This is a genomic window from Oribacterium sp. P9, from assembly GCF_046365365.1.
Taxonomy (GTDB): Bacteria; Bacillota; Clostridia; order Lachnospirales; family Lachnospiraceae; genus Oribacterium.
Genome location: NZ_JBKEIS010000001.1, coordinates 1 through 57,671, shown reverse-complemented (window position 1 = coordinate 57,671; position 57,671 = coordinate 1). Strand labels below are relative to the sequence as shown.

The following is a 57,671-nucleotide window of genomic DNA, read 5'->3' as shown; positions in this document are numbered from 1 at the left end:
ATCACGTCCGTGAAAAGCTTAAACTGATGCTCGGTGTACGCCCGGCAGTCCTCGCCCGGCTCGTCGGCCACTGCGAAATGCGTGAAGATCCCCTCCGCCTCGAGGCCCGGCAGCCGGCACGCCTCCACGATCCCGTCGACGCCATGCTGGAAATAATCGCCGTCACAGATGTAGCCGAGTCGTGACATGCCGGTATCCACCTTGATATGGATCTTCAGCGTGCCGCCGTACTTCACCGCCTCCGCACTGTATTCATGCGCCTTCGCCTCACAGGTCACGGCCTGCGTGATGTTGAAACAGATCAGCCGGTCGACCTGCTCCTTCGGCGTGTGCCCGAGAATCAGAATCGGCATCGTGATGCCGTGAAACCGGAGCTCCATCGCTTCGTCAATGCTGGAGACCGCGAGGTAATCCGCGCCGAGCTCCTGCAGTTTCTTCGCGATATGTACCGAGCCATGCCCGTAGGCGTCGGCCTTCACCACACCGAGAAATTTCCGATCACGCCCGATATAGTCCCGGATCGTATGATAGTTGTAGCTCAGGGCATCGAGATCGATCTCCGCCCAGGTCCTCCGAAGTGTTGACGTCATATCTGTAGATTTCATCGCATGCAGCCTCCTTTGATACTCTAGTTATACCATGCTTTCAGCACACGAAACATTGAAATACTGCATGTTAAAATTCCATTGGAAGGTTTGCATAATCAATCGAATAAAAAAACTCGGCCGAAACCGAGTTTTTCTTTGGCATTTTTTATCCGATGCTGATCGACCAGCTGTTCGTATAGGTCTTCTCCGGCTCCACGGTGATGAAGTCCGGCTTCGTTTCGAATTCGTCGATGACGCCGTCCGTCGATGGGAGGGACGACCATGGTTCGATGCAGACGAACGGAGCGTCGGTCTCCGGGGCGTGCCAGATGCCGAGATACGGCATGTCCGGGAAGGTCACAGTGACCTTCTTCTCGTCCTTCTGCGAGCCCAGGGTGACGGTATGCGGCATATCCTTCAGGATGATCGCATCGTGGTCAAACAGGCGGTGTTGCAGCGGCAGATAGCGCCCTTCTTCCAGTGCGTAGTCATGCATGCCGCCGCTGATCGTATAGCGTTCAGTGAGCTCCATCTGCTTCGGGGTCGATACCTCATGGAAGTCGAGCCGGTAGTCCTCAAAACGGAGCGCCGGGTTCAGCGGCACATTGAAGCCCGGGTGAATGCCGTAGCCGAAACGCATGGTGCGCGCATCGCGGTTCCTCAGCTGAAACTTCACGTTCAGCATTTTTCCACATAAGCGATAGAAGATATCCACGGTCCAGTCGCGATCATAGAGCTGGCGAGTCGACGCATCCGACATAAGCTGTAGATGCAGGGAAGTCACCGTCTCTGCCTCAGCGCCAGCCTGACCTGCTACGTCTCCTGCCTGGTGGCCAGCTGCGCTCCACTGATCTGCGGCATCTCCTGCCGTCTCGGCTCCTGCCTGCACTTCTGTCCCCTGCTCCTCGCGCTCCACCTTCGTGAGCTCGTAATCCCTGAGGAATCCGTGCTGTCCCATCTCGTGCAGTGCGCCATCCATCCGGTACTGATTATTCGTGAGCCGCCCGATGCACGGGAACAGCTGCGGCGCGTGGCGCTTCCAGTACGTCGCATCTCCGCTCCAGATATACTCCGTCTGATCCGCATCCCGCAGGGACACGAGCTCTCCACCCTTACTCGACACCTGCACTTCCATCTCACTGTTCTTCAGTGTATAAATCATCGCTACCTCCTCAGGTCGTCATTTCTATAACGATATAACTATATCCTACTTTCAGATAGATGGAAAGCCCGGAAAACCTCCGTCGATGGCGGTTCTCCGGGCTCTTAGCGGGCTCTTAGCGGACTGTAGCTTACAACCCCATATCTTTATACTGATAAAAGCTATCCATCAGGCGCGGCGCTGTAAGGACTACGTCTTACAGTCCCATATCTTCGCGGTAGGAATTAATCATCGAGCCGGCAAGAAGGATCTTCTTCTCGGATTCGGTGACATCCTTCAGTTCGAGCTTCATCTCGCGGGCTTTCGTTCCGTCGGCGCTGATCACGCTTGCCGTGACCTCCGTGGCGCCGTCTGCGACGGCCTGACGGATACCCGGAAGCCATACATACTCGCCGACCGCGAGGTCAATGTTCTCGTCCGGATACGTAAATGGCAGCATGCCCCAGTTTACGCAGTTGCTGCGGTAACGCTTCGTCGCGTAGTCGATGCAGATGTTCGCGAGGCCGCCGAGCACCTTCTGGCAGGAAGCCGCATACTCACGTGCGGAGCCATCGCCCGGGTGCTTCGCATACAGTACCGAACCGATGCCGGTAGACTTCATGAGCTGTGACAGCACTTCCGGAGCATCCGCATTGATGCCGACAGCATGAAGAACGGAGTAGAACTTCTGCGCGGTCGCTGCATCGCCGGCGAGTCTTGCCTTCTCGAAGGCCTGTGCAGCCTTCGCGTTCGGCACGTACTGCGGATCCTTACGCTGCAGGGTGAACTCGGATATCTTGTACGGATTCGAGCGGTAGGATGCGGTCTCACCGGACGGGATCAGCTCATCGGTCGTGGTGACATCATCGCGGATGACGGAGGCTACCTGAAGGAGGAGATTGTCGGTCAGGGCGACCATCTCCGGCCAGTCCTTGATCGCCGGTCCGTACTGAATCTCGGTCTCCGGCTCCGCCTTGCCATATCCGTTGTAGACGATGTTCTCGTAGATGCGCTCATCGAATTCATACTTCGGATACTGAATGTGCTCGAAGATGTCCTTCATCTCCTCTGCGGAGGTCAGAAGACCGCCATTGAACGCGGTTGCGGCGATGGAGCGCGAATCCATCAGGGCTGCACTCGCGACCTGACCCTGACCTGGCTTACTGCCCTCACGGTTCGGGAAGTTACGGGTGGAATGACGGATCGAGAACGCGTTGTTCTCAGGGCAGTCGGATGCGCCGAAGCATGGGCCGCAGAATGCTGTCTTCACACGTACACCGTGGATCATGAGCTCGTTCATCGCACCGATCCGGTTCAGCTCGACCATGATCGGCTGGGATGCCGGATATACGTTAAATGCGAACTGACCGAGCGGCTGCTTACTTTCGTGCGCTACCTGCTCCACCGCGTAGATGTTCTCGAAGGAACCTGCCGCACAGCCGGCGATGGCTGCCTGATCCACGCGGATACGACGATCGACCGGGAAGGCATCCGAGAGCGTATCTCCAGCATTGGCCCACGGAACGATCTTCTCCTCGAGGTTCGGATGGATGTCCGGGGTGTTCTCAAAGGTCTTCACCGCCTGTTCCTCGACCCACTTCGCATACTTCTCCGGCTCCGCGATGACCTCACGAAGCGGGAAGGCGTTGCTCGGGTGATACGGGAGGGCGATCATCGGCTCGACAGTATCGAGGTCGATCTCAACGACCGCATCATAGAGAGCGGCATCGCCCGGCTGCATCTTCTTGTAGTCCTGCGGACGCTTGTGGATCTCGAAGTACTCCTTTACGACGTCGTCGGTCTCCCAGATGGAGGAGAGACATGCAGACTCGGTGGTCATGGTGTCGATGCCGTTACGGAAATCCATGGACATGGAGTGGACGCCCAGTCCGATGAACTCGAGGACCGCGTTCTTCACGAACTTGTTCTTGAAGGTCGCACCGATCAGGGTGAGGGCCACATCCATCGGGCCGACCCATGGCTTCGGGCTGCCGTGCAGAAGCACTGCGATCACCTTCGGGTACTTGATCTCATAGAGCTTGCCGATCATGGCCTTCGCGAGCTCCGGACCACCCTCGCCGATGGAAACCGAACCCTGGGTGCCGTAACGGGTGTGGGAATCGGATACGATCGCCATGTCGCCGGACTTGATCAGCATCTCACGCATATACTGGTGGATGACGGCCTCGTGTGGCGGAACGAAGATACCGCCGAACTTATGGCAGGCGGTCTCTGCGTACTTATGTACATCGGTATTGATGGTACCGCCGACGGCTGCGAGGCAGTTATGGCAGTTCGTGAAAACGGTCGGCATCGGAAACTTCTGAAGTCCGGATGCGACGGCTGTCTGCAGGATGCCGACGTAGGTGTTGTCATAGACACCCATCTCATCAAAGCGGATCTGGAGATTCTCCATATCGCCGCTGTGGTTGTGTGCCTTCAGCACCTGATAGCTCAGCGTCTGCTGCTTCGCTGCCGCGAGGTCGATCTCCGGATGCTCCGAAACCGACGCCAGCACATCATCATTTAAAACAAGCTGTGGACCCTCATGTAACTTGATCATTTTTTCTCTCTCCTATATCTCGTCATCTACGCCTCAGCGGGACATACTGTCATCACAGAAGCTGTTCGCGGGCAGCTGCCCGCCTCTTCACGTATCTGCCAAATCTGCTTTCTTTCAGCGAATGTAGACGTATCCGTCCATGATGCGACGGGCCGTTCTCGTTACGCCGCCCTTCAGTACGGTCTCACCATCCATCTTCATATCGACTTCGGTGACACCGGAGGAGTGGCCGAGGCGAATGATGTCGCCCTCTACCGGACGCACGAGCTCGGACACGATGGTTCCCGGAATCTTCGCTGCCGCACCGCTTGCGACGGCGACGGTCATCGGATAGGCCTTATGCAGCATGCCGACGGAAATCGCACGTACGCAGAGATCCATCGCATCCGCGGAAACGGTCTTGCCATCCATGTTCACATAATCCTGCGCTGCGCTTACGATCGATACCTTCGGTGCGGAGGTTGCCTTCGTGCGGGCCTCCATATAATCCTCGACGAAGCCGATCTTCTGTGCGGCCATACCACGGATGCGTTCGATGTGTTCCATGACCTCCTGGTTGTTATTGAGCTCGGTCAGCTCGGTACCCTGGATGCCGAGATCTGAAGCCTTGATGAAGACAACCGGGTTTGAGCAGTCCATGACGGTGACGGTCGCCGGACCATAACCAGGAACGTCGAATACCTCCTGCTTCTGGCCAGTCGGGAAGAGCTTACCGGTACGGGAACCGGACGGATCCTCGAAATACATATCGATACGGGAGCCGCTGCCCGGCACACCCTGGATCACCTCGTCGCCATACATGCAGGCATGGCCGTCCTTTACGCGCACATGCTCCTCGATGACCTTATCGGTGTTGGTGTTGTACACACGCACCACGGTGATCGGCTCGACCGCCTCGACGAGTCCCTCATCGATGGCATATGGTCCGACCGCAGAGGAGATGTTTCCGCAGTTTGCGGAACCATCGACTCTCGGGATCTTGATATCCACCTGACGGAAGGTATAATCCACATCCACACCCGGACGATCGGACTTCCTGATCACGGCGATCTTCGAGGTCGAGGAAACAGTACCGCCCATACCGTCGATCTGCTTTACGTCCGGTGTACCCATGACCTTCATGAAGATCTCCGGCCACTCGTTCTCATCCTTCGGGAGATCCTCCGCATGAAAAAAGACTGCCTTTGAGGTACCACCTCTCATGTACACACATGGGAACTTCCGCTGCTTCTGATCAAATTCTGACATTGTTTCATCCTCCATTTTCACGATAGCGATTTTCTCTGACGGCGGGTTTTCGAGCTGCGTGCTCCTCAGCTCTGACGTATACCAGTCCCTATGATCCCGGGCCGGTTTTCGAGTTATGCACCGCTCTCTGCTCCGCTTTTCTAAGGCTAGATTACAATTTGATAAACATTCTGTATAATTGTATAATTTCATCAAACTTGATTCACATTTGGAATGTTGAAAGGCACATCATGGACGAAAAAGACATCGAAATCTTCCGTTCTCTCATCAAAACCGGCAACGTAACGAAATCCTCCGAGAAGCTCTATACGACACAGTCCTCGCTGACGAAGCGCATCCAGAAAATGGAGGAGGAACTCGGCTGCCAGCTGTTTATCCGTACAAAAAAAGGCGTCCTTCCGACGCCTGCGGCAGAGAAGATCCTGCCCGATTTCAATCATATCCAGGAAACCTTGGACCGTATCCGGAACTTCACCCAGTCCGCAGAAGGTACCATCGCCGGTTCTCTCCACCTCGGTGTGTCGGTGAACTATGCCCGCTACCGTCTCCCTTTCGTCTTAAAGCACTACATGGAGAAGTACCCGGCGGTGGATGTCGATGTCCGCACCGACCAGTCGACGAATCTCTACCGAAAGCTATCGAACAACGAGCTGAACATCGCCATCGTCCGCGGTGAGTTCCGCTGGGATGAAGGCGCATATCTCCTTTCTGAAGAACCGGTCTGCCTCGTGGTGTCCCGTGAAAACGCGCACACACCGCTCAACGAGCTGCCGAGCATCCAGCGCCACTCCGACCCCGCTTTTGAAGAGAGTGCCCGCCTCTGGCGCGTCGAACAGCACATCGAGAAGTCCCACTCGAGTCTCCACATCAACGACATCTCCACCTGCCTCGCGATGGTGAAAAGCGGCATCGGCTGGGCCATCCTCCCGGAGATCTGCCTCGACGGCTTCGACGGCGTCCGCACACCCCTCGTCCTGCAGGACGGCACCCGCATCACCCGAAAAACATACGTTCTCTATAAGCACGACTACTACGAGCTCCCCCAGGTGAAGCTCTTCATCGATGAAATACGGAAGGACGCCGAGCAGCATTTCTCTCCTATGCCATAACAGTTTTTTTATATTACGAAACCACCGGAATCGCTTCTGCGTTGTTCTCTACGTAGAACGGTGCCTTCTTCACCGTGATGTGAATGCGGAAACCATTGATCTCGTCCTGAAGGAAGATGAGCTTGATGGTCTTTCCATCCTCGTCATAACGCGCGTGCTCATAATCCATCGCATAACCGAGCCCCTCGAGATAACGGATCGCCTCCGGCATATCGTCGACGAAGAAGCCGAGGTGGCCCATCGAGCCCTTGCCCATCTTCTTCATAAGCTCCATCTTATTATCCTCGGTGAAATAGGACGCCGGAATCTCACGATAATTCTGGTAGCCCATCACCTCAGTGAAAAAGCGCTTCATCTTCTCGCCCTCCTCAGGGCTCTGCGCGTTGATACCAACATGTCCAAACTCAAATTTAACCGCCATGATTCATCCTCCTGTATGCAGTCTGTTCACGCGCCCCGCTCTCGTCACGCGCCTCACTTTCCCTCCGGCAATGTCTACGCCCTTTTCTGATATCTCCATCCTATCACCCTGCGCATCCGAAAGGAAATGACCTTTTCTCCGCATGCTTCATTCCGAAATGGAATCATATTGGTACGTCTCTTTTTGCTTCCTCGAAAAAGGAAACAGCCGAGGCAGATGCCTCGGCTGACTTCAAATTCATTTCTTTTTCGTCTGTTCGTTACGCTTCGTGTATGCCATTCTGTTTCCTCCGCATATCACGCTTCGTTCGTGTGTCTCTTTTTCTTCTTATAGGTTACGCCCCATGCGGCGAGGAGTACGACCGCTCCGCCGAATACAGCGCCATAGGTGCGCATGCTGCTCTCATCACCGGTCTTCGCTCTGCGCGATGCGCCGAGAACTCTGCCGACCGGGGTATCTGCGAGCTTATCTCGTACCGCACCGAGAACTCGTCCTACTTCGCCTTCCGGCTCTACGGTCGGCTTTCCGGTCGGGCCGTTCGGATCCGTACTCGGATCACCCTTTGGACCACCACCGCCGGAAGATCCGCCACCGCCGCTACTCTTCCGGTAGCTGTTCTTAAACTCTACGATGCTCACTTCCGCACCGTTCTTCGTGATGGTCTTCTGAGCCTCGAGCTTGTCCTCTGCGTTCCGGATGACATTTACGGTCATCGTGTAGACGGAATCATCATAGGTCCAGCGGGCGTTACTGCCTGCCTTCTCGGTAAAAGTATAAACATACGGACCGCCCACGGTCGTGTAGCTGATCTCGCCGAACTCGATCCCACCTGCGCCCGCCGTTACGGTCTTCGGCGTGCCTGCTGCAGTGCCCTCCGGCATCGGCGCATCGGCACTCGGCGTCATCACGAACTCGAACTTCTCGTCACTCGTGATGCTGTTGCCGTACTGGTCGGTGATGACCTTGCGTACCGGTGGATCCAGCTTCGCGGTTGACAGCTTCCAGGTCTTCGGCATCGCCTTCACTTCATACTCATAACCACCCTCGACGGCCTCTGGCATAATCACCAGGAACGGGCTGAAGCTGTGCCATGCGACGTGCACGGTCTTCTGCTTCACGAGGTACAGTCCGATCTCAAGATCGCCGACCTTCTCGCCCGATGTGATGTCATCCTTCAGCGCGGCGATGCTGTGATCCTCCGCGTATTTCGCGAGCGTCTTCGGCAGCTCCGCCGAGTTCAGGCTCTCGCGATTGATCGTCACGCCACTGCCTGCGAAGTCCGTCGCCAGGGTGAACTCTGTAACGGAGCTTCCATCGACCACATCACCGACACGGTACAGCGTATAGGTTCCGGCCTCGTCAGCATCGACCGCTGCGCCCTTATGATCCTGGTCACCCGGCGTAATCGTGATGCTTCCGAGCTTCGTCTGGCTATAGCTCTCGACAGACGCAAAGGCTGTAACTGTCTGCATCGCGAGAAGTGCCACTGTCGTGATTCCCATCAGCCATTTTTTAATTCGTCTTGTTTTCATCATCTGCTTCACCCGATTCCTTACTCCTGTGCTCATCCTTCTTCTTCGACGGTATCAGCAACGCGATCAAGAACAGCACCGCGACGCCCATCACCGCAAACGGGATGTACTTCTGAATCTTCTCCTGTGTCGTGAGCTCTCGCTCGACGTGAACGACCGGAATGCTCTTTACTTCTTCCTCCGGCAGGTTCTCGATCCGATGGCCCCTCACCAGAAGCCGGTGAGTATTGATGCCATACGGCGTACACGTCATCAATGTAACATAATCCTGTCCATCTTCTACCTCCAGCGCATCCAGCTCTGTCGGCAGCACCGTCAGAATCTGGTCCACCTGATACGTCATCTTCCGGTCCAGCACGGTGAGGATGAAAATGTCTCCCTCGCCGAGCTCCGGCAGATCCGTAAACAGCTTCGCACTCGGCAGTCCCCGATGTGCGCTCAGCACCACATGTGTGCCCTCGCCGCCGACCGGAAGACTGGATCCCTCCAGATGTCCCACCGCCTCGTTCAGCACCGCGCCGGATGTGCCATGATAGAACGGCAGCTTCACGCTGATTTTCGGGATCTCCAGGTAACCCATCATCCCCGATCCATCCACGTTCAATGCTGTCTCATAGCCTTCCGTCCGGCAGTCTTCCGAAAACGGGTTAGGATTCTGCCTTAGTCTTTCGTTATACTCCTCTGCGACCTCGAAATACTGACTGAAGTCCTCAGGGGTGATCTCCTTCACCGCATCATCATAGTTTACGACCACGCGCGATGCATGCTTCGCGTTCACGTACTCACTGACGTACGGATAAAGAACGATACCTAATCCAGCCAGGAACAGCAGAATGATCAGTATAGTCGCGATAATTCGTTTTTTCATTCCAACCTCCGGCTTTCAGTTTCGGGAAATGTTTCACGTCCCGGAGAGTCCCAGGAACCGGGACATGGTTCCTGAGCTACTCCCGGATGTCAAGCACCCGGTATCATACATTTGAGAGATATGATCGTCGTTCGAAAGATTACTTACACTTCTTATGCTCTCTTCTTGATGATGAGTGTAACCGCTGCACCAGCCATCACGATCAGGCCAACCACTGCGAATGCTACCGTACCCATACCACCGGTGGAAGGAAGAAGAAGACCCTTCACGTTCTCTACAGAAACCTTATCGTTCGACTCAGCTTTTCCATTTTTAATGCTTACTCTACCGCCATTAACATGACCAGTCGTCTCATCATAGGTTGCTGTTACAGTAATGCTAATTGCATGATCAAGTACGTTATAACCGTTTGCGGTAGCTGTCTCTACAAGATAGTAGGTTCCCGCTCCGAGGCCACGAACGTTCAGTTCCGTATCATCTACTGCAGTGATATCCGATGTTGCGTCTGTTTCGGTAGAAACATAGTAACCTGTTCCATCCGTCTTAAACTTCATTGCATTTGCACCACCGGTCTTCAGCTTATCATAGTTTTTTGCGTCATAAAGCTTAAAGGTAGCTGTTAAATTACTATCCTTCTCACCACTTCCCTCGAAGGTCTTTGTCAGGCCAAAATCATACGTCATGACCGGAACATCTTTTTCAGTTGTCTTATACTCAGAATAAGTCAAAAATTCTTTGTTTACAAATTCACGATCAGCAGCTGCACTTTCCAGAAGCTTTGCGGAGTACTTAAAAACGATGGTCTTTCCAGCATAATTTGTTGGATCAATGGTAATATGGAAATCACAGCCCTCATTGCACTCATCATGATCAATATCCTCAGCCTCAATAACTGCAGTACCAGCTACGTTCCCATAAGGCTTTTTAAGATTATTTAATTCCTCAACACTTGTATTGGCATTAATACCATCCTCTTGTGTATCCGCTACAAATCCCTTTACATCATGATTGAATTCAAGTTCATCCGGAAGAATATCATGAACTGTAATGGTCTTGCTGGTATCGATGGTCTTTGGAACGACTACTGTAATATAATACGTAGCATTCTGACCTGCTGTAATTGATGCGGTCTCAACCTTCTTATCATCCTTCGGGTAATCATTCTTTTCTGTAATCTCGATGTCGGAGGTTGCAAGAATCAGATTCGTACCAAGTGTAGATGTGATCAGATAGTATCCATCACCTACAACTGTTTTAGGCGTATCTGCAGTAAGTTCAATCACTTCTGCATTATTTGGAATCTTTCCGTTAAAATATGCCGCCATGTCCTTGGCTGTGGCTTCGTTACTCTCAACCCCATTCTTTAAAGTCACAACATATTTCATGCCATCTGCAGATGGCTTGCAATCGAGCCAAAGCTGCTTTTCATCCTGAAGCACAGATAACCACTTGCTATCTTTGTCAATTGAATATGCAATACCAGATGCAGATGAAGGTTTTCCTACTGTATCATCCGTAGTATTCCCCTTAGTAGCATCATCCTTGATTACATCCAGAATCTTGTACGCCTTATATTTCTGTTTTGCCTGTCCATCATAAGTATTATCATGCTTAATTGTAATACTTGCTGCCATCGTTGTGAACGACATCGCGCCAACCAGTGCACTGGCTGTTAAAACTGCAAATAATTTTCTGAACTTTTTCATTATCTCTCCCTTTCTGTCCTCTTCAGACATGGTGTGGTGTTCGTCCTTCTGTTTAAACCACAGATGGTTTTCTTTTGATTCTCTCCTCCGGTCTCTGCCAGAGGAGAGATAAATTCATGTTCCTTCACGTTCTTTCTGGCGCTTCAGTTCTCCAGTGTAGAGGTTTCAATGTTAATTCAAACCGCCTTTCTCCCTGCGTTTCACGAGGATGAGATATCCTAAAGCGATCAGCATGAGTGCCATACCGCTCATCGTCGTCATCAGTGTGCCCATGCCGCCGGTCTCCGGAAGCTGGATGCCAGCCGTGTTGTAGATGTAGACCTCCTTGGCAGTCGAATCAAATGTAACCACACCTGGTACATTCTCTGGATTCTTCAGCTGTCCATTTTCAATGACGAAAGTAATCGGATCTGTCAGAAGATTGTATCCCGCCGGAGCTGTGATCTCTGTGAGCTGGTATGTACCATCCAGGAGGTGGGTCAGCTTAATGCCGTCTGTCGGAATCGTAAACCGGCCATCACTGTCAACGTCTTCAATGCCGGTTACCGGCTTATACTCACTTCCTTCCAGTCTCTTGATTTCAAATACTGCGCCGTCCAGAGAAATCTCTGTTCCATTTTTCGTCTTCGACTTCTTGTAGAACGTGAGCTCTGTCTCTATCGCTTTGTTCGTGATGATGGTCATTGTACCAACCTGTCCATCACCAGCCATACTTACCGCACCATCTCCTGCGATCGTCACCTTATAAATCTTTCCGTTTGTAACGTAACCAGCTGGTGCCTTTGTCTCCTTGATGTAGTAGGTGGTCACAGTTGTAATATTGTACGGAAGGTTCGTAAACTCTACTAAGCCAGCGTCATTCGATGTTGCGGTAACAGCGTCTGTACTACCCTCACGGTGGAATGGAGTTGCCGCTACACTATCTTCGTACAATGTAAACTCCGCACCTGTAAGTTTCTTCGTCGTATCATCGGCATCCACTTTCGTAAACTGGATATCCGCTTTACGAGAATGGTATTCATTTGTAAAAGTCACTGTGTTACTGAAGAATTCAGCAAATGTCCTTCCATCTGTTCCCATGGTTCCCAATGCGATATCACCTGAGGTTGTTCCATCTACTGCTGTCGTTCCACTTCCAACCATGTATGTGGTCTTCACATATGGAATTTCTCCTGTTCCACCATTCGTATCCGGTGTCTCTGTCGAAATATTCTCCACTACACGGTAGGTTTTTCTAGGATCCAGCTTGTAGAATGTATAACTGCCATTCGTAAACGCAGAATACTTAACGGTATGCAGATCCTGATAGCTTGTATCTGGCGCACCATAGTTCTTTTCCTGAAGCGTGAATGTTGCTTCTTTAAATTTCTCCCCATTTGGTGCTGCCGTTGAAGTCTCGCCATTAATCTTAAACGTCTTAAACTTCTTATAAATCGTCAGTTCTCTGGTATTTACCGTTGCGTTATTCTTAACCTCAACCTTTACATATCCAGCAGATGGAACAGTGGCATTGTTTTCATCTAATTTTTGATTATTTGAATTATATGCCTCATAGGTCACTTCATAAATCTGTCCCTTATCCACTTCCAGAACCTGGATTTTGGTTCCCTTAGGAATATCATCAAAGTTTACTGTCTCATCTGCCTTAATCTTAAAGGTGCCGTCATCTTTATTCGTCCAATACGTTGTGCCAGTTTTACCCGAACGTGTAAACGCCTGATGTTTAGCAACCTCTCCGTTCTTAAGAAGCGTTAAAGTATACTCTTCTTCCGCTGCCTGTGTAGTATCCAGTCCATCAACCGTTTTTGTAATGTTTACACTGCCATCCGGAATCGGAGGGATATTGACCTTGATCTTCAGGTTCGATGCACCTGCACCTCGTTCCATGTAGAAAATCTGGATCTTATGCTGGGTGCCGTCTGCAAATGTCTTCTCGTCTTTCCATCTTGTCGTATCAAGTTTGTTTGCAGCAGCGAACTTGTCGTGGATTGTGTGCCTGTTCCATGTCAAACTTTCGCCCTGCTTACGATTTGTATACTTCACTTCTCCTGTTGCGAAATTGATACTTCCGCTCTGAGCATCGTGGACGCCACCGAGGTCAAGAACGAGGACACCGTCGATGTATACAACCATGTCATCATCACCGGTGAATTCAAAAATCATGTCATCACCGTTTACCTGGCCACCTACCGGCTGGTAGAAATCTGCCACTCCGTACAGGCCGAAGTAAAAATTAACAGTCTCATTCAGCCCGTATAATGCCTCATTGTATCTCGGATCGGTTACCTTGAGCTCAGCACCTGTATCATCAAATAAATTTCGATTCGTTAATATATTGCTGGTATTCAGCGTATTGAATGGAAGGAAATTACCTCGCTTGTAGTAAAACCGATTCTCATCACTCGGTGAACCCAACTGATTGTAAACCGTAAAATTAGTGCCAATCGTAGTCTTATTATCATTTCGAGATGCTCGTGTCGCGAAATACTCCGCACTGTTATAGTAGAAGTAACCGGTTTCATCATATACAGACTTTATAAACAGCTTATTTACTTCCGTACTTGTTCCGCACCAAGTGCTGAGCGATCTACCATTATACGAATCTCTTGTGATCAAAGTAGGGAAACTACCCGGTTCGATCGGCGAAGAATACAGTCCTTGTGTAAGCGAACCATCGTTCGGCTTATATCCGCCGCTCGTGAATCTGGTCTTATCCTTAAAGTCTGTCATATACAGTTTGAAGCCCTTCTTTGCACTATCTACGGTTTCAACTGTCGTAAGTTTTATTCCCTGAGTATAGACTACATAAATCGTATCGTTATCTTCGAGATCCTTTGTTTCTCCTTTTTCCAGCTTGCCTCCTTCAGTCTTTGTTATAGTCGTATACTGCCACTTGGTTTCTTCTCCATTCTGCTCAACCTTCTTCAGCTTATTGTCAATCAGAGTGCTCTTCTTAAACTCCACACCCTTCTTTGCCAGTCTTACTTCTTTGAAGGTGTATTTCTTGTCGTTATCCTTATCTGCAGCATACTTACTGAAGTCAAATTCTTTAAGATCTTTGTACTCTTCTTCCTCCGTTATGTCCTTAAGTTCTGCATTAGGTTTAACATTTCCTTCGTTCTTGGTTCCTGTGCTATCAGTATAGATAAATTCAACCGTCGCTTCCTTCTTCTGCGTTTGCGTTCCAAATGTAATAGTGAAGCCTGAGAAGCTGTTTACGGTAAAGGTACTTTCCACTGCAACTGCTTCTTCCGGGAGAACCTTCTTCGATTCTGTCGCGGTTTCTGCGATGGCTGCGGTTTTTTCGTCCGCGTTTTCACTATCTACGGTCTGGAGCTCGGTGACCTTGCCATCTACGTCGACCGGCTTGATCGTTCCGTGGTCGGATGTAGCGTCTTCGCGATATTCTGCGACGGTGTCGACATTGACCGCGTCCGCGCTCTTCTCGTCGAGGTGGCGGATCGCCATGGTGCTGATGTCCGCATCCTCTGGGAGGGCTTCCTTATAAACCTTGATTCTTACCTTAACCGCACTGGAAGGTTCAACTTCCTCGCCGGCTGCGTTTACGAAACGGATGTCCAGGGACTGGGAGTTCTCATAGACGCCGTCGGCCTTGAGGGCTTCAACCTGCTTCTCGTTGAGGGTATCTTCGCCAACTGCCAGTGTGCCATCCTCGGCTTCTTCCGGCTTCGCGAGTTCCTTCAGTTCGAGCTCGACGGCCTCGGTAAATGCGTTATCCTCTGCAAATACATTGACTTCGTAACGATCGGTGATCTCTGCGGACCAGAAGGACTTCGAGAGATCATCGAGGGTGTACTGGAGGACACGTGCGCTGGCTACGGAGGCATCTACGAGGTCGGCGGCTCTGGTCTCTCTCAGGAGGGCCTTCCGATCGTTCTCGAGCGCGATGTCCATGTCGGTCTTCACCGCTGCGGTGGTTTCGATTTCCGCCGCTGCCGTGGTTTCCTCGGTCTTCGGAGCTTCGATTCCGCTATCTGCTGCCGGGGTCTCTTCCGGCTTCGGCGCTTCGTTCTCGGTGCCTGTTGCCGGAGTCTCTTCCGGCTTCGGGGCTTCGATTCCGGTACCCGCTGCAGGAGTTTCTTCCGGCTTCGGGGCTTCGTTCTCGGTACCTGCTGCCGGGGTTTCTGCCGGCTTCGGGGCTTCGTTCTCGGTGCCTGCTGCTGGGGTCTCTGCCGGCTTCGGCGCTTCGTTCTCGGTACCTGCTGCTGGGGTCTCTGCCGGCTTCGGCGCTTCGTTCTCGGTACCTGCTGCTGGAGCTTCCTCGGACTTCGGGGCGTCTGCGACGGTTTCGTCGTTCTCTGCCGCTTCTGCGCGGATGACGCCGAGTCTGCGCTCGATCTTCATCATCGTCGCATTTGCGTTCTCTGCGATGGTCTCGATGACTTCCTTGATGGTGTCAACGATGCCTGTATTTTCTGCTGGCGCTGTGGTCTTCTCTGCCGCCGGCTGCTCGGTGTTTTCTGTGGATGTCTGTCCTTCCGTCGGGAGCCCGGTCTCAGCATTGGCCTCGTCCTGGGACGGCTGCGCTGCGCTGGGCTCCACTGCTGCGGATGTCTCGGTCTCGCCACTCTCGACTGTCGCACCGGTCTCCGGAAGGATCACGATGGACTCGCCTGCAGTCCCGCTTGCCTCTGTGCTCGGCTCAATCGCGGTCTCAGTGGACGGCTGCGTTGCGGCTTCTTCAGACGGCTGCGCTGTGGCTTCACTGGACGGCTCGGTCGCGGCTGCGCCGGTCTCCGTCGCTGCGGATGTCTCCGGTGCCGGGGTCTCGAGGGTCTCGTCGATACCGCTCACATCGAGGGTGCTCATCACGCCCTTGATGACGCTCTCCGCCTTCGCGACCTTGATGCCCTTTTCGAGCGACTCGCCGTTCAGCTCGAGGTTGAAGGTGCGTCCGGCATCTGCGTGATTTATAAATAAGAAGGTAACCTTCTCGTCACCGCTCAGCTCGTAGGTACTCGGATCCGCGGATGCGATCTCCTTCTCGCTTGCGTTCATCAGCTGATTCGAGAACTGATCGTAGAAGCCCGCGAAGAGAGAATCCGGCTGATAGAGCAGGATTTCCTTTCCTTCGTCCTTCGACGGATCGAAGAACTCGACCTTCGTGCTGGAGCGCTCGATCTCACTCGCGGTCGCCGGCATGAGATTGCCCGCAGCCTCGGCCTGCTTCTGATCCATCTGGATCAGGGCGACGATCTCAACCCCTGCATCCTCGAGCGCCTGCAGCTCTCCATCTGAGAAAAGCGCCAGCTCGTAGAGCGGATTCGAACCATCGGTCAGGGCGCGGTACGCCGCCTGGGTCTTCGCATCCTTGCTGATCGCGATATACGTGTCGTCATAAACATTGGCCTCTGCAAGCGCAGCGCGTGCAGCTTCCATCAGGCTGCCGCCGTTCAGGTTGAGGGTGACCTTCTTTCCGTCAACCTTCACCCCGCCGACCTCGACGCGGTTATCTGCAAAAGCGATTCCCTGTACGTTTGACAGGCACATGCTGACTGTAAGTAAGCCAACAAGACCTCTCTTGGCTAAGTCTTTCATTCTTCTTGTCTGTCTTTTCATTGCTTCCTCCGAACCACGCGCGTTGCGTTATGCTTCTAAACTGTATCCAGCAACATTTATCTGAACTACCAACGTTCTGGCGACGTCCTCATGCTGATATTCAGGAGTCGTCGTTTCAGTCTCGATGTAAGTATCTCGTTGGCGATGATTATATTTTATAACAAAAGACAGGCCTTCGTGGGATTCTCGACACAAGATGTAGAAATCACGACACAAGATGCAAAAAATCGACATTTGGTTATGGCTGGCATGTTCAGTCATAAAAAATACCAGCACGGCGTTTAACCATGCTGGGATTTTAATGATATGTGGGGCGGAGGTCAGGCCACATGCTCCAGATCACGCACGAGGAAGCGTCCGGTCTTCTGATCCATGAACGGTACGTTCTTCATGATTAAATCCTTTAAAATAGCTTCCTTCAATAAACAAAAACCACCACGGTGCTAACGACGATGGTAAACCGGTTAATATGGTCTGCTTGTGGACTCTACTAAAAATAATAAGCTCATGGTAAGATTTAGTTATCACAATCATCGTAACTATTAATCTTGTTGACACCTGTAACGTTACAGCATACAATTATTATGATTAAATCGTTTGCACATAAGGGATTAAAGGATTTTTTTGAATCAGGTTCGAAGAAGGGTATTCAGCCTGAGCATGCCCCAAAACTAGGAAGAATGCTTGATCGTCTCGATGCAAGTACAAACCCACAGGATATGAATTTACCTGGATATAGATTACATCCATTAAAGGGAGATAAGCAAGATATATGGTCCGTTACAGTGAATGGGAACTGGCGGATGACATTTACGTTTGAAGGGCAGGATGCATATCTGGTAGATTATCAGGACTATCACTGAAGAAGGAGGCGCAGTATGACTAGAAAACCGACCCATCCGGGAAATGTTTTTCTGGAAGATGTTCTTAAGCCACTACATATAACCATTACGGATGCGGCACATATGCTTGGCGTGAGTCGAAAGGCTCTGTCGGAGTTTGTGAATGAAAAGGCTGCATTAAGCCCGGAAATGGCGATTCGGATTGCAAAGGCTACCAATACGTCGGTGGAAAGCTGGATGAATATGCAGCAGAAGCTGACGCTTTGGGAGGCAGAACAGCATACACCTACCAATGTCATTCCATTTCCTATAAAAAAAGAAGCGGACTCGCTGGCGCTGCAGCTGTAAGATAAAAGTTGACCCAGACTCCACATTTTGACTGCTTTTCAGAGACGCCTTTACCAGGTGTCTCTTTTTTATAGTCATCGCTATACCCTAAAGGGTATAAACTACATCCGAATTTCATGTTTTATACCCCATAAGGTATAAAAGCACTGCCGGCTATCGACATTATACCCTTAAAGGTATAAAATGATTTTAACACGGCGTGCAGAATGCGGACTATCACGTGTCTGCATAACTTCATCAGGGAGAGCATAGGTAAACACACATGAATAAAATAGCAGAATTTGTGAAGAAGAGTCGGCGTGCGGCAGGGCTTACGCAGGAGGAGTTCGCGATTCGCTCCGGGCTGGGCTTACGCTTCGTGCGTGATCTGGAGCAGGGGAAGGAAACGGTTCGCATGGATAAGGTGAACGTTGCCCTCGCGATGTTTGACATGGAAGCCGTACCTGGAAGAAAGGACGAAGCCTGATGGAGGAGACATTCAGAAAAGCATATGTATACGTGCGGGATACCTATGCCGGCGTTTTAAGCGAGACAGACAGCGGATATACCTTTTCGTATGACCGCGCGTATATGCTGCGCGCTGACGCCACGGCGGTTTCTCTGACCCTTCCGATGCGCGAGGAGGCCTACAGATCCAGCACGTTGTTCTCATTTTTTGACGGCCTGATACCGGAAGGATGGCTGCTCAATGTCATCAGCCGGAACTGGAAGCTCCTCCCGACGGATCGTTTCGGCCTGCTGCTGAAAGCGTGCAAGGACCCGATCGGAAATGTATCGATCATGGAGGCCAGAGTATGAACTGTTTATGCTGCGGGAAACCGCTTCGTGAAAAAGATCAGAATGGATGGCATACGGCCTGTATCAGACGTTTTTTCGGCACGCGTACACTCCCGGAAATCCGGCTCGACGAAGAAACACTCCGGCAGATCACAAAGGAAAATACCGAAAACGGATACACGGTCACCGGCGTGCAGAAGAAGCTGTCCCTGCATCTCTTTTCAGATGAAAAGCAGCCGAGGCTGACACTGGTCAACTATCCGAATGGGTACATTCTGAAGCCACAGGTTCAGGAGTTTGAAGCATTGCCCGAAGCAGAGCAGCTCGTCATGTCCATGGCAGATGCAGCCCGCATCGCGACGGTGCCACATGCCCTGATCAGAGCAAACGGGCAGTTTGCATATATCACAAAGCGCATCGACCGTATCATCGACAGGGCGGAAATCCGTAAGATCGCGATGGAAGACTTCTGCCAGCTGGATCTCCGACTGACGCAGGACAAGTACCGAGGCTCCTATGAGCGTTGTGCGAAGGTAATCGAACGTTACTCCACGCAGCGCGGACTGGACATGAGTGAACTGTTTATACGACTGGTGTTTTCGTTTATCGTCGGTAATTCGGACATGCATCTTAAGAACTTTTCGCTGATTGAGAGCGAGGAGGGGAGCGAAAACTACCATCTGTCGCAGGCGTATGATCTTCTTCCTGTCAATGTCATCATGCCGGAAGATAAGGAGCAGTTTGCGCTGACGATGAACGGAAAGAAGCGTAACCTTCGTCGAAAAGATTTCCTGGTCTTCGCAGCTGCCTGCGGAATCCCCGAAAAAGCTGCAGAGAAAATGATTGCCCGGCTCCTGCGCATGAAGCCGAAATTTATGGAGCTGTGCGCTGCATCTTTCCTCCCGGAACACATGAAAGAACAGCTCTGTGCACTGATCGAGGAACGCTGCAGTATTCTGTTGCCGAGCATCCGATCGTAGGCACGCTGACGAGGAAAATGGATCATCATGCCTACGATCAGGCTCGATTTTATAGGCACGATGTCCATAAATCAGGGTTATCATGCCTACAGTTTCCCCAAATTTTGGCTATTTCCGTAGGCACGATGGCATTTTAAAGCGCTTACCATGCCTGCGATTAAAATTTCCGAACTTCCTCACCGTAGGCATGTTGGGACATTTCAGGGCCTAACGTGCCTACGCTTGCACATCCGAGGCAGTGTTTTGTAGGCATGATGACGTTTTTCCAGCCCTACCGTGCCTATAGAAAAGCAAAATGAAAGAGACGCCCGGCAAGAGCGTCTCTTTTATATTATCTTCCGGTCCAGGCGCCGGTCTGGTCGACGTGGTAGCCGTCCGGTGTGATGGTGTTCCGGAGGAGGGCACCCATGGTGCCGCTGCCTTCGTCCTTCGAGAAGTAGTACCACTTTCCGTCGATCTGCTGCCAGCCGATGAGCATCATGCCGCGGGTGCCGTCCGAGGCAGGATTCAGGTAGTAGATGTTTCCATCGGCATCGGTCACCCAGCCGGTCAGCATCCTGCCGTCCGGTCCGAACTTGAACCAGCCGTAGCGCTTCTGGCGTCTGCGCTCGTCGGCGTACGGATTATAGATACATACCCAGCGATTCGTCATCGGGCTGGTGCCGGTCTGGTAGCTCCAGCTGCCATCCGCATTCTGGATCCAGCGTCCGCCGGTTTCCACCCAGGTCGGGAGGCCGGACGCATAGAGCTCGGAGGCCCGGTCCGCCGCGGTCTTTCGGCTGGAGGATCCAGAGCCACCGCTATGACTGCCGCTTCCCTGGCTGCCACCGCTGACATGGACCGTGATCTCATCCTTCAGCAGCAGCTTCGGGCTGTAGACCTCGATCGTACAGCTGCCGTTTCCGACGGCGGTCACCGTACCATTCTCGTCCACGGTCGCCACGCGACTGTCGGAGCTCCGGTAGCGAAGATCCGTACACAGCGCGCCCCACGGTGCACACTTAACCTGCAGCGTCTGCTGCGCCTTCGCCGTGAGGTTCAGGCTTTCCGCGCCGTCCTCGATCTCGAGCACGACCGGCTCCGCGCTGTAGAGGTCGCCGTACGCCGACGCGACACTCGCACCGTCCAGCACGGCCACAAGCTCCAGGCTGATCCGTCCGAAACCGTCCCAGTCCTCCGTCTCCGGTGTGAAGCGAAGTGTATCCTCCACGGAAGCGCCGGATCCCAGTGCACCGAGGCCAATGCTTCCGACGGCACGTTGTCTCTCTGCACCATCGAGTACATAGGCCACGACTTCGCCCGCTGACGACGCCGCGTTGCCGATGTTTTCGATTTCAAATGGGATGATCCCCTCCTTTCCGTCAAATGTCAGCTCGCCCATGTCGAGGCGCAGCCGCGCTTCCGACTTCAGCTCGATCTCTGCCGTCGTCTCCGAAGCGGTTGCAGTATCCTTCTCGACGACGCTCAGCAGAATCGATTTTCCGTCGAGGTCCCCGGTCGGCACCGTCCATGGAATCTGCACGGTGGTTTCCTCGTTCGTATCGAGGAGACGGTTGACCTCGCCGCTGTACAGCAGCGTTCTCACACCGTTCTCCATCAGATATGCCTCGATCGAGAAGCCCTTCGCCTCCAGCAGTCCGGCATTCCGTACATCGAAGCGGATCGTCGAGGTCTCACCGGCGATCATGCTGCTGTCCATATCGATGGACAGCGGGTCGATCTCCAGCGATCCTCCGCGCGCGAAGTCGATCGCCGCGAGGGCGTTCTGACTGAACTGAATCTTCCCGTCCTCGTCGATCCACTGCTCATAGTAATCTGACAGGAGTCGGATGCTGCCATCCGTCGCCATCGTGAGCGTGAAATCATCGATGACCTTTCCGGCATTCGGGTGCGAGGAACCCTTGATCAGCTTATCAAGATTCGTGATGCGGACCGCATCGGTGAAGCCCCATGCGCTGTTGGAGTGATGGCCGTTGCCTTCACTTCCATCTGGGTCGATGTCTGCGCCGCCATTCGTACCAGTGCCTGCATTGCCGCCTTCACCACCGGTCGTGCCGGTCGTTCCACTGCCGGTGCTTCCGCTCGTATCCTTCGCCATCCGGTAGCGTCGGCCATAGAGCTCGACCGTCGCCTTCTCGATCTCCGGTCCGAAATCCGTATAGAATACATACAGATCGCGGCCATCCCCGGTGATCGTGTAATCATCGATGGAGCTGCTGTGGTCCTCGTCTTCCTTGATGCGGGTCTCTACCGTTCGGAAATCGCCCTGGGCGATCGCCTCGTAGTAGCTGCCTATATATCCAGGTGTGGAACTTTCGTCCGGTACTGTCTCCGGAAGTCCAAGCTCCGCTGCCGATTTCTTATACCAGTCGTAATCCGACGGTCCGCCCTTCACATAGTAAGCACCCGCCGCATTATAAGCGTCACGGATCTTTGTGCTATTATGGAACAGTGCCTCGATCAGTCCGCTGACGTCGAGGAGCTCGAGCAGCTCGCCATCCTCGGTCCAGCTCAGCACGAGATGTCCATTCACCTTCGTGAGCTTCGGCACGGCCTGACACTTATCATCGCTACCGATCCGGATCGGATAGTAATTCCGGGAATTCGTCACATCACTGAGTCCGAGATACAGCTTCCGGTCACCGGTCGTGAGGCCCCCATCATCCTTATCGAGCGTGTACGCCGTCACGAGGTAGTCGGTCCCCTCGATCCGGATGCCCTCGGTCTGGTAATCCGTCACGAGCGGATCGATCTTCTTGCCGTCTCGAATCACTACATATTCGTTCTCCACCTTGACCGGGTCAGTGCTTACATCCAGCGTCGCACGTACAGCCGTGGAATACCCCTTACTGAGGTCCGTCAGCTCGTCCAGCTTCGTGAGCGTCGAGATATCCCGTGCGACGTAGGTGCAGTATACCTTACCGCCTGCGGTGCAGAGCGACGGTGCCTGAAGATAGAACTCATCAAGATTCGATCCGGAAATCCGGAATTCGTCTCCCAGCTGACCATTCCCAGCATCGTACACTCTGCCGTTGATCCTGAATGCGTTAAACTTCTTTCTGTACGCATCCATCGTCTCTTCGTCATTCATGCCCTCAATCTTGTGCGACGCATCCATCCAGGCGATGACGACCTTGTTTCCCACGACGGTCAGCGCCGGCATGGAGTCATAGCTTCCATCCTCGTCCAGCGCCACCGGTGTGCTCCAGCTCCAGCGGCCGTCCACCTGATTTCTGATGGTGTAGTAGAGGCGGGAGCTATCGCCGTTATCCGAAGCGGCGATGAAGACTGCAAACGCACGTCCATCCGGAAGCTCGACCATTTCCGGACGCGTCCGTTCCGCCGCTTGCTCCTTGAGAATATTCATGCGTACCGGCGTCGGCTGTGCATTGACGCCACCGGATCTCCGCAGGGACGTTTCCTCGCCGAAGCTGCTCATATCCGCCGAGCCCATGTCGTAGCGCTGGAAGGAGATTTCATCCTCGCCCAGTCCGGCATACGCCTCCTCGTACGCGTCATTCAGTGAAAATGCAGCGGCCACGTCATCCTCTTCGGCCGCCTCGTCCAGTATCGCACGGAGCGGGAACGTGCCTGTCGCCGATTCTTCGTCATCTGTTCCAGTGTTCAGCGCGAACGCGTGATCATCCACGTCGTCTGCCGAAGCCGCGTTCAGCGGCAGAGTATCGCCATACTCCTTCGTGATGGCGTTGTTGAAGAACTCGACCTTCGTCTTACCGGCATAGTTCCCCCAGCCCTGCTCGATCTTTGCGACATCGAAATTCACTTTGAGGAGGACGAGGTCGAAGCCGAGGCCGCCGGCCGCGTTCAGGATGATGCCATACGGATCGCCGGAGACATTGTCCTTCACCAGCTGCAGCTTCATCTGAATACTGACATAGCCGCGCGCACTCAATACGCCGCACAGACCGGCGCCCACCTGCACCTTCGCCTTCACGACAGAATCCAGCTCGATCAGGAAATCACTCCCCGAGAAGATGTTCTGTACATTTCCGCTGTAGGCGTTAAAATCGCCTTCGCTAAACGCCGCCTTCCCGGCCGCACAGACGCCGCCCATCGTGAGATCGACCTCGACACCACCGGACAGATTCAGGAAGCATGGCACATACCCGACCATCGTATAGAAGGTTTTCGATGCATCCACGGCACCGCCGACGGTGACGGCGGTCGTCGCGAGTACATACTCGTTCTGCACCGGATCCAGCAGGAATTCGAAGCTCAGGTTGAAGATCGCACGCACATCGATGTACCCCTGTGCCTTCGTCATACTCGCCCGTTCGTTCGACGCTTCCGTAAGCTTCCGCTCACGAAGCGCTTCGCTCTCTGCTTTCCTCACCTCGTAGTCATTGAGATCTCTCAGTTCCTGCTCCGAAAGCTCCCGGTCTTCCCATATCCTGCTGCGGATCTGATCTGCGCTTTCTCCGGCATTGGCTGCGTCCTTTCCGGCTGCGATGGCTTCCTTTTTCGCCGCCTGCGCTCTCTTGGCAGACGCATGATAGTTTTTCACAGCGTCTGTCTTCTGCTGATTCGTCTTCAAGGAGCCGTCCTTCAGCATCATATCGAAGTTGATGTTCAGCGAGTAACCGCTTTTATCCGGGTAGTCTAGACGAGAGAAGTTCAGGATACCACTCTGGGCGGTGCTCTTCGCCGCACCCAGAAGCGGAATGTTTACATCGCCCATCGCCCCGTCGATATTAAATTCCTTCGGTGCGATCTTCTCGTTTTCCACATAACTCACGAGACCGGTGTCGACCGTCGGATAGATGATCGGGATCGATTGTGCTGTATCGCCCACCGTCACACTACGCTTTTCCTTATCCACGATCTGCACTGTGATCCGGTCACCGTTGTGCAGATTCGTGAGCATCGACGGAATCTCCGCCGTGAAGATGTTCGAGCCTTCCAGCGTCGCACGGCCCTCGTAGTCCGCTGTTGAGCCGGTGACCGTCCGCACGGTGAATACCAGCTTCTCGATGCTCCGACCCTTCGTATCCACGACCGCCGTCAGCTTCAGATTATCATCGAAGCAGCGCACCTGGTTCTTCCGAAGATCCGTCTTCTGACGGCTCTCCGACTTATCATAATCATAGGAAATCGACGTCACCACCGGTGCCGTAATCGGGTATTGCACCTCGAGCATGCCGGCATCCACACTATACACCTGTGTGATGCGGTCGAGCGTACCGCTGCCGAATACGAAATCCGCCACCTGTGCATCATCGATGCCGTTATCGATCAGGAGACTGACGCGGTCGCCTTCCTTCGCCCTGAGTCCGGCCAGGCTGATGATACCATTGTCATCCGCCGTCGATGACTGAAGCTGTACGTGACGGCTTTCGTTCGTCACGAATTCACCGTTCGCCAGTGAAACAGCATACCCCTCTGCCGGATTCGTCTTCGCCTCCAGAGCGGTTTCACGTATGGACTTTACACGCGTCACGACGGTTCCGCTGAGGCTGTACTCCCTGAGATCGCTCTTCTTCACCTTCTCGATGTCGAGCTTCAGGAGATTATCCGCGGTGTTGCTGCGGAGGATGAAGCTGTAGCCCTGGGTCTGATAGGTCCTGCCCGTCATCTGGTCGGTGATCACCGGGCGGTATACATAATTGCTGTCGGAAGGCGTACCGTTCACCAGTACCCGAACGGTGCATGCGGCACCGATCGCCGGCTTCATCATCTCTGCCCATCCGCTCTTTTCCGGATTCAGATTCAGGACATTCTTTCCCTTCAGATAGCTGCCCCCCAGCTGATCCTGCGGAATCAGATTTTCGATGCTGAGATTCTTTCTGGCTTCGTCGGAAGCGAACACGATCTCCACATGGTTATCATTCTTCGCCAGCAGCGGACGAATCACATAGTTCTTCCCTGAACGCAGCGTATAGGACCGGGTATCCCGGATACTGTTGAAGTGTACGCCGCCGTCCTCGGAGATTTCGAAGCCGGTGACGCGGTAATTTGGATCCTCGGTTTTCGCACTGAGATCCAGCGTATCACCTGCGTGGAAGATCCCGGAAGCGCCAGCCTTCGGAAGCTTAGTGGAGGTAAAGCCGGCGTTCGTGCTTCCGCCGCTCGCATCCGGTGGCACCACACTGACCTTGACATCCGTGTAAGCTACGGTCGGCTTAAAGTTCAGCTTCTGGTAATAGGATGCGCTCGACAGCACACCGCTCTCCGTATAGGTTTTCTTCTGAAGGCTCTCGATCCAGTTCACGAAATACTTATCCATGACGATGGTGTCGAGATGTGCCGTCGCACGCTCCTTCACCGTCTTCACCGCATCCTTCGAAAGATCGATGGCGTCACTGTTCACACTCTTTCCAGTCATGCGGTCGAGGTAGCTGAGATAATCCTCCGGATAGCTGGCGGTGACCTTCTTATCCTTATCATCTGCAGAGATGGTGATCGCATAACCGGTGATGGTACCGAAATAGCCATCTACACCATTGACCGTGCTTTTATCCAGGGTGAAGACGATGTTCGCATCGTCTGTATCGACATTTGTAAAGATATTCCGGCTGTCGGTTTTTCCCGCTTCGATGATTTGCGCGCCGCACTCCATCTTTACCTGCATCGGCACGGTGTCGGTCGTTCCGAGGAAGCTCATCTTCTCCGGATTCGTCACACTGACCTCATACTTTTTATACATCGCCGCGACACCATAGAAGCGCATATAGCTCTTCGGCGTCTGGGTCTTCGAAGCATCCACTGCATAGACGATGGCCTCGATATTATCGGCGACGTTCTGTACCTTGATCGCTGCACCGCTCGAAAGCTCCGGGGTATCAAATTTACCATTCCTGTCCTTCTGCTCGAGGTCCTTTCCGGCACCCAGCGCATGCAGCTTGAAGCGGAGCTTATTGCCTCCGCCGTAGCTGCTGATCTGCTTCCAGTGTGGAATCAGATACTGATAGTAGAGTCCGTTGATGGTCGGGCGGCCGGCCGGCGGATTTTCGTTCGAGCTCCATACGGAGCCGGTACACCCGGTGGTCGTATGGAGGTATTCCAGCTTGCCCTCGCCCTTATGGAAGTCCGTCTCTCCCCTCGGAAGCAGATAGCAGTTCTGGAGCGTGCCGAGCCCGTTCGGCTTGCTTCCGTGGCGCTGATCCTTTCCATAGGAAAAGATACCGCCGACGTCGGTGCTGGCGGAGAAGAAATACTGTCCGACCTCCAGTGCCGGCTGATAGCTCTCATCGTAGATGTCCGCTACGACATCGCCCTTTTTATACTTTACCTTGTAGGCTTTTCCACCGATCGTGATGTCGAAGGAAAGATCGTCGGAACCATTTGCGACTGCGCCGTTGGAAGCATTGGCCTCCTCGTCCTCATCTGAAAGCACAGCAACGCTGGAGAAGAGCGTCGTTTCCTCTTCCCCGTCGATGACGATAGCGTTCGCCTCCGTCGTGGTGCCGGCCTGCGCAGCCAGGTAATCGCTGAGATACAGTGTGCTGTCCTTCGTGAGGGCGAGCTCCACTTCCTTTTCGGTTTCGTATGGTGCGAAGACGACGGTGCCGTAGACCTGCTCCGCGCCGCTTTCTGCGTCCTTGCCGCGAATGTTCGCAGACGCCATCGAGTATTCGGCGCCCTCGCGCTGCAGGGTCACGAGCGCCTTTCCGTCCTCGACGGTAAATTCGTCGTCTGCGAAGGAAAGCGCCGACTGCTCCGACGCCTCGTCGTCCGTGATGATGACGGAGAGGGAGGTGACCTTGTACGGCTCCATGTTTTCGGCGCTGGTGATCATCACCGAGAACGCCTCGGTGCCCTCGGACCGGTCATCATCGCAGATACGGAACCGGAGGTACTGCACATCTTCGCCAGGTGCGAAGTAAATCGTCTGCTCCGCGGAATGCGGGATCGCCGCGACCTGCTCCGGCAGGATCTGGGAGAGGATTGCATCGGTCAGACTGCCGCTGACACCGCTCGAGCCCTCTTCACGCGTCGGCTCACCCGTCGCCGCCTCCTTCAGCATCGCGAGACGGCTCTTCGTCGAGCTCACCGCATCGCTCCCGGCGACCGACAGCACGGAGGCTGAGGCGACGGAGTCGAGGTCGGAAGCATTGGCCTCCTCGTCGTCGAGGTCAGCGTCTTCGTCGAATGCTTCATCCTCGTCATCCAGCTCGGACGGAGAGGCGAGTTCCGTATCCTCGCTTTCATCGGCATCCGCTTCGTCTTCTGCTTCAGACGGCGTGGCGAGCGCAACCCACTCGAGAACCTCCTCCGGACTCGTCTTTCCGGTCTCACCGATCAGATTACCGTCCGCATCGAAGCGGTACTCCGTGCCCTGCGGCGCACGTTCATCACTGTCGGAGATTTCGCTACCTTTGCTTGCGATCTCGCTGCCGCTCGCGATGGCATCACTGTCAACATCTGTATCCTCACTGCCACTGGACGAGCCTTGATCGTCGGTGTCCCTGACTTCGCTTTCATCGTCTGTCTCTTCTCTGCCACGGGCGGCGACCTGCTGCAGAAGCGTTTTTCCGCTCTCGAGCTCCGTGATGTCGTCGCCCAGCAGCTGATAGTCCTCGTTATAAAGTGCGGAGATGTCGAGGGTATGAACCGTCACCGACGCTTTCTGATCGAGATTGCCTTCACGGTAGATCGCGATCTCATAGCTGTCTGTGGCCTCCTTCAACGTCAGTCCGGACACGCCGAAATAGACCAGCTCCCCTTCCGTAAGCTGGTCTTCACTTAACCTCGCGCCCGCGATCACCGTCGGACTCTGCTGCGGTATCTCCGCAAGAGAGCACAGCGGCTGCAGAAGAACCATCTGCAGACCCAGAAGAATCGACGTGATGCGTTTCGCAGGCGTTCGGTGTTTCATATATGTACCTCCGTAGATATGGACAGATGCGGATGAAAAGAACTGCACACCACAGAACGGATGATGTTACAGACATGTCCGGGCGGGTGCACAGTTGGAACATTGGCCCATTTTTATGCAATATGAACAATGCTTCCAGAATCACAACTTTATTTTACAGCAAAAGTCCTCCCTATTGAGAAAAATCGACACAAGATGTAAAAATCGCTGCATAAGATGCGGACCATCTTAAGAATTTCGCAAACAATTCTTAATGGGGTCTGACCCCATTAAATTTTTCTAAAGACAAATTCAGGGCATATATTACGCAAGATTTATTTATCTTTTATATGTAATGCCCGGTGATACTTTCATCTATCTGTTTGATTTCATCTGGTGTCCCGCAGGCCACGATTCGGCCGCCTTCCTTTCCGCCGCCCGGCCCCATGTCGATGATGTAATCAGCATTTTTAATGACATCAAGGTCATGCTCGATGACAACGACCGTCGCTCCATGATCGATCAACGTCTGAAAAACAAGCAGCAGCGTCTTCACATCCTGCGGATGCAGACCGATCGTCGGTTCATCAAAAACAAACACAGCGTCGCTCTGGCCTTTTCCCATCTCGCTGGCAAGCTTTAAGCGCTGCGCTTCACCGCCGGAAAGTCCCGGTGTTTCCTCCCCGAGGGTCAGATAGCCGAGCCCTAAGCTGTGCAGCACCTGCAGCCGCTGCTGCACGAGTTTCAGTCCGCCGAGGGCGTGCATCACCTGATCCACGCTCATATTCATGAGTTCCGGCAGACTGTATTCATTCCCGTCCTTTGCCTTTCTGCGGATATCAAAAGCGTCTCTGCTGTACCGGGAGCCCCGGCAGTCCGGGCAGGGAATCTTCACGTCAGGCAGAAACTGAACATCCAGCGAGATATCCCCTGTACCATCACAGGTCGGGCAGCGGAGTTTTCCCGTATTATAAGAGAAATCTCCGGCCTTGAAGGCGCGTTCCTTTGCGTCTTTTGTTTTTGCGTACACTTTTCTGAGTTCGTCGTGCACATTGGCGTACGTCGCAACCGTCGAACGTACATTGATACCGATCGGCGTCGCGTCAATCAGTTTGACCTGTGTGATGCCCTCCGCTTCGATGTTTTTCACATGGCCCGGCAGATTCTGTCCGCTGATCTTTGCCTTCAGAGCCGGAATCAGGCTTTCGAGCACCATCGTCGTCTTGCCGGAACCGGAAACGCCCGTCACGACGGTAAGCCGCCCCATTGGTATCCGCACATCCAGAGGATGCACCGTATGAATCGTCCCTGTTTCCAGATGTATGGTGCCTTTCTCAAACATCGAAGCCGTCTGCAAAACCGGACGGATTCGTGCTTCATACTGATCGGAAAGGAACGGCCCGATGACAGACTGCGGATTCTTAGAAATATCTTCGATGGTTCCCTCGGAAATCACCGTACCGCCGTCTGCGCCGGCTCCTTTTCCCATCTCGATCATCCAGTCAGCGTGCTTCAAAACCTGCGTGTCATGATCGACAATGATGACGGAATTCCCATCCTGCCGCCTCATCGAGGCCGATCCCCCGAAGCCGTGGCGCGCGGGCCGCATCCGAGAGCCGTGATCCATGGCAGTCCGGGCAGACGTCTTCTTCCAGATATTTTTCGAGACGCTTCATTCCCTTCTCGTCCTTGACCTTGGCAAGGGAATTCTTCACGGAATTAACTGCGCTGTAATAAGTAAAGTCCATCTCCGTGGGTTCCAGCGTGTTCGGATTGACATAGTGGATGTGATGCTTTTTCAGCTCGCCGTGGTAAACAATTTCCTTTTCCTCCGGCGTGAGGTCACGGAACGGCACGTCGGTCCGCACGCCCATCGTCCGCACGATATCCTTCATCAGCGACCACATGAGCGTTCCCCAGACGACCACTGCACCTTCGTCGATTGTTTTGGTATCATCCGGCACCAGCGCGGCCTCGTTCACGGTCTGAACGACGCCTGTTCCGCCTGCGTCATCCGCCGGCGCGTATAAGTGGAGAGCGATTCCAGATATCTGCGGGATCCCTCCGCATGCAGCACACCAAGTGCAAGCGAGGATTTTCCCGAGCCGGAGACACCGGCAATCGCTACGATTTCATGCAGCGGAATATCTACATCTATATTTTTCAGGTTATGAACCTTTGCGTTGCGTACCTCGATATATCTGGGCAGCATCTTTCTCTGTCTGATTTCACTGGACATAACTCTTACCTCTTCTCCGTACATTTTACCCAGCGGATATGAAAAACCCCTGTAAACCTTGTCCTTTCAAGACTTACAGGGATTCGTGTGTTTATTCGAGTTCGACATGTAACCAGTATAGCATAGAGTTGGATATTCAGGTAACGAAAATTACTCAAGTGGAGGCAGTTCTGAAAGCGCTATTCGAGTATAAGCACCATTTTTCTTATCTTCCGGATGCGGCTCAAGCCCGATAATTGTTATAGACTCTTGATCCGGTCCATATACCCAATAGATCCGCATCGCTCCACTTGTTTTATTTTCTAGATAAGACTGCCAGACACGTTCCCCGTAGCGATTCGTCAATTCCGGAATATCATGTGTCTGTAAGCCTGGATGTCTTGGATTCTCGGCCAGAAGTTTCAACGTCTTTCCTAACTTTTTATAGAGTGAAGCATCCATCTTACTGATTGTCCCCGCTCTATGCTCTTTCTGCAGTCTCGACCATAAAGCCTCCATTTCCGGTAGGCCCATTCTGATATTAAACTTCATCCCACCATACCTCAGAAATCAGAAAGGTCCACGGGATCCGATACCTGACCGAGCTTAAAGTTACGAATTGCCTGATCCATGCCAGAAAGGGTTCTGGATGAAATCTCTTCTGGAATAGCCAGTTCGCGAGGTTCCAGCATAATGCATCCATTATCATATTCTTTGACATTGTAATACTGATATCTAGCCCCACGGAGAGTTACCCGTTTTTTGCTGTCGATATGTACATCATAATTTTTAACTGCTTCCATAATGATTACCTCCAGATGTAGTGGGATATCCCACCACCAGCATAACATTTTTCATAAGTTTGTCAATCTTGACCGATTGTCATTTTATCCGCAATACCCCGAGTCAAGGATGGTATCCTTTTTATCCGGTTGTCATTTGGTTGTCACCGAACAAAGAAAGAGGCTGAAACCCGCGAAAATCCGTGGGTTTCAGCCTCTAAGAAATTATTCGAATTCTACAAAGACTAACGCTTTTTGTTTAGGAATTATTCTCTGTAATGTTTCTCGTTCTTTTGATTATTTGATATATCCATATTATCCTGCCTATACGAGCTAATGTTATCATTTTGTTATCGGCATTGATAACACCTACTCGATAACTGTGGATAATAACTATATGTAGCATGTCAAATTATAAGCTATTTTGCTTAGAGATTCAACACAAAACTGAAATTTTACTTTTCCTTATATTCATCTGGTATTGCTATTTGAAATGTTTCACACAACAGCATCACATCATGCACATCATTTTTATCGTGTTCATATCCCAAATGAAGCATTACCTGACTCAATGGTTCAATACAAGAAACAGTTATATCTCCAACTTTTCCAATACCGGAAAAAGTTTTTGATGGAAATATATCTCCCTCATAAACAATTCCGTCATCTGTAAATTCAAAACAATGTAAATCAATGATTCTTTGTTTATCATCTTTCCAGACAGTATGACCATCCGTTGTATAATCAGTATTTACTTCCTCAAATCCATGCTGCTTAATCACATAAATATAATCATGATAATGTTTCAGTTCAACAAACAAATCAATATCATTGTGTATTCTTGATTCTCTTTTAAGAAGTGCATCAACACCCCATCCGCCATCTAAATATACTTTAATTTCGTTTTGCAAAGCATATTTTATAATTTCACATGCATCTTCTGTACGTACCATAATCTATCCTCCAAATTCAAATCTTTGTATGCTTTCCAACTCACTAAAAGCCTGAAATTTGTCAGTCTTTCATCCTTTTTGTTATCAATCACCAATTAGCTGTAATCCATTAGGATTTAGCTGATATATTTTATCGCACACCTCTTCAATATACTTTCTATCGTGAGAAATGCTAATGACAGCCCCCGGAAATTCTCGGAGCATTTTTCTTATTACCGGACCGGACAATGGTGAAAAATTTCTTGTCGGTTCATCCAGAATAAGAACATTTGCACCACTTAAGCTCATCCTCAAGAGAAGCACTTTCGCCTTTTGTCCGCCTGATAACTCCCGAATCGGATGCTCCATTTCATCTGGTGTGTATTTAAGTGAACCAAGGTATGTTCTAATTCTTGTACGCTCTTCTTTATCTCCTGTTTTATCAAGGTAATCAACCGGTGTAACATCCAAATCCAGCAGGTCTTCATAAGTTTGAGGCATATATTCTGCTTTAATGTCATTCCGATTTAGGAGTTCTTCCGCTATCTTTTTTAGAAGAGTCGTTTTTCCTGCCCCGTTGGCTCCTATCATACAGATTTTTTCTGAACCTTTTATTTTTAAATGAATTCCTTCTGCTAAAATTCTTTTGCCATCCGGAGTCACAAGCTTTGAAAGTTCATATTCTATGACCGTTTTTCCTGCGGGAATGTGTGAGTTTTCATCCCCTAATTTGACAAAGATTGCTTCTTCCTGTTCCGGCATCTGAGTCATATTTTCATCTTCTTTTTCAAATCTTCGTTCCATTGCCTTAACCGTATGCATTTTGTCCTTTAAGTTTTTGGCAACAGACGGTGCTTGTCTGGTACAACTTCTTAATGCACCTTGTACACTCTGCATAACTCTTTGATATTTTTCATCGCGAATCTTTTTCTCCCTACGGTCACTCAGTGCCCGCTGTTTTTGGATTTCAAATTTATGAAGCCGTTCTTCCACATAGCGTCTATAGGGAAGCTTTGCCACGGTATATCTCGCCTTTGTTTTTCGTATAATCTGCTCGATATGTATCACCATGTTGGCAGTACGCTCTATCAGCGTTTCATCGTGTGAAATAAAAAGCACAATGTGCTTCCAGTCATTTATGATTTTTTCCAGTAATGTAAGCGTCGCAATGTCGATGTCATTGGAAGGTTCGTCCAACAACAGCACAGAAACATCGCGAATGAAAAGCCTCATAAGTTGTGTCTTGACTTTTTCGCCTCCTGAAAGACTACCCATTGTCTGGTTACTGTAGAAAAAATCATTTTTCATTCCAAATTTTCCCGCAATAACAGACAATTCTTTAGGCGTTTTCTCCCAGAATATTTCCTCTTCAGAAAAATATTCGTATATTGTTTTTTCCTTATCTTCATCGAGCATCTCCTGCGGAAGATAACCAAGACGTTCGTGTCCCATTATCCTTTCCCCATCTGCTTCTATATAGTTTTCTACAAGCGACGGATTGTATATCCACTTCATTAATGTCGATTTCCCATTTCCCTCTTCTCCAATAATAACTGCCTTATCTCCATCATTTAGCACAAGGTTGAAATCATTAAGAATTATTCTCAGGTCTTTTTTATGTGTTAAATTTAATTTTTTTATCTGCAACACTAAAGTTTCTCCTTTTCGAAGTCTGAGCCAATTATTATTTTGAACACACAAAAACGAGTCTTTTTTGCATACGCAAAAATAGACTCGCTAAATAGACCCTTATTTCTTTTCCAAAAGGAAAACAAAGGAAATGCCTCTTGCGATAATCCAACTTAAGCGTACACAAAACAAACCTATTCTCTACAGGCTCAATAACTATATGTGTCTTACTTAAATCAAATTATCTATTAATCATTTCCTCATCTTACACAAAATGTGCCTTTCTTTCTTCTAATGGCAATACTATCATACTGTATTTTTTGTGTCAATACATTTCACCTTATGGAAGTGCAAATTAAAATTTTCACTTCCTAATTATACATCCAACCATTACGAAATTCAATCTTTCACAACCTCTTTACAACCACAACCACAGCACTCCAGCAAACGCAGGAGCACCATACCGTAAAACGCTTATGTGTAAATCAACTCCGTTCCTACAACTTCCCTCACACAAGCCTGAATATTATTCATTCTTCCAATCCATTCGTAGGGATTATCTTTCTTTAATTGTTCCGTCACATCTTGTCTGTCGGCATATTCCTTTACCAGTCGAAGAAACATATCCTCTGCTTGCTTATCGACTTCTGCAAGATAACTATGCAGCTTTCCGCTTGTCAGCAGGTTCATATATAACACTTTATAGTGTTCCTTTAAATGCCTTGCATGTCGTTTCCCCCATAAACCAATCGGCTCTATTTCTTCTTCGGCTGGTACTGTGATGTTCGGCAATAAATAATCACCCACCTGTCTATAAGTTCCGCCCATTTCTTCAAAAATTGTCTTTGTCATTTTCCTTTTCCTCCTGTGATTTTTGTCTATCGTGATCGTGTATTATCACGCTTGCGACCTTTAACTGTTCTTGCCTGCTCCAACAAATCATCTATCTGTTTGCGACCAAAAACCTTACGGAGCAGGCTGTAATCTTTATTTTCTGCTCGGAACTTTCGGCTATTGTGATTGACCGAGCCTTTACCGACCATTGCACTTATCGTTCTCTGCATTTTTTCATCTCCCATCTGTAAATTTCAACATTCTCAGGTTTTGTTACTTTTGTCAAAAATAACGCAAAAGCACTTTTGACGGGTACACCCATCAAAAATGCGACCTGTAAACAGGTTTTGCGTTCTCCGAAGGCTCTCCGAGGGGTGAGCGTGTGCCGGTGGCACACACGCCTGCGAACCGACCGAGCCAGCAGGCGAGACCAAAGAGCCGCCTTTGAAAAGGCACTCTCTGCACACTCCCCTAAACTTTATCCGGTGTCAAAGTGTGACGATGGTGACAATGTTTTTCACAGCGTGCTGCTCTCAAAAACATTGACACCTTTGACACCGTTTGTCACGCCGTCTGCTCGGTTTCTTTCCAAAGTGAAACCTTTCTTCCGTCGTGTGTGCGGCTGTTCTGATAACGGATACCGTAATCACGAAACAGCCTGCTTGCGTTGATACTGAGCCTTAAAGAAAGTACATTCGGCTTTATATCCACCGCAAGCCTTTCGCAAAGTTCCGAAGCAGTTCCTTCCCATCTGTCACTTTCCGAAAAGAGCGTATCCGCTATCTTCTCAAGCAGAGGTTCGGGCGGTTCTTTCCACATCTCCGTTTCCGATTTTGCAAAGTTCCACACCAATCGCTCGCTGTCCCTTACAAGATGGATTTTCATATCCTGCTGGTCTCTGCCAGCAACATCAAGTGTGGCATTGTTGGAAGTACGCTTGTCCTTACTGAGAACAAATGCACCGTCTGCCGCACCCATCAGACCATTCGTGCCTGAAATCATATCGAATATATCTTCCGATTTTTGTTTGCGTGTATGATGAACAATAAGCATTGAAACCTTGTAACTGTCTGCCAACGCTTTCAGCCTTGCCACAACATCATAATCACTTGCGTAGCTGTAATCTGCTCCGCCTGCTTCACGCACACGCTTTAAGGTGTCTATGATAATCAAGCCTGTGTCTGGGTGTTCCCTCATAAACCCTCTTATCTGTTCTTCCAGTCCGCCATTGACCGTTTTACATTCCGTTGCGAAATACAGATTGCCTGTCTCCTTTGCACCGAACATCTGAAACAATCGCTTCTGCAAACGTGGGTAATCATCTTCAAGGGCAAAATAAAGCACCGTTGCCTTACGCACCTTATACTCCCAAAGCGGTGTGCCTGTGCTGATATGATAGGCAAGCTGTGCCATCATAAAGCTCTTTCCCACTTTCGGGGAACCTACGAAAAGGTAAGTTCCCCTTTGGAGCAGACCGTCGATAAGTGGTGTCTGAACCTCAAACACCGTATCATACAGCGTTGTCATTGATACTGTTTTCAGATAGGAAGGGTCTAACTGTCTGAGTATTTCCCTTTGCATTTCTTCAAAAGATTGCTCGTACCCCTTGAAATCCGTATCCTGATTGACTATACTATTGTCAGTACATTTGGAAAGTGACTGTTCCGCATCTGTTGCCGCAGATACATTTGGAATAGTCATTTCTTTTTTATTCTCCATTCGCATCCTCTCCTTTCAAACCGCCGAGAATAATGGAAATCAGTTCTATTACACTCAGCAGTTCATCATCCACACCTTTTCCTGCTTCAATCCTTTTCAGTTCCGCAAGGACTGTGGCAAATTCCGTTTTCAACGCCTTATACACTCTCGGATTGCCCTGTACCACCACATCCTGATTTAAGCAACGGCGGTAACAATACTCCTGTTTTGGCAATCCTCATAGAGCTACAGCTCTGTTAATGAGTTCGTTTTCTTCGGGCGATACTCGAAACCCTACTGTGATATTCCTCCAACGATTTTTGTTATCTCTGTTCTTAGCTGACATTTTCAAAATCTCCTTTCCCTAAATCATCTAATTTTTCTGCCATCTCAATCTGCTTTGACGGAAAGAGGTGTGCGTACTGATAAGTAATATCAATACTTTCGTGACCAACTCGGTCAGCAATCGCCACCGCAGAAAAGCCCATATCAATCAAGAGTGAAATGTGGCTGTGACGGAGATCGTGAATGCGGATACGCTTCACGCCTGCCGCCTTTGCCCCTCTGTCCATCTCGTGATGAAGATAGCTTTTCGTCACCGTAAAGATACGGTCTTTCTTCTTCAATCCGTAAAGCATACCGAGATATTCTTTCATTTCCTCACACAGAAACTTCGGCATTTTAATCGTGCGGTTGCTCTTTTTCGTTTTCGGAGAAGTAATCACATCCTGCCCTTTCAAACGCTGATAGGATTTATTGATTGTGACTGTTTCCTTATCAAAGTTGAAATCTGCCGGAGTCAAAGCTAACAGCTCGCCCTCTCGGATACCGCACCAGTAAAGCATTTCAAACGCATAAAAGGAAACAGGCTTGTCCATCATCTCAAAAGAGAATTTCTTGTATTCTTCCTTTGTCCAGAACAGCATTTCCTTGTGTTCCTCACGTCCCATATTTCCCACCTTTGCCGCAGGATTGGAACGCAGTTCATAGTAGCGGACAGCGTGATTGAAAATGGCGGACAACTGATTGTGCAGCGTTTTCAGATACGTCTGTGAATAAGGCTTTTTCTTCTCATCACGATAGGCAAGCATTTCATTCTGCCAAGTAATAATCTCCTTTGTGGAAATCTCGCTGATTTTCAGTTTCCCGAAATACGGAAGTATCTTTGTGCGTATGATATGCTCTTTGGTAAGCCACGTGTTTTCCTTCAAACGGTTCTTCACATCATTGATATAAAGCTCCGTAAAGGCTTCAAAACTCATATCAAGGTCTGAAGAAGTCTGCAATTTGAACATTCTTTCCCATTCCTGTGCTTCTCGTTTGGTAGCAAAGCCACGCTTGCATTTCTGCTTGCGTTCCCCTTTCCAGTTCACATACCTTGCCATCACATACCAAGTACCGTTATCTTCATTCTTAAATACCGGCATTTACATTTCCCCCTTTCCTGCTCCGTAGAGCCTTTCGTAAAAATACTGGCGATTTACACGCCCTGCAATCGTAATAAAGCCCTTTGCTTTCAATTCCTCATTTAATTGTCTGATGAGTTTATATGCATAAGGTTTTGATACGTTTAGTTCCTGAGCCACATCTTCGGCTCGGATAAATCTGTTTTCCATATCCTTTTTCTTCCTTTCTTAAAATAATTTTTTGCTTGCCGCTTTCTCCGTGTTAAAGTTCCAACAGGCACTCCTGCTTGTCGGCAGGCGCTGTGCTGTCCCAATGCACCGCAGTACATCAGGCGCTCGCTCGTATAGGGGTTCCCGAAAAGTCGGAGACTTTTGGGGAAGAGGAGGAGCAGTGCAGCGAATGAGCTTTTGTGCTTGCACACAAGCGAACGATACGGAACTTGCTCCGACGAGGTCTTGGCGGTTTGGCTTTTCGGACGGTCATTCAGTTGTCGCATTAAGCATATTTGTTTAATTCGTAATTTATTTTACTAAACATATTTGCTATTGTCAAGTGGTTGCAAAGAAAATATTAAACATTTTTGTTTCGGTTTTTCTTGACTTCCACTAAACATTTCTGCTATACTTATTTCACTAAATATAAAAGGAGCGTATCATTATGGCTATCAGCGAAAGAATACATTTTTTCAGACTAATGCGTGGTATGACACAAAAGTATCTCGGTACAGCAATCGGTTTTCCAGAAAAGAGTGCTGATGTGCGTTTGGCACAGTACGAAACTGGTACACGCAAACCGAAAGCAGACCTTACAAATGCATTGGCACAGGTGCTTGATGTTTCTCCACAGGCTCTTGATGTTCCTGACATAGACAGCTATATCGGTCTTATGCACACTCTGTTTACCCTTGAAGATATTTACGGTCTTACTGTCAGTGAAGCAGACGGAGAGGTATGCTTAAAGGTCAACAAGGACAAAGGCAGAGAAGCATATGAACTCCTCAAAATGCTGTATGCTTGGAAAGAACAGGCAGACAAGCTATCTTCCGAAGAAATCAACAGAGAAGAATACGATAACTGGCGTTACCATTATCCAGAGTTCGACACCACACAGCGTTGGGCAAAAGTTCCATCACAGGAATTAAGTGACGCTCTCGTGGAAGCATTCAAAGACCACTTGAAAGATAAATAAGCACCTACAGGACCTGCCACTGGCAGCTCCCTACAGATGCTTTGGCAACGACAAAAAAGCCCTTAACTATGGTTATTAACCACAGCTAAGGGCTTAGTTTATAATATGGAATTTGTTCAGAGCCAAGCTCCGAACTTTAGTCTGCAAGCCACCTGTTAATTGTTCCGTTACCCATAAACCACTGGATAACAAGAATAATGGCACTTGCTATGACTGTTATCAATTTGTTATCAAAAGACTAATCGAAATCGCTGAAACCCGCATAAACACTGGCTTTTTTAAGCAACTCGATTTATTCGAGTTCGATGGTTCCAGGCGGTTTGCTCGTAAGATCGTAGAATACGCGGTTTACGCCCTTTACTTCGTTGATGATGCGGTTCATGCACTTCTTGAGTACTTCGAACGGGATGTTCGTCACTTCTGCGGTCATGAAATCGTCGGTTTCGACGGCACGCAGTACGACGGCATAGTCGTAGGTACGGAAGTCACCCATGACGCCGACGGAGCGGACGTTCGTGAGCGCTGCGAAGTACTGGTTGATCTGACGATCGAGACCGGCCTTCGCGATCTCCTCACGGTAGATGGCGTCGGCGTCCTGTACGATGCGCACCTTCTCCGGGGTGACCTCTCCGATGATACGTACGCCGAGACCTGGGCCTGGGAACGGCTGACGGTATACGAGATACTCCGGCAGTCCGAGCTCGAGGCCGACACGACGAACCTCGTCCTTGAAGAGGAGGCGTAACGGCTCGATGATCTCCTTGAACTCGACATCCTTTGGCAGGCCGCCGACATTGTGATGCGACTTGATCACAGCGCCCTTGCCGAGGCCGGATTCTACGACGTCCGGATAGATCGTTCCCTGGCAGAGGAAATCGACGGCACCTATCTTCTTCGCCTCACGCTCGAAGACACGGATAAACTGCTCACCGATGATCTTCCGCTTCTGCTCCGGCTCGGTCACGCCGGCGAGCTTCTCGAAGTACTCCGGTCCGGCATTCACACGGATGAAATTGAGGTCATACTGGCCGTTCGGTCCGAAGATGGACTCGACCTCGTCGCCCTCGTTCTTACGAAGGAGACCGTGATCAACGAATACACAGGTCAGCTGCTTACCGATGGCCTTTGCCATCAGGGTCGCGGCTACAGAGGAATCGACACCGCCGCTCAGTGCGAGCAGTACCTTACCATCCTTTACGGTCTCGCGGATCTCCTGGATCTTATCCTGTACGAAGGTCTCCATCTTCCAGTCGCCTGCGCACTTGCAGACATCATACAGGAAGTTATGGAAGAGCTTGTGTCCCTCGACGGAGTGCTGTACCTCCGGGTGGAACTGTACGGCGTAGATCTGACGTGCCGGATCTTCCATGCCGGCCACCGGACAGTCTGCGGTATGGGCGATGATATGGAAGCCCTCCGGTACCTCGGCGATGTAATCCGTGTGGGACATCCACATCGTGGTCTCCTCAGAGATGCCATGCAGTACAGAATCCTGACGATCGATGAGCACCTTCGTGTGACCATACTCGGAAACCGGTGCGGTCTTAACGACGCCGCCGAGCTCATACGCGATCAGCTGTGCACCGTAGCAGATGCCGAGGATCGGGATTCCCATCGAGAAGATGGCCGGGTCGATATGCTGGGACTCTTCCTTATACACGGACTGCGGTCCGCCGGTAAAGATGATTCCCTTCGGGTTCAGAGCCTTCAACTGATCGAGGCCCATGGAAGACGGATGCACCTCGGCATAGACACCGAGATCACGAATTCGTCTTGCGATTAGCTGGTTGTACTGTCCACCGAAGTCCAGTACGACGACGAGTTCTTTTGCCATAACGCTCCTTTGCTAGCATACATTCTTCTATTTAAAACATCAAAACGGAAGATTTTTTGTCATTAAATTATTATATGCGACGCTCCTTTCATGCGCAAGATACGAATTATATTTTATACAATATGCAGCATCTCGATGAGGAGCAGCCATGCGAGACCATAATATGTCACAACGGCCACGAGGTCGTTCACGGTCGTGATCAGCGGACCGGACGCCACCGCCGGGTCTACCTTCACCTTATGGAAGAACAGCGGCACCAGGGTGCCGACCAGGCTCGAGATGACGATCGCCACGAGCAGGGAAATGCCTACGCATCCGGAGATCAGCATTGCCCTTCCGAAGGTGTAGCCCTTAAACATCGCGATGTACACGCCGAGACAGATTACCGACAGCACACCGAGCAGGGTGCCGTTGCAGAAGCCGACCTTCATTTCCTTCGCGATCAGGTGCCACTTATCCTTCGCATCGAGGTTCTCGTCCATCAGCACGCGGATCGTCACCGCGAGCGACTGGGTGCCGACGTTACCGGCCATGTCGAGGATCAGTGACTGGAAGCAGATGACGATCGGCAGGATCGCCACGACGCCCTCGAAGGCACCGACCACTGAGGATACGACCATGCCGAGGAAGAGCAGGATGACGAGCCACGGCAGACGCTTCTTCACACTCTCCTGCGTGGTCTCGTTCAGATCTTCCTCGGAGGAGAGACCTGCCAGCTTTGCGTAGTCCTCACTGATCTCGTCGTCGACCGCCTCGGTGACATCCTGCGCCGTGATGATACCGACGATCCGGTGATCCTGGTTCAGCACCGGGAGGGAATCCTCCGCGTAGTCCTTGATCTTCTCGATGCTCTCCGAGATCTTCTCGTGGTCCATCAGGTACGGATAGGAATCACTGATGAGCGTCTCGAGCGGCACGTTGTCGCGGGCAATGATGAGGTCCTTCAGATTGATGGCGCCGCAGAAACGCTTGCGGTCATCCACCACATAGATGGTGGAGATATTGTCATTATCACCGGCCTGCTGGATGAGCTCGTGCATCGCCTGGCGGATCGTCAGATTCCGACGGATGCGGATATAGTTCGTCGTGATGAGACTTCCGATCTCGTCGTCATCGTAGGAATTGATGAGGCGGATCTCGGTTTTCGTCTCGTCGTCGATCATCGGACGAAGCTTGACGCGCACGCTCTCGTCGATATCCTCCCAGAGATCGATCGCATCATCCGCGTCCATCTCGTTGATGATCTCCGCGAGCTTCACGATCCCGATCTCCTCGATATACTCGGACGGATTATCCAGATAGGAAATAACCTCCGCGAGCCACTCCGCATCGAGCGCCGTATAAAGCAGATTCCGCTCCGCCCGGTTCAGAAGCTCGAAGCTCTGCGCGATATCGTTCTCATGGTAGCCGCGGAGCTCCTCGCGCATCTCATCCAGGGAGTGCGATGAGCGGACGATGTCTACGATCTCCTCCGTAAATACAGGTTCCTTTAAAACTTCCTTCATCATGATGAAGCCTCCTTTCTCCCCCGAAAAAAGGGCACAAAAAATCCATCGTCACAAAAGCTGTGCACAATCAGAAGTTGTGAATTCAGTCATAGCGATGGATGAAGGCTTCTATCCTATATAAGGGCGCATCAATCAATGGATTTTACAGCTGCTCCGCCTCCGACATACAAAAGGCATACCAGGCTGTTCATCATCAATCAGCGACCGATTCGGTACGAATCACTCATGACGCCTGCAAAAGAGGCCTAAGTGCTCTGCGTTCACATAGTATACAAGCCCGAATCCATCATTCTGTGTACTTCGACTTCCACTATCACAACTGTCCATATACTTATCCTCCTTTGTTCAGTTTTTTTCATATTAACTATAACATCAAAAAACCGCCGGGGCAAGCGCCCCCGGCGGTGGTAAAACGAAGGTTTACAGCATAGCGTACTTCAGTACGAAGAGGATCGCCAGTACATACATCAGCGGTGTGACAGACTTGCCCTTTCCGGACAGTACGTGAAGCAGCACGTACGAGATGATACCGAGCGAGATACCCTCGGAGATGGAATACAGGAACGGCATCGCGAAGATCGCGATGTATGCCGGGATCGCCTCGAGAAGGTCATCCCACTCTACCTTTACGACCTGCTGGATCATCAGGAATCCGACGATGACCAGTGCCGGAGCGGTCGCGAAGCTCGGGATCGCCAGGAAGATCGGGGAGAAGAACAGTGCAAGCAGGAAGAAGAGACCAGAAACGACCGCGGTGAGACCGGAACGGCCACCCTCTGCGATACCGGAGCTGGACTCAACGAAGGTCGTGATGGTGGAAGTACCGAGGCAGGCACCTACCATGGTACCGATGGAGTCTGCGAGCAGTGCGCCCTTGATCTCCGGAAGCTTGCCATCCTTATCGAGCATGTCTGCCTTGGAAGCACAGCCGATCAGGGTGCCGAGTGTATCGAAGATATCGACGAACAGGAATGCGAACAGTACCGAGAAGAAGTCAAGCGGATGCTCTGCGATGATGGAGAAATCAAACTTGAACAGGGTCGGTGCAATCGATGCAGGCATGGAAACGACACCGGACGGGATCAGGCTGTAGAAGCCGGCATCCGGATTCGGTACGTAGATGCCTGCCAGCTGGCAGAGAATACCGAGGATCCAGGTCACGAAGATACCGATCAGGATGTTACCCTTTACACCCTTGATCACGAGGTAGCCGGTGATGATGATACCGATCAGTGCCAGCAGTACGGTGATACCCTCTGAGTTAAAGGTACCAGCCTTTACAGACTGTGAAAAGCTGAAGATGGTCACAAGTGTGGCAGAATCCACTGCGATGTGGGCGTTCTGAAGACCGATGAAGCAGATGAACAGACCGATACCGACGGAAACACCATACTTCAGTGTCTGCGGAATCGCGTTGAAGATCGCCTCACGAACGTTCGTCAGTGACAGAAGGATGAAGACGAGACCCTCTGCAAATACAGCGGTCAGCGCAACCTCCCAGGAGTAGCCCATGCCCAGAACGACGGTGTACGCGAAGTACGCATTGAGTCCCATACCTGCTGACAGTACAAACGGAAGGTTTGCGAGAAATGCCATGCAGAACGACGCGATCGCCGAAGCCAATGCTGTCGCCGTGAAGATCGCACCGGAGTCCATGCCAGTGGCTCCGAGGATGCTCGGGTTAACGGCCAGAATATAGGCCATGGTCATGAATGTCGTGATACCGGCAATCATCTCGGTACGTACATCCGTACCTTTTTCTTTCAGCTTGAAAAACTTTTCCATACGAAATAGCCTCCTTGTTTTAAACGGCACAGAGCTGATTCTGCGCCATCCACAGGTTACATTTGACCAGTGCTGGTAGTTTGGCAATTAAAACAGCACTCGTCACCCCCTTAAAAAAGAACAGAATCTAGTTTAACACAGTACGACAGAAAAATGTCAGAAATCTGAAAGCGTTTTCGAATTTTCGCTGCTTTTCGTCGATATAACTCAATTTTATGTGTAGCATCACAGAAATATATGAACTATTCATAATCACATTCAGGCCAACGGAGATCCAGCAGCTCTGCACGATGCGCTGAAGCCACACGCTGAACTGTTAAATATCTGTGAAATCAACCAGCGGTTTATTTACAAAGCGGATACAATTCGATAGAATGTGTTTGAAAGCAAGGAAGTCACTACGGTTTTCCTTTGCTCAACGCACTTTGATAAGTGAATATGGGCTAGTACCGGTTTCGACGGGGATGATGCAGCTTTAGAAGCTATCCGAAAGACAGTCGCGTTAAACTTCAAACCTAAATATAAACGCTAACAATAACGAATTAGCATACGCAGCCTAAGTGCTGTGTGGTCAGCCTCGATGCACTCACACATCGAGAATCTGGCCTCATCTATGTGAGAAACGACGTTAAGAGTTTCTCCTCTTAACGGGTGTATCCAGAGAATACCGGCCACCAAAGGACGTGCACATCCTTTGATGGTGGGGAATCTTTAAAGTGTACTACGATAGTAGAAGGAGAGGGAATTCATTTTCGGACACGGGTTCGACTCCCGTCTGGTCCACTTAATAGTGCATATCCGAACTCATCAGAAGGTCAGGATATGCATTTTTATGTTTACATAAAAAGACTCGAGGACACGATTTTTTACGATGCGTGTTTTCGAGTCTTTTTTTGCTTCCTGAATAAAGCATTCATCCACTCCTCTGTCCGTTATCGAAAGATTTTCTAAGGAGCACTGAACTTTATCACGGCACCATGCTATAGCTTCGATGCAAAGTTAATCTGTCTTCTTCTGCTGTCTGCTATAGAATTTTTGCGGGAACTATACTTCATAGCTATAGTTCCATACTGCTCAGCAAGTTACTTTATCCGAGCACAGCTTATAAAATTCTGATAGAAAGCATCATGATTGCTCGAAGCAAGGAGTACTGTACGCTATGGCTATGAAAAAGACTGCACCTCGTGCAAAGCATAAGAAAAATACTGTATATACGGAGGATCCAATCTATAACAACCGGGATTATCACTTCGACTGGGGCATCTTCGGCCAGACGCTGAAACGGCTTCGCCTCGAAGCGGATCTGACGCAGGATGATCTTTCGGCGATCACCGGTATTCCGAGCGCGATGATCTCGCAGTTTGAAACCGCCTATAAAAGCAGGTTTCAGAACACGCCGAAGCACCCGAATCAGGACCAGCTGGTCTGTCTCCTTCGGGCGCTGAATGTCGATGCCAACACACTCTTCGCAGCGAATCTGGCCATGCCGGTCATGTCTGAGCGCGATCGGGCCGTCGAAGTGCTCGTAGAGGGCTTTCGCACCATGCTGAAACGTTCCGAGCTCTATGCGCATTATGACGAAACACCAGGAAAGGATATGACCGAGAAAATCATGAACAGACGGATCTACTTCGAGCCATGGGCCGAGACATCCGTCGCAGAAAAGAAACCGAAGAACTGACTATACAAGAGACCGAACGAAACCTCGTCCGGTCTTTTCATATACTGCTGATTATTTTTTCAGGTACTGTCGGATGTAGTGACCCGTGTAGGATTCCTTCACCTTCGAAACCTCTTCCGGTGTACCCTCTGCGATCACTGTACCGCCACGGTCACCGCCTTCCGGACCGATATCGATGATATAGTCCGCACACTTGATGACATCGAGGTTATGCTCGATGACGATGACGGTGTTCCCGTTTTCCGCGAGACGGTCGAGCATGACGACGAGCTTATGCACATCCGCGAAGTGCAGTCCGGTGGTCGGCTCATCCAGCACATAGATGGTCTTTCCGGTCGGACGACGGCTGAGCTCAGTCGCGAGCTTGATTCGCTGCGCCTCACCACCGGAAAGCTCGGTGCTCGGCTGCCCCAGCTTCACATAGCCGAGGCCGACATCATAGAGTGTCTGAATCTTACGGGTGATGCTCGGCACATTCTTAAAGAAATCCAGCGCCTCCTCGACGGTCATCTCGAGGATATCATAGATGTTCTTCCCCTTATACTTCACCTCCAGGGTTTCACGGTTGAAACGCTTTCCGTTACATACCTCACACGGCACATAAACATCTGGCAGGAAGTTCATCTCGATCTTCACGATACCATCACCCTGGCAGGCCTCGCAGCGTCCACCGCGTACGTTAAAGGAGAAGCGGCCCTTGCTGTAGCCACGTGCCTTCGCATCCGGTGTACCCGCAAAGAGGTCCCGGATCATATCGAAGACGCCGGTATAGGTCGCCGGATTCGAGCGCGGTGTACGTCCGATCGGCGACTGATCGATCGCGATGATCTTATCTAGCTGCTCCACGCCCTCGATGGACTTATAGCGGCCCGGAATCGTCCGCGCACGATTCAGCTTCTTCGCCAGGGTCTTATAAAGGATCTCATTCACGAGCGAGGACTTGCCGGAACCGGATACACCGGTTACACAGGTGAAGACACCGAGCGGGAAGCGGACATCGATGTTTTTCAGATTATGCTCGCTGGCGCCCTTCACGGTAATCCAGCCGTTCGGCTTCCGGCGCGTCTTCGGCACCTCGATCTTCAGCTTACCGCTGAGGTACTGTCCGGTGATACTGCGCGGATTCTGCATGATCTCCTCCGCCGTACCGGTCGCGACGACCTCACCACCCTCCGAACCGGCGCCCGGTCCGATGTCGACGATGTAGTCGGCGGCACGCATGGTATCCTCATCATGCTCGACGACGATCACGGTATTCCCGAGGTCACGAAGGTGCTTCAGCGTCGCGATCAGACGATCGTTATCCCGCTGATGCAGGCCGATACTCGGCTCATCGAGGATATAGGCGACCCCGACGAGACCGGAGCCGATCTGTGTCGCGAGGCGGATACGCTGCGCCTCACCACCGGAAAGTGTCCCGGCGGCCCGGCTCAGGGTCAGGTAATCGAGACCGACATCCAGCATGAACTTAATGCGGCTCCGGATCTCCTTCACGACCTCATCCGCGATCTGATGCTGCATCGGGGTCAGCCGGATCGCTTCGATCCAGTGATAGAAGTGCTCGATGGAGAGCTCCGTCGCCTGGTAGATATTGAGATCAGCGATCGTTACGGCGAGACTCGAGGCCTTCAGACGTGCGCCATGGCAGAGTGCACATGGGGTGATCCGCATGTACTGCTCATAGTCCGCACGCATACGCTCGGAAAAGCACTCACGGTAACGGCGGTTTACATTGGCCAGCAGGCCCTCGAAGGCCACCTGATGCACATTACCCTTTCCAAACTGGGACTCATAGTGCACCGTCACCTTCTCGCCCTTCGTGCCATCCAGGATAATCGAGCGGATCTCCGGCGGATAGTCCTGAAATGGCGTGTCGAGGCTGAAATGATAGGCCTCACTAAGCGCCACCAGCATCGCATGCGTGAAGCTGCCCTCATCCTTCGAGTTCATCCAGCCCGGAACGGTGATCGCTCCTTCGTTCAGACTCAGGCTCTCGTCCGGAATCATCAGCGCCAGATCAAACTCCATCTTATAGCCGATACCGCTGCACTCCGGGCAGGCACCGAAGGGGTTGTTAAAGGAGAAGCTGCGCGGCTCGATCTCGTCGATGGAAACGCCGCAGTCCGGGCAGGCGAAGCTCGTCGAGAAGTTCACCGGCTCACCGCCGATCACGTCGACGGTCATCTGACCGCCGGTCAGGCCCATGACCTGTTCGATCGACTCGGTGAGACGCGCCTCGATGCCCTCGCGTATCACGAGACGATCGACCACGATCTCGATGGTATGGCGGATGTTCTTATCGAGGCGGATGTCCTCCGAAAGCTCATACATGTTTCCGTCCACACGTACACGTACATAGCCGGAGCGGCGGGCCGAGTCGAGCACCTTCTCGTGCATGCCCTTCTTGCCGCGGACGATCGGTGCCAGCAGCTGGATCCGGGTGCCCTCCGGCATCAGAAGCAGCTGATCCACGATCTCATCGACCGTCTGGCGCTTGATCTCGCGGCCGCACTTCGGACAGTGTGGCGTGCCGACGCGTGCGTACAGAAGACGCATATAATCATAAATCTCTGTGACGGTACCGACCGTCGAACGCGGATTCCGGTTCGTCGACTTCTGATCGATCGAAATCGCCGGGCTGAGGCCCTCGATGAGGTCCACCGCCGGCTTCTCCATCTGCCCCAGAAACTGACGCGCATAGGATGACAGGGACTGCATATAACGACGCTGTCCCTCTGCATAGATCGTATCAAAGGCGAGGGAGGACTTTCCGGAGCCGGAGAGGCCGGTCATCACGACCAGCTCATCGCGCGGGATATCCACATCCACATGCTTCAGATTGTGCTCACTGGCACCTCGAATTTTTATATAGTTCTTACCCATAAGAAATATCCTCAAAAATAATCCGGCAAACAAACGTTTGTCGGATTATTTTACCACGCTTTAAAATAATATTCAAGAGTTCCGAAGAAACAGCTGGATCCGCTCGGTGATGAGTCCGGCCACGAGTCCGATCAGCGCACCGGCGATCACCCCGGCCACCATCAGTACCGGCAGATAGTAAAACAGCACCTGACTGTGCAGCAGCGCTACAGCCGCCAGCAGCTGTCCGACGTTATGCATCACACCGCCACTGACGCTCACGACGGTACGGTGAAAGTCACCTGCCTTCCGCATCAGAAGCATTGTCCCAAAACTCAGTGCAAAGCCGGCGATCGAGTACGCGAGTGTCATCGTGTTTCCGAACATGAAGCTGACGAGGAGGATGCGGAGGAAGCTGATCACAAGCGTCGGCAGCGCACCGATCGAGTAGAGGCCGATCACCGTCACGATGTTCGGGAGGCCAAGCTTTACGCCCGGCACGCCGATATTGATCGGGATCATGGCCTCAACGTAGCTCAGCACCATCGCAAGCGCCAGCAGCATCCCATATAAACTTGTTTTTCGTGCATTCATAAATCACCCTTTTCGCATGTTTTCGGGGCGCATCCCCACGCTCATGCCGCCGATTATAACGGAGATCTCGCCAAAAGAAAAGACGGCACCCAAATGGATACCGTCATTGCTTCTTTTAGTTCAAAATACTATTCTTGTAACGATATATGCTTACAATGAAGGTACTTGGAAAAAAATTAAAGCTTTACTACGTTGACTGCCTGAGGTCCCTTAGCGCCGTCCTGAACGTCGAACTCTACCTTCTGGCCCTCATCGAGAGACTTGAAACCGTCTCCAGCGAGTCCTGAATAGTGAACGAAAACGTCCTTGCCATTCTCATCAGAGATGAAGCCGTAGCCCTTCTGATTGTTGAACCACTTAACTGTACCCTTCATTGTGTCTACCTCCATAAAATCTGCAGCCTTATCGCTGCACGAATTTCATCTTAGCATAATCAAAATTCTGCGTCAATCGAATGTTCACGCGTCTCGATCTGCGTTTTCGGACATAGCCTCCGGGTCAGAAACACAGCGTCCACAGGCCGTCGCCAATGTCTCCATCAGCGTGCCTGCCCGGGCAGGGATCAGTTCGCGGAAGCAAATGCCTTCAGCTCGTTCTCCTGATCGATGCGCATGTGACACTTCTTATACTTCTTGCCGGATCCGCAAGGGCAGAGGTCGTTCGGGTAGATCTTCTTGCCTTCACGACGGATGGTGTTGGATGCCTTCTGCTTGCGGTAGAGCTCGTGACGCTTCTCCTCGGAAAGGATCGCATCCCACTCAGGAAGACCGTAGAGCCAGCTTGCCTTCGCCTCGACCATGTTGTAGTACAGGGTCTCCGGATCGATCTCGATCTTCACCTGTGTATCCTCATCCATGGTGTCGATCGGGTTGTGATAGCCCTTTAAGGAATCATCGATACCATCGAGCACACCTGTGAAGTGGAAAACGTCGATGCCGAAGTGATCCGCGAGCTCCTTGACCGTGCCCTCATATACGTGGCTCGGATCCTTCAGAATCTCCTCATAGAAGCCCTTCTCCAGAGCGAAATACTCTTGCCAGAGTGTCTCCTGCTCGGCCTTGGAAAGACCGTCGCCGTATGCCTTCGTTCTCCAGTTTTCAAGTAATGTTGCCATAAATTCTCCTCACCCATCACGGGTTCTTTCTATATAAATTCATCTGTGGCCGTCTTCCCGCAGGATACACAGGCACACAAAAAGGTCCGTGGACCACACAGAACTTTATAGTACCACGGACCTCTGGAAATATCAATTTTTTATGCTCTAATTATCTGAGATCCGGAGTATAGATGGTATCCATATCATCGAACTCCTGGTTCTCGCCGCCCATCGCCCAGATGAAGGTATAGTTGTGTGTACCTGCAGCGCTGTGGATAGACCATGACGGAGAAATCACAGCATCATAGTTATGCATCACGATGTGTCTGGTCTCGGTCGGCTCACCCATCAGATGGAATACGACCTGGTCCTCCGGCACCTCGAAGTAGGTATAGATCTCCATACGACGCTCATGTGTATGTGACGGCATCGTGTTCCATACAGAACCCGGCTGAAGCTCGGTCATACCCATGCTGAGCTGCGCGGTCTTGAGAACATCCGGGTGGATGAACTGGTTGATCACACGAGCATTGGCCAGCTCAGGCTCGCCACATGGACGATGATTTGCCTCGGCCATGGTGATCAGCTTCGTCTCGTAGCTTACGTGTGCCGGTGCGGAAACCATGTAGAACTTCGCCGGCTTCTCTGCATCATCTGAGGAGAAGAGCACTTCCTTCGCACCCTTCGTGATGTAGAGGCAGTCCTTGTAGCCGAGCTTGTACTCTGTACCGTCAACGACGATCTTACCAGCGCCATCGCCGATGTTGAAGATACCGATCTCGCGGCGCTCGAGGATGTAGTGTGTACCGAAGTTTGCCCAGCAGTCGATACCCTTATCGAGGGAAACGACCTCGTGTACCGGCATACATCCGAAGGTCACCATACGGTCAACGTGTGAGTATACCGCAACGACCTCATCCGGCTTGTAAAGACCGGTGATCAGGAACTCATCCCGAAGCTCCTGTGTTGTGTATCGCTTCACATCTCTCTGGTTTGCACTGTAACGAATATCCATAAAAACCTCCTGTATCTGGCTGTGCGCCACGTGTTTTGTATCTGTTTCAAGCATCTCTAGTATACTCTAGTTAACCGGTTTTGCAAACGGTTTTTCGACAGTTCAGCGAATTACCTCAGAAGACCTGCAACAGAAGCACAGTACTCCGAGACCGGTTCAATCTAAGCCGGGGACCCTAAGCGGCACTAGGCCCTCTGCAATCGCTGAGTTTTCTTTATGAAAACTCAGCGTTGCTAGAGGGTTCCAGGGAGAGATAACACCAAGTGCCGCTAAGGGGACCCGACTTGATTTCACACGTTCTCTACGTATGGCTTCTGTTGCAGGTCTTCCGAGGCACCTAAGCGGCACTGTCAGCTGATTATGACTATTTTTCAAATCGAGTAAGCTCGTCTCCGGAAATGTAATCGGTAGCGTCTGTCGGGAGGCCCTTCTTCCGAAGCAGGTGGCTGCTCACGCGCTGTACGAAATTGAGGATGACGGCCCAGATCGGGACCGCGACGATCATTCCGACGAAGCCGAAGAGGCCGCCGAACAGGAGGATCGAGAACAGTACCCAGAAGCTGCTGAGACCGGTCGAGTCGCCGAGGATGCGCGGGCCGAGGATATTGCCGTCGAACTGCTGCAGAACCAGGACGAAGATGAGAAAGTATACACTCTGCATCGGGCTCGTCAGCAGAATCAGGATGAAGGATGGGATCGCACCGATGAACGGACCGAAGAACGGAATCACGTTCGTTACGCCGACGATGACGGAAACGAGCATCGTGTACGGCATCTTCATAAAGCTCAGGCAGAAGAAGCAGAGCCAGCCGATGATGAGGGAGTCGATGATCTTACCGACGATGAATCCGCCGAAGACCCGGTTGATGTAGGCGAACTCCTGCACCACAAGCTCTGCCCACTTCTTCGGAAGCAGCGCGAAGGTCAGCTTCCTGGATTCTCCCAGCATGGACTCCTTGATGTTCAGAAGGTAGATCATCACGATGAGGCCGATAAAGATGTTCTTAAACCAGTTGACCACTGACCAGATACCGATACCGAGCGACGCCACGATGCTCTGCATGTTCGGCATCAGATGATTCTGCAGGAAATTCATGATGTACTCATACGCGATGTTGTAGTACTGCTGCACGGCTTCCCGTACCTCTGGATAATCCTGAAGGTAGTTCATGATGTTCCGGTAGGTCTGCGACAGATCCTGCGGCAGCGTCGCGATCAGATTCGCGACGGAGCTGTAGAGCTGCGGGATGATCATCGACACGAGGCCGACAGCCAGTACCAGTACGGTCAGAAGCGCCACCAGAGTGCCTGCCGCACGTGCGATCATGCGAGGTGCAGCACTCGTGGCCGGCTTCGCCGCCGTTTCTCTGCCTGGCGCAGCTGCAGTATCCGAAGCTGCCGCTGTGGGGGTTGATCCGGCTTTCTCCGGATCCGCCGGTTCGCTCGTGTCCGTCGGTGCTTCTGCTGACGACGAAGCCGAAGCTGCCTTCAGTGACGGGGCTGCAGCTTTTCGTCCTCCCAGCAGATTGTAGACGAAGTGATAGACATGATTATAGATCGGTGCGGTGATGTATGCGATCACCGCACCATAAATGATCGGTGCCAGAATCGACACCAGCGTGCCGCCAAACGCACGGATCTTTCCGAAATTTATCAGAATCGTCGCCACGAGTACGCTCGCCGCGATCACCAGAAAGGCGGTGATGCCCCAACGAATCTGCTGCTCCCACTGTTCTCTCTTCAACGGACTGCACTCCTAAAATAGATTAAAACAAATGAAATCAATACTACACATCTATGATACACAAAAGGCTATGTAAATGCGATGGTTTCACAGAAATTTCACGGGAGGCAAAACGGGTCAAGTAGCTTTGCCAACGCAAAGCTCTGAATACGCTCGCCGCTAAGGCCTCCTAAGGAAACCTTAGGAGCTTTGTCTCGCCGCCCGGGGCATCCATGCGCCGCTCCGCGCTACGCGCGGCCCTCTCATGGATATGTACAAAAAAACCGACAGGCATGTTGCCTGTCGGTCCAAATCATAAGATTTTCGGAGTAACACCAGAACGCCGTACTACACGCTTGACTCCTAGCTCTCTTGCTAGGTGGGAAACCTCACGTATGCCACTATAGTCCTCGGCCCGAAGGGAGGCGTTATATTATGCATACAGATATTGGAGCCCCGTAGGTCGTATTTGTAGGTTCAATATGTGCAGCCTCGTACGTCCCAGCTCTTTACTTCTATCGGAATTATAGCAAAGCAAAAAACTTCAATCAAGTATCGATTTACTTCCAGTCATAAATCAGCAGCAGTGTGCCGTCTTTCACGGAGATCTCCGCCTCTGTACCGACGAATTCGTTGCTGAGTCCGGTCGGCATCATGTTACTGAGGGTCACATCCGTAACGATGTACTTAAAACCACGCTCGGTGACACCGTGGCACTCGTCGCTCAGCGAGAGCGCCGAGAAGTAACCCTGCATTTCCTTCGGGAAACACACGCTTTCGTTCCGAATCGCACGCACCAGCTGATGCTCAGCATAGAGATAGCCATGCATCCCCTGCTGCGCGAGGAAGCCGAGGATCTGCAGATTTGCGATGGAGTGATCGATCCGCTTCCCCGTGCCGCCGATGAGATGGAAGGAACGAAAGCCTCGCTCCATGCCGATCCGTACACAGGCCAGCATGTCCGGGTCGTTTTTGATCGGATCGATGACCCGTGTCTCGACGCCGTCCAGCTCGATGCGCTGCAGATGGTGGATATACTCGGCCTTCTCCGCATCCGCGAAGATATCGAGGTCCTTCACCGGTCCGGTGACGCCCTTCACGCCCTCCACCTCCATCGAGTCGAAATCGCCCACCACGAGGTCCGGGACGATGCCTACGGCCTTCAGATTCTCATACCCCGCATCGGCTGCGATCACGTAGTCCTCTTCCGCCGGCTGAAACGGCATCCCGAAGAAATCGCCGGCCCCCACGATGATGCAGCGACCTTTATTCTCGCCAGCATCGATCCTTCCATCATATCCACTTGTCTGCTTTTCTTCTGTCACTCTGTTATCCTCGATTCTCAGCTTCTGTCCGCCTGCTGCTCGTTTTCCAGTTTCTTCAGCTTCTGTTCCCGGAGCGCTGCGAAGAAATCACTCATGAGGGCTGCGCAGGCATCCTTCTCTACATCCGTCCGGACCTCACAGCGGTGATTGAAGCGCTTCTCATGCAGCATGTCCAGCACGGAGCCGCAACAACCCGCCTTCGGGTTCATGGAGCCGATCACGACGCGCGGAACACGGGCCTGCACGATCGCCCCGGCGCACATCGGGCAGGGCTCGAGGGTCACATACATCGTACAGTCCTCGACCCGCCAGTCCTCGAGAGCCCTGCACGCCTGCCGGATGGCGATCACCTCCGCATGCATCAGTGCACTCCGATCCTTGTTTCGCCGGTTGTAGCCGCGCCCAAGGATGGTGCCCGGCTCGATACCGAGGGAGGCCGCATGCTGGTCCGCCTTGCTCGCGGGATTCGTCCCATCATAAACGATGATGCACCCAATGGGTACATCATCGTGCTTCAGCGCCTTCCGGGCTTCCCGGATCGCCAGATTCATATAGTATTCATCGCGCTCCGGACCTGCTGCCGGAATCTTCACTGTTTTCATTCTTTTTCTGATCCTTCCAGATATCTGTTCGACTGAAGCTCACCGTCATAGATTTTCCTGTCCACGTCGTGCCCGTCTCACGCCTTCTGCTGATCTCTCTTGATCAGAATCCGAATCGCCTCGATCGCCGTGCGGATCGCCTTATCGGTGTCATGCTCGATCTCGTTACTGAGTCCCTTCTTCGCGCGCTCCTGGTTCGACATGATGAAGAGCACCGCACCTGCACGCACATGCAGGTAGGAAGCCACGGTAAAGAGTGCCGCTGACTCCATCTCGGACGCCTTGCAGCCGAGCTTCAGCCAGGCCTGCCACTTATTGAGGAGCTCATAGCTCACCGGCAGGTCCTCCGGCTTATGCTGCCCATAAAAGGCATCCTTACACTCGACCACGCCCACATGATGACGCAGTCCGAGATTTCCGGCTGCCTGGTACAGCGCCATCTCGACCTCGAAATCGGATACCGCCGGCCACTCGATCGGCGCATACTCCTTCGAGGTGCCCTCCATACGGACCGCACCACTCGCGATCACGACATCGCCGGACTGCACATCGAGGTCCATACCGCCCGCTGTACCGACACGGATGAAGGTGTCCGCCCCGCACATATGCAGCTCCTCGACCGCAATCGACGCCGACGGCCCGCCGATACCGGTGGAGGTCACGGAAACCAGAACGCCGTCCAGCGTACCCGTATAGGTCACATACTCCCGATGATCCGCTACAAATACCGGATCATCGAAATACTTCGCGATCTTCTCACAGCGCTTCGGGTCGCCCGGCAGGATCACGTACCGTCCGACCTGCCCCGGTGCCACACCGATGTGATACATCGTCTTATCTTCTGAATAATTAATCATATTTCTATCCTCTACGATCCTGGGCCGATGCTGACCGCTCTACGTCGGACCCACCCACCCGGGATCCTTCACCACAGATTCCTGTGTAAAAACCGATTTCCGGGCATACACCCGGAAATCTTCCTTCACGATTCTGATGATGCTCAGGCGAGCTCCAGTGCCACACGCATCATCTGGTCAAAGCCGACCTGTCGCTCATCCGGGCTCAGGGACTCGCCGCGAAGCAGCTGATCGGAAACGGTCAGCAGGCAGAGTGCATGCTTATGTGCATACGCTGCGTTCATATAGAGTGCGGCGGCCTCCATCTCGGCGGCCATGATGCCCATACGTGCCCAGCGCTGATTCACATCCGGACGGGCATCGTAGAAGATATCCGAAGAGAGGATGTTCCCGACCTTGACATTGATCCCGAGCTTCTCTGCCGCTTCCACTGCCTTCTTGAGGAGGCCGTAATCTGCGATCGCAGAGAAGGTGCCCGGAAGCTCGAACTGCTTTCCATAGTTCGAATCCGTGCAGGCGCCCATGCCGATGATAACATCCTTCAGTTTGACCTCTGGCTGGATGGCACCCGCGGAGCCGATACGGATGATGTTATCGACGTCGTAGGTATGAAACAGCTCGTAGGAGTAGATACCGATGGACGGCATGCCCATGCCACTGCCCATCACCGTGATCTTCTTACCCTTGTAAGTTCCGGTGAAGCCCAGCATGTTTCGAACGGTGTTGAAGCAGACCGGATTCTCGAGATAGGTTTCTGCGATAAACTTCGCGCGAAGCGGATCGCCCGGCATCAGAACGGTTTTCGCGATATCGCCAAGCGCTGCTTTGTTGTGAGGTGTAGACATAGTGATTCTCCTTTCGATTTTGTTCAAAGTATTCACTCATCAGATTTTCAGATCCGATTTCGATGATGTTCAAAATATTGGTTTGTCAGGTTTTCAGGTCCGAAGCTCTCTGGAAGCAACTGCTCGAGCGTGTAGCTTCGGTAGTCCTCCGTCGACTTCGCGAGGATGATCTCGAAGCTCTTTGGATCACAGAACTCACGCAGTGCCTGCCGACAGATGCCACACGGAGCGCAGAACTGAAGCTCACCCTCCTCCGGTCCTCCGGTGATGACGATGCGGTCAAACTCCTTCACGCCCTCGCTGACGGCATGAAAGAGCGCCGTACGCTCGGCACAGTTCGATACGCCATAGCTCGCGTTTTCGATGTTGCAGCCACCGTATACCTTTCCGTTTTTTGCGAGGAGTGCAACGCCCACATGGAAATGGGAGTACGGAACATAGCTGTAGTTCCGCATATCCAGCGCCTTCTCGATCAGGCTTTTCAAATCTGTATTTTCTATATTCATGTACTATCCTTTCAAAATCCGCAGGTCGCGAAAACATGTCCTGCTTTGTTGCTTCATTATACCATATTCTTCCCATATATCCGATAGACAGAAAAAAACATCTGTCCGAAAATTCGGGCAATAAAAAATGACGTTTTCCGAAAAGCCTCAAAAAACGTCATGTACGCTCGTGCGGCTCACGGGACTTGAACCCGCACATCAGAGATACAGGAACCTAAATCCTGCGCGTCTGC

44 protein-coding genes, 1 other RNA gene and 1 pseudogene (1 of these 46 running past the window's edge) are annotated in these 57,671 nt (G+C 51.6%); 9 read left to right on the top strand and 37 right to left on the bottom strand.

Annotated elements, in window-relative coordinates; genetic code table 11:
- The 4 genes from alr to ACK8P7_RS00215 form a co-directional block, all read right to left on the bottom strand.
- Positions 1-605, bottom strand: the 5' portion of a protein-coding gene (alr, locus tag ACK8P7_RS00230; protein WP_410042236.1) for an alanine racemase. The gene continues 580 nt to the left of window position 1, outside the view; 605 of the gene's 1,185 nt are visible here — the first part of the coding sequence; its start codon is at positions 603-605; its stop codon lies off the left edge, out of view.
- Positions 606-753: 148 nt separating this feature from the next.
- Positions 754-1,749 (bottom strand): aldose 1-epimerase family protein, encoded by a 996-nt coding sequence (locus ACK8P7_RS00225; protein ID WP_410042235.1) that lies wholly within the window; start codon positions 1,747-1,749, stop codon positions 754-756.
- Positions 1,750-1,945: 196 nt separating this feature from the next.
- Positions 1,946-4,291 carry a hydratase gene (locus tag ACK8P7_RS00220; protein ID WP_410042234.1) on the bottom strand — a complete coding sequence of 782 codons (2,346 nt, stop codon included), beginning with the start codon at positions 4,289-4,291 and terminating at the stop codon, positions 1,946-1,948.
- A 114-nt stretch (positions 4,292-4,405) separates the two neighbouring features.
- A complete protein-coding gene (locus tag ACK8P7_RS00215) occupies positions 4,406-5,539 on the bottom strand; it encodes a 2-methylaconitate cis-trans isomerase PrpF family protein (protein WP_410042233.1) in 1,134 nt (377 codons plus the stop codon).
- A 230-nt stretch (positions 5,540-5,769) separates the two neighbouring features.
- Between ACK8P7_RS00215 and ACK8P7_RS00210 the strand changes: the two genes are divergently transcribed.
- Positions 5,770-6,648 (top strand): LysR family transcriptional regulator, encoded by an 879-nt coding sequence (locus tag ACK8P7_RS00210; RefSeq protein ID WP_410042232.1) that lies wholly within the window; start codon positions 5,770-5,772, stop codon positions 6,646-6,648.
- A 13-nt stretch (positions 6,649-6,661) separates the two neighbouring features.
- On the opposite strand, the gene ACK8P7_RS00205 is transcribed toward ACK8P7_RS00210, so the two are convergent.
- The 5 genes from ACK8P7_RS00205 to ACK8P7_RS00185 form a co-directional block, all read right to left on the bottom strand.
- The gene (locus ACK8P7_RS00205) at positions 6,662-7,069 is read right to left on the bottom strand and encodes a VOC family protein (RefSeq protein ID WP_410042231.1); all 408 of its coding nucleotides are present in this window, start codon (positions 7,067-7,069) and stop codon (positions 6,662-6,664) included.
- A gap of 296 nt (positions 7,070-7,365) precedes the next feature.
- Entirely contained in the window at positions 7,366-8,571 is a 1,206-nt protein-coding gene (locus ACK8P7_RS00200; protein ID WP_410042230.1) for a Spy0128 family protein, read from the bottom strand.
- Between the two features lie 10 nt (positions 8,572-8,581).
- Positions 8,582-9,469 carry a class C sortase gene (locus ACK8P7_RS00195; RefSeq protein WP_410042229.1) on the bottom strand — a complete coding sequence of 296 codons (888 nt, stop codon included), beginning with the start codon at positions 9,467-9,469 and terminating at the stop codon, positions 8,582-8,584.
- Positions 9,470-9,621: 152 nt separating this feature from the next.
- Positions 9,622-11,205 (bottom strand): isopeptide-forming domain-containing fimbrial protein, encoded by a 1,584-nt coding sequence (locus ACK8P7_RS00190; RefSeq protein WP_410042228.1) that lies wholly within the window; start codon positions 11,203-11,205, stop codon positions 9,622-9,624.
- Between the two features lie 141 nt (positions 11,206-11,346).
- Positions 11,347-16,734 (bottom strand): SpaA isopeptide-forming pilin-related protein, encoded by a 5,388-nt coding sequence (locus tag ACK8P7_RS00185; protein ID WP_410042227.1) that lies wholly within the window; start codon positions 16,732-16,734, stop codon positions 11,347-11,349.
- A 605-nt stretch (positions 16,735-17,339) separates the two neighbouring features.
- On the opposite strand from ACK8P7_RS00185, the gene ACK8P7_RS00180 reads away from it, so the two are divergent.
- The 5 genes from ACK8P7_RS00180 (at position 17,340) to ACK8P7_RS00160 (ending at position 19,702) form a co-directional block, all read left to right on the top strand.
- Positions 17,340-17,618, top strand: a complete 279-nt coding sequence (locus ACK8P7_RS00180) for a type II toxin-antitoxin system RelE/ParE family toxin (RefSeq protein WP_410042226.1) — start codon at positions 17,340-17,342, stop codon at positions 17,616-17,618.
- A gap of 15 nt (positions 17,619-17,633) precedes the next feature.
- Complete coding sequence (locus tag ACK8P7_RS00175) at positions 17,634-17,945, top strand: HigA family addiction module antitoxin (protein ID WP_410042225.1); 312 nt, start codon at positions 17,634-17,636, stop codon at positions 17,943-17,945.
- Positions 17,946-18,207: 262 nt separating this feature from the next.
- Positions 18,208-18,411: a helix-turn-helix domain-containing protein gene (locus ACK8P7_RS00170; protein ID WP_410042224.1), complete on the top strand. Its 204-nt coding sequence runs from the start codon at positions 18,208-18,210 to the stop codon at positions 18,409-18,411.
- Complete coding sequence (locus tag ACK8P7_RS00165) at positions 18,411-18,743, top strand: HipA N-terminal domain-containing protein (RefSeq protein WP_410042223.1); 333 nt, start codon at positions 18,411-18,413, stop codon at positions 18,741-18,743. The genes ACK8P7_RS00170 and ACK8P7_RS00165 overlap by 1 nt, the downstream gene beginning before the upstream one ends.
- Complete coding sequence (locus ACK8P7_RS00160; RefSeq protein ID WP_410042222.1) at positions 18,740-19,702, top strand: type II toxin-antitoxin system HipA family toxin; 963 nt, start codon at positions 18,740-18,742, stop codon at positions 19,700-19,702. Before ACK8P7_RS00165 ends, ACK8P7_RS00160 begins: the two co-directional genes overlap by 4 nt.
- A 331-nt stretch (positions 19,703-20,033) precedes the next feature.
- Here ACK8P7_RS00160 and ACK8P7_RS00155 read toward each other — a convergent pair whose 3' ends face one another.
- The 14 genes and pseudogenes from ACK8P7_RS00155 to ACK8P7_RS00090 all read right to left on the bottom strand — a co-directional run bounded on the left by ACK8P7_RS00155 (position 20,034) and on the right by ACK8P7_RS00090 (position 38,226).
- A complete protein-coding gene (locus ACK8P7_RS00155; protein ID WP_410042221.1) occupies positions 20,034-28,538 on the bottom strand; it encodes a Calx-beta domain-containing protein in 8,505 nt (2,834 codons plus the stop codon).
- A 325-nt stretch (positions 28,539-28,863) separates the two neighbouring features.
- Positions 28,864-30,006, bottom strand: coding sequence for a hypothetical protein (locus tag ACK8P7_RS00150; RefSeq protein WP_410042220.1), 1,143 nt, complete (start codon positions 30,004-30,006; stop codon positions 28,864-28,866).
- Positions 30,007-30,043: 37 nt separating this feature from the next.
- The gene (locus ACK8P7_RS00145) at positions 30,044-30,499 is read right to left on the bottom strand and encodes a hypothetical protein (RefSeq protein WP_410042219.1); all 456 of its coding nucleotides are present in this window, start codon (positions 30,497-30,499) and stop codon (positions 30,044-30,046) included.
- Positions 30,496-30,756, bottom strand: coding sequence for a hypothetical protein (locus tag ACK8P7_RS00140; RefSeq protein WP_410042218.1), 261 nt, complete (start codon positions 30,754-30,756; stop codon positions 30,496-30,498). Before ACK8P7_RS00140 ends, ACK8P7_RS00145 begins: the two co-directional genes overlap by 4 nt.
- Before the next feature lie 150 nt (positions 30,757-30,906).
- Positions 30,907-31,287, bottom strand: a complete 381-nt coding sequence (locus ACK8P7_RS00135; RefSeq protein ID WP_410042217.1) for a hypothetical protein — start codon at positions 31,285-31,287, stop codon at positions 30,907-30,909.
- Positions 31,288-31,298: 11 nt separating this feature from the next.
- Positions 31,299-31,538 (bottom strand): hypothetical protein, encoded by a 240-nt coding sequence (locus ACK8P7_RS00130; protein ID WP_410042216.1) that lies wholly within the window; start codon positions 31,536-31,538, stop codon positions 31,299-31,301.
- A 434-nt stretch (positions 31,539-31,972) separates the two neighbouring features.
- Positions 31,973-32,470 (bottom strand): nucleotidyltransferase domain-containing protein, encoded by a 498-nt coding sequence (locus ACK8P7_RS00125; RefSeq protein ID WP_009247521.1) that lies wholly within the window; start codon positions 32,468-32,470, stop codon positions 31,973-31,975.
- A gap of 84 nt (positions 32,471-32,554) precedes the next feature.
- A complete protein-coding gene (locus ACK8P7_RS00120) occupies positions 32,555-34,099 on the bottom strand; it encodes an ATP-binding cassette domain-containing protein (protein ID WP_009247522.1) in 1,545 nt (514 codons plus the stop codon).
- Positions 34,100-34,552: 453 nt separating this feature from the next.
- Positions 34,553-34,930: a TnpV protein gene (locus ACK8P7_RS00115; RefSeq protein ID WP_009247523.1), complete on the bottom strand. Its 378-nt coding sequence runs from the start codon at positions 34,928-34,930 to the stop codon at positions 34,553-34,555.
- A 26-nt stretch (positions 34,931-34,956) separates the two neighbouring features.
- Positions 34,957-35,157 (bottom strand): hypothetical protein, encoded by a 201-nt coding sequence (locus tag ACK8P7_RS00110; protein ID WP_410042215.1) that lies wholly within the window; start codon positions 35,155-35,157, stop codon positions 34,957-34,959.
- A 319-nt stretch (positions 35,158-35,476) separates the two neighbouring features.
- Positions 35,477-36,631, bottom strand: coding sequence for an AAA family ATPase (locus ACK8P7_RS00105; RefSeq protein ID WP_009247525.1), 1,155 nt, complete (start codon positions 36,629-36,631; stop codon positions 35,477-35,479).
- Positions 36,621-36,956 (bottom strand): annotated as a pseudogene (locus tag ACK8P7_RS00100) (plasmid mobilization protein). Before ACK8P7_RS00100 ends, ACK8P7_RS00105 begins: the two are co-directional and overlap by 11 nt.
- Positions 36,946-38,037, bottom strand: a complete 1,092-nt coding sequence (locus tag ACK8P7_RS00095; protein ID WP_009247527.1) for a site-specific integrase — start codon at positions 38,035-38,037, stop codon at positions 36,946-36,948. The pseudogene ACK8P7_RS00100 and the gene ACK8P7_RS00095 overlap by 11 nt, the downstream one beginning before the upstream one ends.
- Positions 38,038-38,226 carry a transcriptional regulator gene (locus ACK8P7_RS00090; protein WP_009247528.1) on the bottom strand — a complete coding sequence of 63 codons (189 nt, stop codon included), beginning with the start codon at positions 38,224-38,226 and terminating at the stop codon, positions 38,038-38,040. It lies immediately after the preceding gene.
- Between the two features lie 448 nt (positions 38,227-38,674).
- Between ACK8P7_RS00090 and ACK8P7_RS00085 the strand changes: the two genes are divergently transcribed.
- Positions 38,675-39,205 (top strand): helix-turn-helix domain-containing protein, encoded by a 531-nt coding sequence (locus ACK8P7_RS00085; protein WP_009247529.1) that lies wholly within the window; start codon positions 38,675-38,677, stop codon positions 39,203-39,205.
- A gap of 292 nt (positions 39,206-39,497) precedes the next feature.
- Here the strand turns inward: ACK8P7_RS00085 and guaA are convergent, their stop codons facing one another.
- The 3 genes from guaA to ACK8P7_RS00070 all read right to left on the bottom strand — a co-directional run bounded on the left by guaA (position 39,498) and on the right by ACK8P7_RS00070 (position 44,332).
- Positions 39,498-41,039 carry a glutamine-hydrolyzing GMP synthase gene (gene guaA, locus ACK8P7_RS00080; protein WP_410042214.1) on the bottom strand — a complete coding sequence of 514 codons (1,542 nt, stop codon included), beginning with the start codon at positions 41,037-41,039 and terminating at the stop codon, positions 39,498-39,500.
- A 113-nt stretch (positions 41,040-41,152) separates the two neighbouring features.
- Complete coding sequence (gene mgtE, locus ACK8P7_RS00075) at positions 41,153-42,547, bottom strand: magnesium transporter (RefSeq protein WP_410042213.1); 1,395 nt, start codon at positions 42,545-42,547, stop codon at positions 41,153-41,155.
- A 420-nt stretch (positions 42,548-42,967) separates the two neighbouring features.
- Positions 42,968-44,332, bottom strand: a complete 1,365-nt coding sequence (locus ACK8P7_RS00070; RefSeq protein ID WP_410042212.1) for an NCS2 family permease — start codon at positions 44,330-44,332, stop codon at positions 42,968-42,970.
- A gap of 440 nt (positions 44,333-44,772) precedes the next feature.
- On the opposite strand from ACK8P7_RS00070, the gene ssrA reads away from it, so the two are divergent.
- Positions 44,773-45,118: a transfer-messenger RNA gene (gene ssrA / locus ACK8P7_RS00065) on the top strand.
- Positions 45,119-45,491: 373 nt separating this feature from the next.
- Complete coding sequence (locus tag ACK8P7_RS00060; RefSeq protein ID WP_410042211.1) at positions 45,492-46,013, top strand: helix-turn-helix domain-containing protein; 522 nt, start codon at positions 45,492-45,494, stop codon at positions 46,011-46,013.
- A gap of 51 nt (positions 46,014-46,064) precedes the next feature.
- Here the strand turns inward: ACK8P7_RS00060 and uvrA are convergent, their stop codons facing one another.
- The 11 genes from uvrA to ACK8P7_RS00005 form a co-directional block, all read right to left on the bottom strand.
- Complete coding sequence (gene uvrA, locus ACK8P7_RS00055; protein ID WP_410042210.1) at positions 46,065-48,896, bottom strand: excinuclease ABC subunit UvrA; 2,832 nt, start codon at positions 48,894-48,896, stop codon at positions 46,065-46,067.
- Between the two features lie 72 nt (positions 48,897-48,968).
- Positions 48,969-49,469, bottom strand: a complete 501-nt coding sequence (locus ACK8P7_RS00050) for a Gx transporter family protein (RefSeq protein WP_410042209.1) — start codon at positions 49,467-49,469, stop codon at positions 48,969-48,971.
- 176 nt (positions 49,470-49,645) lie between these two features.
- The gene (locus tag ACK8P7_RS00045) at positions 49,646-49,843 is read right to left on the bottom strand and encodes a cold-shock protein (RefSeq protein WP_410042208.1); all 198 of its coding nucleotides are present in this window, start codon (positions 49,841-49,843) and stop codon (positions 49,646-49,648) included.
- A 188-nt stretch (positions 49,844-50,031) separates the two neighbouring features.
- Positions 50,032-50,583: an SEC-C metal-binding domain-containing protein gene (locus tag ACK8P7_RS00040; RefSeq protein ID WP_410042207.1), complete on the bottom strand. Its 552-nt coding sequence runs from the start codon at positions 50,581-50,583 to the stop codon at positions 50,032-50,034.
- Positions 50,584-50,734: 151 nt separating this feature from the next.
- Positions 50,735-51,580 carry a 5-dehydro-4-deoxy-D-glucuronate isomerase gene (gene kduI, locus ACK8P7_RS00035; RefSeq protein WP_410042206.1) on the bottom strand — a complete coding sequence of 282 codons (846 nt, stop codon included), beginning with the start codon at positions 51,578-51,580 and terminating at the stop codon, positions 50,735-50,737.
- A gap of 364 nt (positions 51,581-51,944) precedes the next feature.
- Positions 51,945-53,324 (bottom strand): AI-2E family transporter, encoded by a 1,380-nt coding sequence (locus ACK8P7_RS00030; protein WP_410042205.1) that lies wholly within the window; start codon positions 53,322-53,324, stop codon positions 51,945-51,947.
- Between the two features lie 539 nt (positions 53,325-53,863).
- Positions 53,864-54,628, bottom strand: a complete 765-nt coding sequence (locus tag ACK8P7_RS00025) for a thiamine diphosphokinase (protein ID WP_410042204.1) — start codon at positions 54,626-54,628, stop codon at positions 53,864-53,866.
- Positions 54,629-54,645: 17 nt separating this feature from the next.
- The gene (locus tag ACK8P7_RS00020) at positions 54,646-55,230 is read right to left on the bottom strand and encodes a nucleoside deaminase (RefSeq protein ID WP_410042203.1); all 585 of its coding nucleotides are present in this window, start codon (positions 55,228-55,230) and stop codon (positions 54,646-54,648) included.
- 77 nt (positions 55,231-55,307) lie between these two features.
- Positions 55,308-56,087: a uridine phosphorylase gene (gene udp, locus ACK8P7_RS00015; protein WP_410042202.1), complete on the bottom strand. Its 780-nt coding sequence runs from the start codon at positions 56,085-56,087 to the stop codon at positions 55,308-55,310.
- Between the two features lie 143 nt (positions 56,088-56,230).
- The gene (gene deoD, locus ACK8P7_RS00010) at positions 56,231-56,932 is read right to left on the bottom strand and encodes a purine-nucleoside phosphorylase (RefSeq protein ID WP_410042201.1); all 702 of its coding nucleotides are present in this window, start codon (positions 56,930-56,932) and stop codon (positions 56,231-56,233) included.
- A 47-nt stretch (positions 56,933-56,979) separates the two neighbouring features.
- A complete protein-coding gene (locus tag ACK8P7_RS00005; RefSeq protein ID WP_410042200.1) occupies positions 56,980-57,438 on the bottom strand; it encodes a cytidine deaminase in 459 nt (152 codons plus the stop codon).
- Positions 57,439-57,671: the final 233 nt, after the last annotated feature.

Coding starts and splice junctions, on each gene's coding strand:
- ACK8P7_RS00225 (WP_410042235.1), bottom strand. CDS start 1,749: ATGATTTATACACTGAAGAACAGTGAGATGGAAGTGCAGGTGTCGAGT.
- ACK8P7_RS00220 (WP_410042234.1), bottom strand. CDS start 4,291: ATGATCAAGTTACATGAGGGTCCACAGCTTGTTTTAAATGATGATGTG.
- ACK8P7_RS00215 (WP_410042233.1), bottom strand. CDS start 5,539: ATGTCAGAATTTGATCAGAAGCAGCGGAAGTTCCCATGTGTGTACATG.
- ACK8P7_RS00210 (WP_410042232.1), top strand. CDS start 5,770: ATGGACGAAAAAGACATCGAAATCTTCCGTTCTCTCATCAAAACCGGC.
- ACK8P7_RS00205 (WP_410042231.1), bottom strand. CDS start 7,069: ATGGCGGTTAAATTTGAGTTTGGACATGTTGGTATCAACGCGCAGAGC.
- ACK8P7_RS00200 (WP_410042230.1), bottom strand. CDS start 8,571: ATGGGAATCACGACAGTGGCACTTCTCGCGATGCAGACAGTTACAGCC.
- ACK8P7_RS00195 (WP_410042229.1), bottom strand. CDS start 9,469: ATGAAAAAACGAATTATCGCGACTATACTGATCATTCTGCTGTTCCTG.
- ACK8P7_RS00190 (WP_410042228.1), bottom strand. CDS start 11,205: ATGTCTGAAGAGGACAGAAAGGGAGAGATAATGAAAAAGTTCAGAAAA.
- ACK8P7_RS00185 (WP_410042227.1), bottom strand. CDS start 16,734: ATGAAAGACTTAGCCAAGAGAGGTCTTGTTGGCTTACTTACAGTCAGC.
- ACK8P7_RS00180 (WP_410042226.1), top strand. CDS start 17,340: ATGATTAAATCGTTTGCACATAAGGGATTAAAGGATTTTTTTGAATCA.
- ACK8P7_RS00175 (WP_410042225.1), top strand. CDS start 17,634: ATGACTAGAAAACCGACCCATCCGGGAAATGTTTTTCTGGAAGATGTT.
- ACK8P7_RS00170 (WP_410042224.1), top strand. CDS start 18,208: ATGAATAAAATAGCAGAATTTGTGAAGAAGAGTCGGCGTGCGGCAGGG.
- ACK8P7_RS00165 (WP_410042223.1), top strand. CDS start 18,411: ATGGAGGAGACATTCAGAAAAGCATATGTATACGTGCGGGATACCTAT.
- ACK8P7_RS00160 (WP_410042222.1), top strand. CDS start 18,740: ATGAACTGTTTATGCTGCGGGAAACCGCTTCGTGAAAAAGATCAGAAT.
- ACK8P7_RS00155 (WP_410042221.1), bottom strand. CDS start 28,538: ATGAAACACCGAACGCCTGCGAAACGCATCACGTCGATTCTTCTGGGT.
- ACK8P7_RS00150 (WP_410042220.1), bottom strand. CDS start 30,006: ATGGGAAAAGGAGCCGGCGCAGACGGCGGTACGGTGATTTCCGAGGGA.
- ACK8P7_RS00140 (WP_410042218.1), bottom strand. CDS start 30,756: ATGTCCAGTGAAATCAGACAGAGAAAGATGCTGCCCAGATATATCGAG.
- ACK8P7_RS00135 (WP_410042217.1), bottom strand. CDS start 31,287: ATGAAGTTTAATATCAGAATGGGCCTACCGGAAATGGAGGCTTTATGG.
- ACK8P7_RS00130 (WP_410042216.1), bottom strand. CDS start 31,538: ATGGAAGCAGTTAAAAATTATGATGTACATATCGACAGCAAAAAACGG.
- ACK8P7_RS00125 (WP_009247521.1), bottom strand. CDS start 32,470: ATGGTACGTACAGAAGATGCATGTGAAATTATAAAATATGCTTTGCAA.
- ACK8P7_RS00115 (WP_009247523.1), bottom strand. CDS start 34,930: ATGACAAAGACAATTTTTGAAGAAATGGGCGGAACTTATAGACAGGTG.
- ACK8P7_RS00110 (WP_410042215.1), bottom strand. CDS start 35,157: ATGGGAGATGAAAAAATGCAGAGAACGATAAGTGCAATGGTCGGTAAA.
- ACK8P7_RS00105 (WP_009247525.1), bottom strand. CDS start 36,631: ATGGAGAATAAAAAAGAAATGACTATTCCAAATGTATCTGCGGCAACA.
- ACK8P7_RS00095 (WP_009247527.1), bottom strand. CDS start 38,037: ATGCCGGTATTTAAGAATGAAGATAACGGTACTTGGTATGTGATGGCA.
- ACK8P7_RS00090 (WP_009247528.1), bottom strand. CDS start 38,226: ATGGAAAACAGATTTATCCGAGCCGAAGATGTGGCTCAGGAACTAAAC.
- ACK8P7_RS00085 (WP_009247529.1), top strand. CDS start 38,675: ATGGCTATCAGCGAAAGAATACATTTTTTCAGACTAATGCGTGGTATG.
- guaA (WP_410042214.1), bottom strand. CDS start 41,039: ATGGCAAAAGAACTCGTCGTCGTACTGGACTTCGGTGGACAGTACAAC.
- mgtE (WP_410042213.1), bottom strand. CDS start 42,547: ATGATGAAGGAAGTTTTAAAGGAACCTGTATTTACGGAGGAGATCGTA.
- ACK8P7_RS00070 (WP_410042212.1), bottom strand. CDS start 44,332: ATGGAAAAGTTTTTCAAGCTGAAAGAAAAAGGTACGGATGTACGTACC.
- ACK8P7_RS00060 (WP_410042211.1), top strand. CDS start 45,492: ATGGCTATGAAAAAGACTGCACCTCGTGCAAAGCATAAGAAAAATACT.
- uvrA (WP_410042210.1), bottom strand. CDS start 48,896: ATGGGTAAGAACTATATAAAAATTCGAGGTGCCAGTGAGCACAATCTG.
- ACK8P7_RS00050 (WP_410042209.1), bottom strand. CDS start 49,469: ATGAATGCACGAAAAACAAGTTTATATGGGATGCTGCTGGCGCTTGCG.
- ACK8P7_RS00045 (WP_410042208.1), bottom strand. CDS start 49,843: ATGAAGGGTACAGTTAAGTGGTTCAACAATCAGAAGGGCTACGGCTTC.
- ACK8P7_RS00040 (WP_410042207.1), bottom strand. CDS start 50,583: ATGGCAACATTACTTGAAAACTGGAGAACGAAGGCATACGGCGACGGT.
- kduI (WP_410042206.1), bottom strand. CDS start 51,580: ATGGATATTCGTTACAGTGCAAACCAGAGAGATGTGAAGCGATACACA.
- ACK8P7_RS00020 (WP_410042203.1), bottom strand. CDS start 55,230: ATGAAAACAGTGAAGATTCCGGCAGCAGGTCCGGAGCGCGATGAATAC.
- udp (WP_410042202.1), bottom strand. CDS start 56,087: ATGATTAATTATTCAGAAGATAAGACGATGTATCACATCGGTGTGGCA.
- deoD (WP_410042201.1), bottom strand. CDS start 56,932: ATGTCTACACCTCACAACAAAGCAGCGCTTGGCGATATCGCGAAAACC.
- ACK8P7_RS00005 (WP_410042200.1), bottom strand. CDS start 57,438: ATGAATATAGAAAATACAGATTTGAAAAGCCTGATCGAGAAGGCGCTG.